The sequence below is a fragment of the uncultured Modestobacter sp. genome (genome assembly GCF_947486615.1).
Taxonomy (GTDB): Bacteria; Actinomycetota; Actinomycetes; order Mycobacteriales; family Geodermatophilaceae; genus Modestobacter.
Genome location: NZ_CANKUD010000003.1, coordinates 1 through 55,237, shown reverse-complemented (window position 1 = coordinate 55,237; position 55,237 = coordinate 1). Strand labels below are relative to the sequence as shown.

Below are 55,237 nucleotides of genomic sequence, written 5' to 3'. Positions count from 1 at the left end.
GTTGACGGCGGCCCAGGGCGAGGCCGGCAGCCAATGAGCGGCCTGCGGGCTCGGTCCGGTCTGCTCGCGGTGACGCTGGCCGCTGTGACCAGTGCCTGCGCAGCCAACGGGGGTGGCGGTGCAGCCAACTCCTGCGTCGGTCCGCTGCTCTCCATCTCCGCCCCCACCGCCAGTCCTGGTGAGACAGTGACCGTCTCGGGCGAATGGGTGCGTTCCGGTTGTGATGACGGGAGTGGCGAAGAGGAGAGGCCGTACACCGACGTCGCGGTGGTCTTCCTGCAGGCCGACCAGTCTCTCGAGCTCGCGCGGACAGATGCCTCCGGGGACCGGTTCACCGCCACGGTCGACGTGACCGTCCCCGACACTGCCGCCGCAGGGCCGGCCGCGTTCGCTCTCGCGCCCGACGACGGGCCGTGCCCGCCGGCCGTGGCTGTTCTGATCGAGGCCCCCGGGCCGACCGCGGAACTGCTGACCGGCTCCGGGGCAGAGTGTGGCAACTGGCCTGCGGCGGCGGATGCCCAGAGTGAGTTGACGCCGCTCGTCGACTAGGGCGTCGTCACTGCGGCGGGCGCGACTGGTGTCGGCGCTGCCGATGGCTCTGTCGCCCGGAAGCGGCGCACCGCTGTGGCCGCCCCCAGCATGAGTCCGACCCCGCCAAGGATCAGGAAGGCGACCGTCACTCGAGCGAGCCAAACGGGTCCACCGGTGATGACGTTCGCGGCCCACAGCACGTCCATGTCCGGGAGTCCCTGCACCAGCAACATGAACCCGACGACAGCCGACAGCATCGCAGCGAGCAGGTCCTTGCCCCGCCATGCAGCTCGGACGGCCACTGCGGTGACGGCCAGCGCCACCAGTGTGGGGAGCATGGCGGCGCCCGTCGCCAGTGCACGATCGGCGGCGGTCAGCCCCGGTTGTGGGGTCGCCGCCACGTGCCAGGCGGCCGACGCCACAGCCGTCACGAGCAGCATGGTCAGCGGCCGAGCGGATCCCGGCAAGAGGCCAGCCAGCAGGCCAGCTACCGGGATGAGCAGGTAGAACGGCCACCATGCCATGGGTTCCGGCGGGGGCGACCAGGTGAGTTCACCCGCCACCGCCACCGCGGTGTCGCCGTAGGACAGCGGGACTGTCCAGTTGATGATCGTGTGCTTCGACTCTGGGTCGGCGGCCACCTGCGGGGGTGGTGCCGACAGCATCCAGTGCGTCCGGTGGTCGTGCCAGGAGTACTCCGGTTGGGTGGACACCTGTCGCCAGTCCGGAGCTGCGCCGGGCGCAGCGTTGGCCGGCAGCGACGTCCGGCCATCACGGCGCAGGTTCAGGTGTGTCGCGGGGCTGTTCTCGTTCCGCCATACGCCGTCCGGTCCGATCCGCAGGTACTCCTCGTCGGAGTACCCGTAGACGGTGACGGTGACGGTCGAGCCGTTCAGGATCTCCAGGCTGTCGCCGAACTGCGTGACGCTGAGATCGACGCCGGGCATGGGCGAGGAGAGCTCCAGCACCCGCCCGGCCCAGTTGCTCCCCGCGACCCCGCGGTCCGTGTGGGCCTGTGCCGCCGGCGCTCCGGTCAGCATCAGGGCTGACGCTGCCAGCGCGATGACGAGCAGCCGCTGGGCGGTGGCTCGACCCGTGCCCACACCCGTCACCACCCGACCGTAGGTCACCTGTGTCGCAGTCACGGTGCATCGCCCGTGATCGCGGCGCCTGGGTCGTCGATGGACGTGACGGGAGGGAGCACGCGACACAGCATCACCTACTATGCCGCTTAGGACATTCCGGCCCCGCAATCGTTGCGGAGGGCAGGCCGCGACCTCACAGGGAGATGCGAACGTGTCATCTGGCATGGACGGCATGCGGATGCCGGTCGATCCACCGTCCCTGCTGACGCTCTTCACCCCCCAGATCGACATCACGTCCGTGTTCCCCGCATCCGCTCTCATCGCGCTGGCGCTCTACCTGCGTGGGGTCCATGCACTGCGACGCCGGGGTGTGCGGTGGCCGTGGCGCCGCACGGTGAACTTCACCCTGGGCATCGTCACCGTCCTGCTGGTAACGGCCACGCAGGTCATGGGCTACGCGATGATGCTCTTCTCGATCCACATGCTGCAGAAGATGGTCCTCGCCGTAGTCTCGGCGATGCTGATCATGCTGGGTGCTCCGGTCGCCCTGGCGGTCCGAGCGCTCCCGCGCCGGGGGTCAGCAGTGATCTGGCGGAGGTTGCTCGTCCTGGGCATGCGGTCCCGGACGGCGAAGCTGCTCACGCACCCCGTGATCACGACGACCCTGTTCATCGGCAGTCTGTACGGCTTCTACTTCACTCCCGCCTTCGACGTGCTCATGCGGCACTGGGCGGGCAGCCTGCTGATGCTGGCCTTCTTCCTGTTCACGGGGTTGCTCGCCTTCGGCGGGGCCTTCGGGTTGGATCCCTGGCCGCACCGGGTGTCGGCGCCCTTGCGACTGGTCGAGCTGGTCGTCCCGGGTCCGTTGCACGCCTTCTTCGCCGTGGCGGTGATGATGGCCAGCACCCCGTTGGTCCAGACCTTCCGTGACGTCCCGGCCAGCTGGGGCGTGGACGTCATGACCGACCAGCTGGCCGCCGGGAACATCGTCTGGGGCTTCGGCGAGGTGCCCACGATCATCGCCGTGGCGATCGTCTTCTGGCAGTGGGTGCGCTCGGACGAACGTCGAGCCCGAGCCGGCGACAAGCGGGCCGAGGTGGAGCTGGAGGCGTACAACGCTCAGCTCGCACGCCTGGCCGCGGGCCAGCGCCGGACCACGGGCTGACGATGATGACCGTCGTTCCGTGCACGGCCGCTTCGAGTTCCATCCGCCCTGCTCGGCCAGGCGATCACCGTGCAGGGCGGCCACCGGTGGATCGAGCTCCCGTGGCTCTACTGCTCGCCGTCATCGGCGGGCTCGCCCTCTGGTTGGCCTTTCCGCCCTTCGATCTCTGGCCACTGGCCGCTGTCGGGCCGCTGTTGCTGATGCTGGTCGTCTTCGGGCGCTCGGCCCGGGGCGGCGCCGCGCTCGGCATGGTGATGGGGTCCGCGTTCTTCCTGCCGCTGCTCACCTGGACCGGCGTCTTCGTCGGTGACCTGCCCTGGGTCGCGCTGTCGCTCGCCCAGGCGGCCTTCTTCGCCCTCATGGGTACGGGAGCCGCCCTGGTCAGCCGGCTCCCCGCCGCCCCGCTGTGGGCAGCCGGCCTGTGGGTGGCCCAGGAGGCCCTGCGCTCACGCCTGCCCTTCGGTGGCTTCCCCTGGGGGCGCCTGGGCTTCAGTCAGGCCGATGGGCCGTTCGCCTCCTTCGCGGCCTACGGCGGGGTCCCGCTCGTCACCTTCGGCGTCGCGCTCACCGGGACGACGCTGGCGGCTTCGGTCGCGCGTCCGGTGGGACGGCGGCTACGCCGGGGGAGCGACCGGTCGCCGTCGCGTCTTCGACGGGCACTCACGTGCGCTGCCGCGGCAATCGTCCCGGCCCTCGGATTGCTGGCGTGGCTGCCGCTGCCCGGGAGCCAGCTGTCGGAGGGGGGCGAGCCGACCACCGTCGCGCTCGTCCAGGGGAACGTCCCTCGATCCGGCCTCGACTTCAACGCCCAGCGCAGAGCGGTCCTCGACAACCACGTCCAGCAGACCCTCGAACTCGCGGAGCGGGTCGACGGCGGCGGCACCCCGCGACCCGACGTCGTGATCTGGCCCGAGAACTCCTCGGACATCGACCCGTACCAGAACCCGGATGCAGCGGCGGCCATCGACCGGGCGGCCCGCGCGGTCGACGCGCCCATCCTGATCGGTGCCGTCCTGGACGGGCCTGGTCGGTACCTGACCAATGCGGGCATCGTCTGGGACCCGGTCACCGGGCCTGGCGAGCGCTACGCCAAACGACATCCGGTGCCCTTCGGTGAGTACATGCCCGCCCGGTCGTTCTTCCGGTTGTTCAGCGAGCAAGTCGATCTGCTGCGACGCGACTTCCTGCCCGGTACCGAGCCGGGGGTCCTGGACGTGGGCGGAGTACGCCTCGGGGACGTCATCTGCTTCGAGGTCGCCTACGACGGGCTCGTCTCCGACGTCGTGGACGGCGGCGCCTCCCTCTTGGTCGTGCAGACCAACAACGCCACGTTCGGGTACACCGCGGAGAGCGAACAGCAGCTGGCCATGAGCCGCCTGCGCGCCATCGAGCACGGGCGCACCGTCCTGGTCGCAGCGACCAGTGGCATCTCCGCAGTCGTCGCACCCGACGGGACGGTCGTCGACCGCTCCGAGCTCTTCATGCCTTATGTCTTCGTCGGCTCACTGGCGCAGCGGACCCAGACGACCACGGCGACCCGAATGGGTGCCGTTCCCGAAGCTGCGCTCGCGGGGCTGTCCGGTGCTGCCGTCCTGGCCGCCCTCGCCACCGACCGTCGATCTCGGCGGGCGCGCACCACACCTGAGCACTCCATCGATGAGGAGGGTCCTCGTGACCTCTGACGCCCTGGCCGACCTCTCCGACACGCTCTTCGGGGTGGCGATCGCCATCTATGCCCTCGCCGCCATCGGCTTCTGCGCCGAACTCGCGTTCGGCCGGCCGTCGACGCGAAGTCGACCTCAGTTGGCCACGGTGAACACCGGTGCGTCGAGCTCCACTCCTCTCCCGGCGGCCAGTGGCGCAGCCGGGCGACCCCAGGCAGCACGGTGGGGCCAGCTGGGTGTCGTCCTGACCGCGGTCGGAGCGCTCGCACAGGCCGGCGTGCTCGTCACGCGCAGTGCGGCTGCGGGGCGTGTGCCGTGGGGCAACATGTACGAGTTCGCCACGGCGGCGGTTCTGGTCGGGGTGCTCGCCTACCTGTTCCTGGTGATCCGGGTGCCGGGCCTGCGGCGGATCGGCGTGTTCGTCCTGGGGCCGACGGTCATCGGACTGGTCCTCACCGGCTTGCACCTGTACGCGGAGTCCGGACCGCTGGTCGCCGCGCTCAGGTCAGACTGGCTCGTGGTGCACGTGTCCGCCGCCATCCTCTCGTTCGGCGTCTTCATCGTCAGCGGTGTGGCCAGCGCGCTCTACCTGGTCGCAGCCCGGTCCGAACGGTCGGCGTCAGCGGCCGGCGGTGGCGAGCAAGGCCGGGGTGGCAGGCTGCCCAGCGCGGAGACGCTCGACCGGGTGGCGCATCGGACAGCCATCTTCGGCTTCCCGGTCTGGACCTTCGCCGTGATCGCCGGCGCCATCTGGGCGGAGAGCGCCTGGGGCCGCTTCTGGGGCTGGGATCCCAAGGAGACGTGGGCCTTCATCTCCTGGGCGCTGTACGCCGCCTATCTGCACGCCCGCAACACCTCGGGGTGGCGCGGCAGGCCGGCCGCCTGGACCAACCTGGTGGCGCTGGCCACCCTGGTGTTCAACCTGCTCTTCGTGAACCTCGTGTCCACCGGGCTCCACTCCTACGGTGGGGTCTCATGAGGCGGTTCGTTACCGGACCGTGACAACTAAGCTCCTTCGTAGTAGCGTCTCGATCCGGTCCACCCGGGCCCTGCTCCTCGCACCGAGGACCTCGGGTGGACACGCCGAACCACCACGGCCTCGCCGAGGTGGACCGGGGACCCACGTCTCTTGGGGTGAATCCTGCGTGCGCAGGTAGGGCAGCTTCCCGTCCGAACCCGTCAGCTAACCCGGTAGGCAGTCAGGAAGAACGGAGAACCGTCGCCTTGGCGACCCTGCCTCACTGGAACTCGTACCCGTCCAACCGTCGCCCGCCGGCGCGCTGGGCGCCGTTGGGTGTTGCCGCGGCTGTCGCCGTGCAGCTGGCACTCACGTCACCGGCCGCGATCGCAGCCCCCGGCGACCGCGTCGCTGAGCAGAACCCTGCCCAGTCGACGTTGGATGCGGCCAACGCTGAGATCGACCGAGTCGAGCAGCTCCTGGCGGCGGCCGAGTCGGAACTGCAGCGACTGACGGTCCTCGCCGAAGCCGCCGGTGAGGCGTCACGCCTCGCAGAGCGAGAGCTGATGACCGCCCAGGCCGCAGCAGCCACCACTGCCGCAGAACTGGCCGCCGCTCAGGTTGCCACTGTCGCTGCCAGGGAAAGCGTCGCCGATCTCGGGCGCGAGACCTACATGGGCGCCGACTCCCTGAGCAACACGGTGACCCTTCTGGAGGCCCGTGGTCCGGATGACCTCCTCGAGCGCGCAGCCATGCTCGAGCTGATCGGCGACGACCGCGCGGAGCGGCTGAGGGCGCTGGAGGACGCCGAGGACCAGGTCGAGCGCGCGGACCAGGCCGCCCGTGACGCGGTTGCCGCCCGCGACACGGCTGCCCAGGCGGCTCAGCAGGCCGAGGCCGATGCTCGAGCCCAGCTCGCTCAGGCGCAGGTGGGCTATGACGCTGCGGCGGGCCAGAAGGCGGCGCTGGATGAGCAGTTGCGAGCCGCGCAGGTCCAGCTCTTGACGCTTCAAGGAGACGATGACCCGGACGCGACCATCGAGGAACGGCGGCAGGTGGCGAGCGCTGCTTCGGCCGCGGGCACGGGGTCGCTGGCCGCCGGACGGGTCACCTCGTGCTTCGGCAGTCGCTGGGGGACGAACCACAACGGCGTGGACATCGCCGCACCGATCGGCACGCCCATCTACGCCCCCGACGCGGGTGTCGTGTTGCACGCCGGCCCGGCCAACGGATTCGGTTTGGCGGTCTACATCCAGCACTCGGACGGGACCATCACCCTCTACGGCCACATCAACCAGGCATTCGTCTCGGCCGGGCAGCGCGTCTCCGCCGGAGAGCAGATCGCCGAGGTGGGCAACCGTGGCCAGTCCACCGGGCCGCACGTGCACATAGAGGCGCACACCGGCGGGCTGTACGCCAACCGCGAGAACCCGGCTCCCTGGCTCGCCGCACGGGGCATCTCCCTGGGGGGTGCGTGCTCCGGTTGACCAGGTGGGCCTGCCAGTGCTCGTCCGTTGGTGGGACCCTGCGCGCACGTTCGAGGCTCAGAGACCTCGACTGCCTAGGCTGACCGTGGGACAGAACCGAGTGGGACGGGAAGGCGTGCGTCTGACCGTCTGGCCGGCAGCGGCGCGTCGTCGAGACGGCCAAGAGAGGTGGGGGTGTGCGCCCGTTCGGTGAATTGGAAGCGGCGATCATGGCGGAGCTGTGGCGTCGCGGTGAACCGGCGACGGTGCGCGATGTCCTGGGGGCTCTCAACTCCTCGCGAAACCTCGCCTACACGACCGTCATGACCGTGATGGACAACCTCCACAAGAAGAACCAGCTCACCCGGGAGATGTCCGGCCGAGCGTGGTTGTACCGGCCGGTCCGTAGTCGCGCCGAGCATGCCGCAGCGTTGTTGCAGCACGTCCTCGCTGAATCGGGGGACCAGCAGGAGGTGCTCATGCACTTCGTCGCCGAGCTGCAGCCAGACGCGGTCGCGCAGCTGCGCACCGCCGTGGAAGCCGCTCGTTCCGAGTCGCAGGCCCCGCCAGGAGACCGAGCGTGAGCGCCAGCCTGGCACTCGCCGCGATCGGTGTCGCCATCCTCGTCCTCGGCCCACGACTGGTGGATGCAGGGTGGACTGCTCAGGCTCCTCGGCTGGCGATCCTCGCCTGGCAGGCACTGACCTTCACGGCGGTCGCCACGTTCGTGCTCGCTGGAGTGACGCTGCTGATCCCCATCACCACCCTGGCGGGCGGCCTGGGGCGGGTCTTCCATGCGTGCGCGGAGAGCGTCGCCAACGCCTACGGATCGGCTGAGTTCCCGTCCGGCGCACTGGTCGGGATCCTGTTGGCCGGGCTGATGCCCCTGTGGGTGCTGTCCTGCGTCACGTGGGAGCTCGTGTCGGGTTGGCTGCGCCGGCGGGAGCTGCACCGATCGATCGACATGGTGGCCGAGCCGGATCGTGGGCTGGGCGTGCTGGTCGTGGACGCCTCGGCACCCGCCGCCTTCTGCGTTCCCGGGCGCACGTCGCGCATCGTGGTGACCACCGGCACCTTGGACGCGCTGTCCCACGACGAGCTCCGGGGTGTCCTGGCGCACGAGGCGGCGCACCTCCGGGCTCGCCACAACCTGGCAGTGACGATGTCGCAGGCGCTGGTGCGCGCCTTCCCGCGCGTGAGGCTCTTCAGGGCGGCGTCGGCCCAGACACGGCAGTTGATCGAGCTGCTCGCGGATGATGCTGCAGCTGCCAGCGTCGACCGGGTCAGCGTCGCCTCGGCCATCGTCAGTCTGGCCGAGATGCGCGCGCCGGCAGCCGCCATGGCCATGGCGCAAGAAGGTGCGGTCCTCCGGGTCTCGCGGCTCCTCCAGCCACTCACGCCGATCGACCCGTGGCGCCACCGGCTGCTCGCCGGGGGGCTGTGGGGCGTCCTGCTCACCCCCGTCCTGATCGCCGGACTGCCCACACTGTCCGCAGCTCTCAGCGACCTCTGCAACATCTGAGACAGGAGCGAAGCCGTGCGCCAGCCGTACGAGGTGACTTAGTAGAGCGTGGGTACGCTGCTGAAGTGCATCCCGAACTGAGCCGGCGAACGCTCCTAGCCGGAGGTGTCGCCGGATTGGCCGGTGTCGCCCTCGCTGCCTGTGGCGGCAACCCGGCCACGGAAGCCGAGCCCACCGAGACTGCAGCCGGCGCGGGGACGGTCTCCGTCGGCTCAGATGGCGTCCAAGAACTCACCATCCTGGTCGATGACGACTACGTGTTCGTGCCAGCGACCTTCACCGTTGCGCCGGGGCAAGTCCGATTGACGCTGACCAGCAAGGCCGAGCAGCTGACGCACAACCTGCGCTTCACGCCCGGCGAGGGCCCGGTGGACATCGCCGAGCAGATCCCGATCCTGGCCCCCGGCAACAGCGAGACGTTCGACTTCGCGGTCGAGCAGCCCGGCGACTACCAGTACGAGTGCTCCTTCCACGTCGCGCTGGGCCAGATCGGGACGATGACCGTCGCGGCCTGAGGTCGGCCCGCCAGGACATCGCCGGTCTCACTCGCCGACCCGTCGTGGACAGACGCCAACCCGGTCGCGACTGAGCCCGTGAGGTGACGGAGGGTCTCGGCGTCCCGTCGACCAGATCACAGCGCCCTGAAGCCCGGCGACGACCCAGCTCTCCTATCATCGCTAGTACGCAAGCCTCGGCTCTCTGATGCGGGCCGTGGCGTCGATCCGGCTGGGGGGAGCTCGGTTGTCCGACGACGGTGCGCGACCGTCGGAGTCCACCGACGGCGGCGCTCGACCGGGGCTCTCGAGGCGGGGGCTCTTCCGCGTTGCGGGCGTCGGGGCGGCCGGGATGCTCGCTGCCGGTGTGACGGGCGGAGCCGTCGGTCGGATCACGGCCAATGACGGCCCTGCGGATGTGGCCGTGTCTCCGTTGCCCGACGACTCGCCCAGGGCGATGGTCCGGTTCGCCGGTGAACACCAGGCAGGCATCATCACTCCTGCGCAGGACCGGTTGCACTTCGTTGCCTTCGACGTCATCACAGACAGCCGCGAGGATCTCGCAGCGCTGCTCCGGACGTGGACTGCGGCCGCGGCCCGTCTCACGAGCGGGCAGCCGACAGGCCCAGACGACACTGGTGAGGCCCAGGACCTGCCGCCGGCTGGGCTCACCATGACCATCGGCTTCGGTACGACGCTCTTCACGGCCGACGACGGCACCGACAGGTTCGGGCTGGCCGGGCACCGCCCCAGGTCGCTCGTCGAGCTACCGCCGTTTCCGGGTGACCGGTTGGACCCGGCGATCAGTGGCGGCGATCTGTGCGTGCAGGCGTGCGCGAACGACCCCCAGGTGGCCGTACATGCCGTCCGGAACCTCGTGCGCCTGGGGGCCGGCGTCGTGCGGGTCCGATGGACACAGCTCGGATTCGGTCGGACCTCGTCGACGAGCTCCGCCCAGGCCACGCCGCGCAACCTCCTCGGCTTCAAGGACGGGACGGCCAATCTCAAGGCGGAGAACGGGCAGGCGCTGGACCACTTCGTCTGGGTGGGCGAGGACGACGTGGACTGGCTGCGTGGCGGCTCCTACCTGGTCACCCGCCGGATCCGGATGCTGATCGAGGACTGGGACGTGCTCCCTGTGCCCCAGCAGGAGGCGGTCATGGGCCGCACCAAGACAGCGGGAGCCCCTCTGGGGCAGGTGGCGGAGTTCGACCCGACGGACTTCGCGGCCGTCCGGGACGGGCAGCCTGCCATCCCTCGCGACTCGCACGTCTTCCTCGCGCACCCCACCAACGCCGGGACAGCGATCCTGCGCCGCGGGTACAGCTTCGTCGACGGCACCGGCCCGGACGGACGGCTCGATGCCGGTCTGTTCTTCATCGCCTACCAGCGCGATCCGCAGACCGGGTTCGTCCAGGTGCAGCGCAACCTCGCCGGGGATGCACTCAACGGCTTCGTCGAGCATGGCTCCTCCGCCGTGTTCGCGTGCCCGCCCGGGGTGGTCGACGAAGACGACTGGTGGGGACGCGCCCTCTTCGAGTCGAGCCCCTGACGGCGATCGCGGGCCGGCGCTGCCCACGGCCACGGTGCCCAGGAGTGGCCCCGCGACGTGACCGTTGGCTGCGTCAGCGGTGACCTGGGTGTTCGTGCGTCGCGTGCAACCGCGGCTCCAGTTGGATCGTCGAGTGCTCGACGCTGATCGGGAAGTGGCTGGCCAGGCAGGACTGCAGCTGGTCGAGGACCCGGGGCGCATGGCCGTCCTGAAAGCAGGAGTCGTCGACCACGACGTGTGCGGTGAGCACCGGCAGCTCGCTGGTGATCTGCGAGGCGTGCAGATCGTGGACGTCGAGCACGTGTGACTGGCTGAGCAGGTGCGTCCGCACGTCGTCCAGGTCCAACCCAGGGGGTGCGCTCTCGAGTAGCACGGACACCGTCTCGCGCAGCAGCTTCAACGTGCGGGGGACGATCAGCAGGGCGATCAGCATGGACACCACCGCGTCCGCCTGGAGCCATCCGGTGAGCGCGATGATCAGCGCAGCCAGCAGAACGGCGACCGACCCCAGAGCGTCGTTGACCACCTCCAAGAACGCCGCCCGCATGTTCACGTTGCTCCCGCGGCCACGGGTGAGCACCAACATCGATACGAGGTTGCCGACCAGGCCGATGACCCCGAACACCACCATCGCGGTCGAACCGACCTCCGGGGGCTCGAACAGCCGGCGGATGCCTTCGATGAAGACGTACACACCGACGGCGAGGAGCACTGCGGCCTGGAGGGTGGCGCCGAGCACCTCCGCTCGGCGGTAGCCCCACGTGCGTTTCGGCGTCGCTGGGCGCAGCGCGAGGTTGGCCGCGATCAGGGCGATGGTGAGGCCGGCAGCGTCGGTGAGCATGTGCCCGGCGTCCGCCAGCAGGGCAAGGCTCCCCGACACCACCGCCCCGATCACCTCGACGATCAGCACGGTGGTCGTGATGGTCAGGACGATGGCCAGTCGCCGGCGGTGGTCAGGACTGCTTGCTCCAGTGCCTGCGCCGTGGTCGTGCCCGTGGTCGCCGCTCATGGCTTCGCTCCCGTCGACTGGTGGACCAAGGGCCGGCGCCCGATGCCGGGGAGGAAGCGGCCGACTCGGGCTGCATAGCGGTGGTAGTCGGCGCCGTGGGCGTGGGCGAGGTGTGGCTCCTCGATGAGCCGCACCTGGAGCTCCACAGCCGCCAGGAGGCACAGGAGCGCTGCGATCGAGACAGGCGTGGGGACCATGAGGGTCACCCCGGTCTGCGCGGCGAGCATGGCGGTGAAGACGGGGTTGCGGACGACCGCGAAGGCCCCATCCGTCACCAGGCCGGTCAGCTCGGTCTCGTCCACCCCGATGCGCCAGGACTCGCCCATGCCGGATTGTGCAGCCAGCACCCCGGCGAACCCGATGAGCGCGATGACCAGGCCCGTCACTCCGAGCGCGTCGGCCAACGGCCCGTCCGGCGTCCTGGACAGGTCCATCACGGCGAGAGTCGGCGCCATCGGCCCCAGGATCAGGGCGACGACGAAGAGCACGCCGGCCCACCACTGCAGGGACCCGGGCGCTCCGGAGATGCCGCGGAAGCCCGAGTCACCCGTTCGTCGGGCGTGGACCCAGCTGCGCAGGCCGAAGACGACGACCAGCCCGCCGACGTACAACGAGAGCGCGGCGACGTTCATGACGTCGCGCTCGGCGAGGAGCAGCAGGAGCACCCAGGTGAGCAGCCGCAGTCGTCCTCGCCCTCGGTTGTGAACCGCAGAGCTGCAGCCGGCGAGCAGCAGTCGTCCCCGGACCAGGCTTCGCGGCCCTCCCGCACGGCGACCACGGCGATCACCAACGCCGCGACGGGATCGGCCCAAGCCCAGCCGAAGAGGCTGTTGAGCGCCAGCCCGACGAGCAGGACGGCCGACAGGTACGTGCACAGCAAGGTCTGCTTGGAGTCGGCTACGGCTGAAGCCGAACCCAGTTCGCGGCCGGCCCGACGCTGGGCGTAGGAGAGCCCGGGCATGACCGCCAGGCTCACCGCCGCCAGGACGAGACCGACAGAGGAGTGCTCCGCCTCTCCGGACCCCAGCAGCGACCGGAGCGCGTCAACGGTGACGAAGGCGGCGAGCGCGAAGAACGACGCACCGATGACCTTCAAGGCCACCCGCTCCCGCGCCTCGGGATCGCGGCCGGCGAACTGCCAGGCCACGGCCGCAGCAGACGACACCTCGATGACCGAGTCCAGACCGAAACCGATCAGCGCAGAGGACGATGCCCTCGCTCCGGCGGTGAGTGCCACGACAGCTTCGATGACGTTGTAGGCGATCGTCGCGGCCACGAACCACCGGATGCGGCGAGCGAGCAGTGCTCGACGGTCGGTGGTGGGAGTGGTGGTCGGATGGCTGGTTGACAGGTGGACGGCTTCGGCGGCCATCAGCAGCAGTCCTCGTCCGCGGCGGTCGGGCAGGCGGCGGGGTCTACGGCGAGGACGACACCGAGCAGGTCGCCGAGGGCGTGAGCCAGGCGCGGATCGGTCAGTTCGTACCGGGAGCGGCGCCCCTCCGGCACGGCCACCACCAGGCCGCACCCTCGCAGGCAGGCGAGGTGGTTGGACAACTTCTGCCGGGTCACGTCGAGCAGTTCAGCCAGCTCGGAGGGGTAGCCAGGACCTTCGCGCAACGCCAGCAGGAGCCGAGTGCGGGTCGGGTCCGACAGGGCGTGGCCGAATCGAGCGAGGACCTCAGCATGCAGGACGGGCATCACGAGACCAGACAGTACAGCGATAACTGAATTCAAGAAAGCGTGAATCGTCAGGCGTTGGCGACAACCTCCAGGTCTTGCGCGATCTCGGCGGAGGTGTCACCTGCGGAGAACATGACGCGGGCCAGGTCGTCGGTACCGAACAGGTAGAGGCTCGTGGCGTGCATGGTGCCGTTGCCTTCTGCCAACGGCACTTCCGCTGCCTCCTGTGCGGCCTCGACCGCAGCCTGCGTGCCGGTCAGGCCGATGAAGCGGTTGGGCAGTCCAGCGTCGAACCGAGCCAGGTAGCTGCCCAGGAAGTCGGCCGTGTCCCGCGCCGGGTCGGTCGTCACGAACACCACCTGGGTTCGAGCCGCGACGTCCTCTGGCACGGAGCGCAGTGCCAGAGCGACATCGGCCATGGTCGTCGGGCAGACGTCTGGGCAGTTGGCGTACCCGAAGAACAGCATCGTCGGCTGGCCGGCGGTCGCTGCCGCGAAGTCGTAGGTCGCGCCGGTCTGGTCGGTCAGAGTGAAGGCTGGGCGCGCCTTGGGCTCGGGCAGCTCGCGTCCCGCGTACGGTCCTTCGTCCGCTGAGGAGGACACCGACGCCGCGCCTACGTCGTGCGTTGCGGCATGGGTGTCGTCCGTGCCGCAGGCGGCGAGGACCGTGGTCAAGCCCACGCCTGCGAGCGCAAGCAGTGTCTTCCTGGCGGGTTCTGCCCTAAGCACGTTAGTAGCCTAAGCGTTGACCCGGGAACTGGGGCGATCTGTCCGACGACTGTCTCCCCGGCGGCTCCGATCGGTCGCCTCCGATCACCGAGAGGCGACACGTGTCGACCACGCCGTACAAACCCGATGACTCGACGAAAGCGCCGACTGTCGTCGCACCGGTGGTTCGACCGGCGCAGCGAGGTGGCCTCGTCCCGTTGCTCATGCGGCTCCACTTCTACGCGGGAGTCCTCGTCGCGCCCTTCATCGTCGCGGCCGCCGTCACCGGGCTTCTATACACCCTCTCTCCGCAGATCGACCGAGTGCTCTACGCCGACGAGCTGTGGGTGGCGGAAGTCGGTGACCGGACCCTTCCGCTGGGCGAGCAAGTGGCGGCGGCTCAGACCTTCGAGACCGGCCTGGACATCGCCTCCGTCCGCGTGTCAGACGCTCCGGACCGGACGACGACGGTGACCTTCAGTGATCCGACTCTGGCGAACGACCGCGAACGCAGCGTCTACGTCGACCCCTACACCGGGGCGGTGACCGGCGAGCTGGTCACCTGGTTCGGATCGACCCCGGCAGTCACCGCACTGGACGACCTGCACCGCAACCTGCTCCTGGGCGACCTGGGACGGCACTACTCCGAGATCGCCGCCAGCTGGCTCTGGGTGGTCGCCCTCGGTGGGCTGGTGCTCTGGCTGCGTCGGCGCCGAACGGCATCGCGCATCCGCCGGACTCTGCTTCCCGACATGTCGGCCACCGGCCGGCGGCGCACCCTGTCCTGGCACGGCGCGACCGGTGTCTGGCTGCTCGTCGGTCTCCTGTTCCTGTCCATGACCGGGCTGACCTGGTCGCGGTTCGCCGGTGAGCGCTTCAGCTCGCTGCTGACGTCACTGGACGCCACCAACCCCGGCGTGCAGACCGTGATCGAAGGGCCCGGTGACCCGACCGCAGGCGAGCACGCCGGGCACGGCGGTGCCGCAGCCGTCGCACTGGACGTAGGGCAGCTCGAGGCTGTGGTTGCGGCGACCTCGGAGGCTGGCATCAGCGCGCCATACGTGGTGACTCCTGCAGGGCCTGGCAGTGCGTGGACGGTGGCGGAGGACGACGATCGCTGGCCGGTGCAACAGGACGAGGTGGCCGTGGACCCGGAGACCGGCGAGATCTTCGACGCGAACCTCTGGTCAGACCGGCCGGTCCTGTCCAAGTTGTCGACGGTGGGCATCGCGGCACACATGGGGCTGCTCTTCGGCCCGGTGAACCAGCTGCTGCTCGCCGCGTTGGCCTTGGGGCTGCTGTGCGTCATCTTCTGGGGATACCGGTCCTGGTGGCAGCGCCGTCCGCGCCGTGACGGTGCCCGGGTCGGCCGAGCGCCGCGGCGGGGCGCTCGGCGCGGCGTCCACCCGGCGGCGCTGGTCGTCGTGCTCGGCGTCGCTGTGGCGCTGGGGTGGGCGTTGCCCTGGTTCGGCTGGACGCTGCTGGGCTTCCTGGTGGTGGACGGTCTCCTCGGTGCCCGGCAGGCAAGGCGCGGGGAGCCGTCGCCGGTCGACGCTGACCAGCCGCGCGACGCGGAGGATGAGTACGAACTCCTCCGCTGAGGACCGACCCCATGTCGCTCCGGCGCCAGGGGCGGTCAGACGGACGAGGTGCCGAGCCCGGTGGCGGCCAACCAGGACCGCAGCCACAGCATCATCCCGTCCCACAGTCCACTGACCAGCAGCAGTCCCAGAACCAGGAGCAGCGCACCGCCGATGCGCATCACGGTCGGGGCGTGCCGCCTGGCGAAGGCCGACAGCGAGAGTGCTCGCCGGGCTCCCAGTGCCACCAACAGGAACGGGACGCCCAGCCCGATGCAGTACGCAAGGCCCAGAGCGGCACCTCGCCCGGCGGATGCCTCCGTGTAGGCGAGGGTGTTGACGGCGGAGAGGGTCGGTCCGAGACAGGGCGTCCACCCGAGGCCGAACACGACGCCCAGCAGGGGGGCGCCGGCCAGACCAGCCGGCGGGCGCCGGGTGATGCGGCGCTCCCGCTGCAGCCAGGGCAGACCGCCGAGGAACGCCAGGCCCATGACGATGGTGACCACGCCCATGACCCGCGTGAGCACCGGCGCCCAGTCGAGCAGCAGTCGTCCGAGTCCTCCGAAGAGAGCGCCGAACGACACGAACACGACGGTGAAGCCAAGGACGAACAGCAGGGCTCCGAGGACGACGCGTCGACGCTCGCTCACGTCGCTCCTGGCTGCAGTCGTCACTGTGGCGGGAGCGGGGGTCGTATCCGTGCTCACCTCTTCCCGGGGGCCACTCGCCCCGGTCGCGGCGCCGGTCAGCCCGGCGACGTAGGCCAGGTAGCCGGGCACGAGCGGCAGGACGCACGGCGATGCGAAACTGATCAGCCCGGCGAGCGCGGCCACGCTTGCCGCCAAGAGAAGAGAGCCGTCGCTGACGATGTCGGCGAACGCTTCACCGAGGGTGCTCATGAGCCTCTCGTCCCTGGTGGAACGTGGGGCGGGTGGTCAGGCAAGGAGAGTGCTCCAGTACAGCCAGAAGGCCTCGACGATGGCCATGGCGATGATGAGGAACCACGCGGTGAGCGCCGCGCCGTGAAACCGCTGCGCCGCCAGCACCACGGTGGAGAGCCGTCGAGGGAGTCGCCCTGCCACGAGACCGATGTTGCGCAGGGAGACGTACCAGAAGAGGGGGATCGTCACCGCCCAGACGACCATGCAGTACGGACACAAGGCGCCGATGCGATACAGGCTGTTGAAGATCAACCAGTGCACGAAGAGCACGCCGCCGGTGACTCCGAGTTGGAGACCAGCCCAGAACCAGGGGGCGAGTCGCGCGCCGGACAATGCCGCGGCGCCGACGGTGGCGACCACGGAGAAGCCGGCGACCCCCAGCAGGGGGTTGGGAAAACCGAAGGCCGCCGCCTGGGTGCTCGCCATGATCGAACCGCAACTGAGCACTGGGTTCAGGCTGCAGGTGGGTACGTAACTGGGATCGACGAGCAGTGCGTACTTCTCGACGGCGAGCACGAAGGACGCCGTCAGCCCGACGGCCCCGCCGAGGAGCAACAGCCAAGCGAGTCCGCGATCCGTCAGGCCACCGACCGACGGGGTCGCCTCGCTGCGGCGATCGGTGTCGGCGGTCGCCGCGGGGTCGCGGACCGGTTCAGTCAGCGAGAGCTGCATCGACCTGCTCGATGAACTCGTCGGTGGTGGTGACCGTCAGCTTCTCGCCGTTCAGGAAGAACGTGGGCGTGCCCTCCACCCCGAGAGCGATCCCGTCCGCTCGGTCCCGCAGTACGCGTTCCAGCGTCGCCGGGTCCGCTATTGCGGCGTCGAAGGCCGCCAAGTCGAGTCCCATGTCCTCAGCGAAGCCGCGGAACACCGCTGCCTGTGACTCCTGCTTCTCGCCCCACTCGGTCTGTGTCTCGAACATCCGGGCGTACATGTCCTCGAAGCGGCCTTGCTGGGCGGCGGCCTCGACGGCGACCGCAGCGTTCTCTGCGTTGGCGTGGCCCGGCATCGGGAAGTAGCGGGCCACGAAGGTGATCCGCCCGTCGTAGAGCTGGCGGAGCTCTTCGACGAAGGGGTAGGCAGCCAGGCAGCCCTCGCACTCGAAGTCCAGGAACTCGACCAGGGTCACCCGACTGTCCGCAGCCGTGGACAGTCGGTGGCTGTCCTCTCGGACGACGGCCGGCGCGGCGGCAGCGGGTACGTCCTCTTCGCCCTGGCTGCGGACGAGTCCGAACACCCCGAGCCCCACCACGAAAACTGCGACCAGGGCGGCGGAGATCTTCAAGTTCGCGCTCATTGCGCTCCTCGTCAGGAGTAGACGGCTCACGAGCGAAGGCGACCTGTCCGGTGACCTACTATCTTCACTCGTAGGGGACGCTACAGGTCGCGCGTCGGTTGTCCGACGTCAACCAACGCGTCCGCGTGGTAGCTGGGACGCCACCGCAGAATCCGCGTCAGCTGTTCCAGCCACCGACCATGACTGGAGAGCAATGCAGGCCGGCAAGCCGTCCGATGTCCCGAACCCGACGCGAGTGACCGCCGTGCCGCGTCTCCTACGGCTGGTGGTCACAGCGGCTGCCCTCGCAGTCCTCGCCGTCACCACCGTGGTCGTCCTCAGGCTTCCCTCGTCCTCCGTCGGGGTCGTGGCCTTCGGCCCGGCGGACCAGGTGGCGATGTTCGGCCTGGGCCTCGCCGTGGCCGCAGGGGTGCTGGTCTTCGGCCGACCCCGGGTCGACGCCGACGAGCACGGTGTTCGAGTGCGCAACATCGCCACCTCGCAGGACGTCCCCTGGGAGCGGGTCATCGCCGTCCGGTTCGAGGAGAAGTCCTCATGGGCCAGTCTGCAGCTGCGCAACGGAGACGAACTCGCCGTGCTCGCCCTTCAAACGTCGGACGGCGAACGAACGGTGACCGCCCTGCGCGGCCTCCGATCGCTGCTGACAGCCCACCAAGCCGCCCACGCGAAGCCGCGCGAGGACCTTCTGTATCCGGACTGACGGCAGGCGAGCTAGGTCGCGGGGCTGGACTCCTTGACCTTCGAGTCGGGTCGAAGCTCTACGGTCGGTTCGTGGAGGGGATGCGTGTCTCGCAGCTGGCCGAAGTCAGTGGTGTGCCGGCCACGACCCTGCGGTTCTACGAGCAGGAGGGCCTGCTGCCGGCGGGCCGTACAGCCGCGGGGTACCGGGTCTACGGGCGGACAGCGGTCGACCGGTTGGCCTTCATCGGCACGGCGAAGCACCTCGGGCTGCCGTTGCGCGAGATCCGGGAGCTGCTGGGGGTCTGGAAAGGCGGCGCGTGCCGCGACGTCCGCGCCCAGTTCCGTCCAAGGCTCACGGCTCGTCTGGAGGAGGCGGCTGTTCAGCGCCGGCTGCTGGCCGACTTCGAGCGGGAACTGATGTCAGCGCTCGAGCACCTCGATGCGCTCCCGGACCGGTCGTCCCGTTGTGACCGTGGGTGCTCTTTTCTGCACGACCCGACGGGCGTGCAGCCCGATGACTCCGCCGAGTCCCCGCCGACGCCCACCGAGGCAATCGCATGCTCGCTGACCGGTGCCGACCACGCGGTGCGCATCGGCAGGTGGCGCCAAGCGCTCGGGAACGCGCCGCGGACGGCAGTGGACGGCGGTTACGCCCTGCACCTCCCACGCCGGGCGGTCGAGGCGGTCATGCTCCTGGTCAGTGAGGAGCACGAGTGCTGCCCCTTCCTGACCTTCCGCCTGCAGCTGGACGGCACAGGTCTACGCGTCGAGGTCACGGCGCCGCCGGAGGCGACGTCGCTGATCGACCAGCTCTTCTCGCCCTGACCGTGTGCTCTGTCGAGAACGGACCCAGATGCTCGTCGCTCGCTCCATCGGACTGTTCGTCGTCGCCGCCCTCTTCGAGATCGGTGGTGCGTGGCTGGTCTGGCAGGGAATCCGGGAACACCGCGGCTGGCTGTGGGTCGGTCTCGGGGCCATCGCGCTCGGTCTCTACGGCCTGGTCGCCACACTGCAACCGGACGCCGAGTTCGGGCGCATCCTCGCCGCCTATGGCGGCATCTTCGTGGCCGGATCGCTGGTGTGGGGCATGGTGGCGGACGGCTACCGCCCGGATCGTGCCGACGTGCTCGGAGCCGCGATCTGCCTGGCCGGTGTCACCGTCATCATGTACGCGCCCCGCTCGGGTTGACGCGACCTCTCGAACGTGGCCGGGGGACCGGGGGGCGGTCGGGAACGACTACGAAGTTGTGTCGTAGTACTTGGAACCAGCGGGGCGACCCGGACGACTGAGAGAGCGTGATGTACCTCTTCTCTCCCACCGTCCGCCGGGTGCTCCTCCCCATGACCGCCGTGTTGGCATTCGTCGTCCTCGGTGCTGCTCCGGCGAGTGCGCACGTCGAGGCCAGTTCGCCAGGAGCCCAGGCTGGAGCCGGGCCGGTCGTCGTTGCCTTCACGGTCGAGGCCGAGTCGCCCACGGCCGGCATCACGGGCGTCAAGACGCAGCTGCCCGCTGGCCTAGCTCCGTCATCGGTCTCCCTCGCCTCAGGGCCGGACGGCTGGGTCCTCAGCCCCACGAACGACGGGTACGAGATAGCCGGTCCGGCCATCGCCACTGGCGTCGACGCCGAGTTCGGCATCACGATCACCCAGCTTCCGGTGGACGCCGCTGCCCAGGTGCCCTTCAAGACCCTCGTGCGGTACTCCGACGGCTCCGAAGACGCCTGGATCGAGCTGCCGACGGCTGACAACCCTGAGCCGGAGAGCCCGGCACCCGCGATCGCGGTGGCACCGGCAGCCGTTCCGGCTCCGTCGCCGGCCCAGACCTCGGCCACACCGAGTCCGAGCGCCACGGCCGAGCCCTCGGCGGACGCTGAGGTCACTGCCAAGCCGGCAGCTGCCACTGACGAGGAATCGCCCTCCACCGGCTGGGTGATCGGTGCCATCGTCGCCGTTGCCGCACTGGCAGGTGCGGCCCTGTGGTTCCGACGCAGGCAGTCCGGCCGCGCCTGAACCCCGTCCGCCCCACGCACTATCGAGCAGAACGAACCGGGAGCGCCTCATGAACGGTCAGACGCACGATGACGGGTGCGGGCCATACCGCGAGGCCATCTCCGCCCGGCTGGACGGCGAGTCGCTCGGGCTCGCTGAGGCCATGCTGACGCGTCACCTTGCGGCCTGTTCACACTGCACACGGTGGGAGGAGCAGGCGCAACAGGTGACGCGCCGGACCCGCCTGGCCGTGGCCGAGGCGATCCCGGACGTGACCCATGGCGTGCTGCTCGCGCTGCGAGACGCCCATGCGCCAACTGCACGACGAATCGGTGCTGGACTGGGGGAGCTCGCGCTACGGCTCGTGCTCCTCGCTGTCGGGGTCGGACAAGGCGCCCTCGCGCTACCGGCGCTGTCCGCAGCGACCGGCGTCATGGGCGCCCCGACCCATGTCGCTCACGAGACCGGTGCGTGGAGCCTCGCTGTCGCCGTCTCCTTCCTGGCCGTGGCTGCCGCTCCGCGCCTGGCGGCAGGAGCTCTGCCGTTCCTTGCTGCGTTCGCGCTGCTGCTGTCCGTCCTCACCGTGTCCGACCTGTTGGCGGGGATGGTGCACATCGAGCGTGCCGCCGGCCACCTGCTCGTCCTCGCTGGTGTCGCGACCGTCGGGGTGCTGGCCTGGCGGGGACGGACGCCCGGCGGTTGGCGGCCGCTGGTCCACGGCAGGGTCAGCGCGTGAGGCGATCGGCCCGCATCGTCCTAATTCTCGGGGCCATGGCCGTTGTGGGTCTGCTCTTGGACATCACGACGGCCCGGCCAGCCTTAGCGCACGCGGAGCTGGTCACGACGTCGCCCATCGATGGCGCGCGTCTGGACGATCCGCCGACGGAGGTCACGCTCGCGTTCAGCGAGAGCATGTCTCTCGACGCTGGTTACGCCCGTGTGCTGGGCGCCGACGGCGAGCGCGTGGATACCGGGTCGCCATCTGTGAATGGAACCGAGGTCCGGATCCCGCTGCAGGACGATCTCTCCGAGGCGAGCTACGTGGTGACCTACCGCGTCCTGTCCGCCGACTCGCACCCGATCGCGGGGGCGTATGCGTTCGTCGTCGGTGATGCCGAACTGGTGGCCGCGACCGACGTCGACGTGTCTGACGACCTCAACCGGCCGGTGTCCGTCGCTCTGTTGATCACCCGCTGGCTGGGGTTCGCCGGCGTTGCCCTGGGCGTCGGCATTCCCGTCTTCGTCCTCGTCTGTTGGGCGGGCGGCTGGAGTGCCCCGCTCTTGCGCCGCCTCACCACCTTTGGGCTAGTCGCAGTCGCCCTCACGGCGCTCGGCGGGCTTGCCCTCCAAGGGTCCTACGCGGCAGGCAGCGGCCTCGACTCGATCGCGGACCCGACCCTGCTGCAGGCAACCGCCTCCTCGACGTTCGGCGCTGTGCTCCTGAGCCGGGCGGCGCTCGCTGTCCTCCTGGCCGTGGTCATGGCGTCGGCCTGGCGCAGCGGACGAACGCCACGCCGCGCGGCGCTCGCGGTCATCTCGATCGCGGCTGCAGCGCTGGTCGCCACGTTCGCCGCGGTCGGTCACCCGGTGGCTGGGGCCCTCCCGGCCTTCGCGATCGTCGTCACGTCGGTCCACGTCGCCGCCATGGCGGTATGGACGGGCGGGCTCGTCGGCCTTCTCGGTGGCGTTCTCCGACCTGGCGTGGACCACGGGCACCAGGCGACCGCCGTGGCCAGGTTCTCCCAAGTGGCCGCCGTTGCGGTTGCCGCACTGATCGCCACTGGGGTCGTGCAGTCCGTCCGCGAAGTCGGCGCTCCCTCAGCGCTGGTCACCACCACCTACGGATGGGTGCTCATCGGGAAGGTCGCGCTGGTGATCGCCCTGCTGGCCGTCGCGGCGACGTCGCGTTCCTGGGTGCACCGCCACCACGGGCCAGTCACTCCCTTGATGAGAGAACTCGCGATGGCCGCCGCGACCGTGGGCGCCGGACCGCCCGCCGAGTCGGACGCCCCGCCCGACAATCGAGTTGTCGGCGTCCCACCGTCCGAGCAGCAACAGCGCGTCCTGCGTCGGTCCGTCCTCGTCGAGGCCGCAGTGGTCGCGTTGATCCTGGCCCTTTCCGCCGTCCTCGTCGGGACTCCGCCGGCCAAGTCCGCCGTCGCGCAGCCCGTCGACGTCACGCTTCCGCTCACGACCTCCAGCGGTGCGACAGGTCTGGGGCAGGTCCAGCTGTCCATTGATCCGGCTGCCACAGGGACCAACACGCTCCACCTCTACCTCTTCGATGAAGCGAACCAGCTGACGCAGGCGCAGGACCTCCGTGTGTCGTTGACCGCGTCGGCACAAGAGATCGGGCCTCTTCCCGTGGACCTGCAGCCAGCGGGACCCGGGCACTCGATCAGTGAGGACATGTCCATCCCCACGAAGGGCACCTGGACGCTGACGGTCACAGTCCGGCTCGACGAGTTCACTGCCACGACTACAGGGACTGACTTCCAGGTGCGTTGAGGCGGCCTGCCCGGTGCGCAGCTGCGGAGTGCAGTGCTTGGACGGCGATGTAGCGGTGGTTGTCTACCTGCGCGCCGGGGCCGGCAGACCGAGGCGGCGGGGAGTGGGTACGCATCTGCGCGTCGTGGACGGTCAAGTCGTGAGACCCCGCCAGAGTCGACTGCTTTCGCGCGACGGTGGCCCCCGCAGCGGGCCGGCCGGTGCGCGGCTGGGGGATGGTGGTCAGGCTCCCTTCTGCTCGTGGACGCTGAGTCTCAAGTGCGGTCGTCAGGCAGTTCAACGCGCATCATGATCGCGCCGGACGCCAGTTCTTCTAGCTCCGTCCAAGTTGGCTCAGCTGGCACGGTCGCCAGCACTCCATCGATCATGAAGAAGGCGGAGGCTCCAGGGGGACCGCCGACCTCCTTGGTAGCTCGTACGAGAAGGTCGAAGCCCACCGGGAGCTGCGCGGGAGCGCTGGTGGGGGCAAGGCGCTTGCTTCGCTGGTTCGCGACGTACCAGGCCACGGATCCATCAACCGATACCCGAGCCACGGCAACTAGACCTTGCTCTGGCGGATTGGTGGGCCACAAGCGTGCGTCTAGCTCCATCATGGCCCGGCGATAGGCAGGCCACGCCCCCTCCAAGTCACTCATGGCATCGATCAGCAGGATCGTCAACGGGTGACCAGCATCCTGCTCTCGGGCAGGAACCAGGAGGCGGAAGCTCCTGAGCCCATAGATCGCGGCCAGAGGGCAGATAGCCAATGCCGGTCCGGTGCGGACGATCTGTCGGCCACTGATCAGGTTCTCGGTGCCGTAGCCGCCACCGGCACCGGCGTGGATGACGCCGGATGCCACCTTGTATGGCGCGTACAGATGCTCGTGACCATGCGCCCGGGCGCGGGCCGCGAGGTCGCCTCGGGCCCACCCGTTGACGAAACGTTTGCCGTAGCCCTTATCCGACACCAGCTCCGCGTACGCCTCCTGGGCGCTTGCCCGATAGCGCCGGCGACGATCTTCCTCAGCGGCCCGCTCTCCCGGCGTTAGCAAGTCTTCCCCGAGTGACAGGCCGGACTCCAGATAGGCGGTGACCCACAGATGGTCCATGTACCGCTTGTCCGCGCTGCCGTCCGTGGTGACGTCGAGCAAGGCGATCGCCGACTCGAACACCGCTCGCGCGGCCCGCATCGCTGGGCGGCCATGGCCGGCGATGACCGCAGCCAACAGATCAAGAAGGTCGTTGCACGCCTGACTGAAGATGGTCGGAAAGCTCTCCGCGGGTCCGGGCTCGCCGTCGTAGACGACGTCCAGGTAGTTGAGAAGGGAGTCGGCGACCGAGTCGGCTGCCAGCGTAAACGCTGGCGCCGCTTCGGCTACCTCATCCTGCAAGCCGACCAACCGCTGTCGGAGGCGTGAGTTCCCTGTCGCGTCCATGTCCCTAGTCTGTCGGCGCGCCGCGCTCGACGGCTGAGAAGGGGGAGGTCTCCGGGGCCACGAGAGGCCACGAGTCAACCGACCCTGGGCAGTCCCGTCCCTTCCCACGCGCTGCTATGACCGACCGAGTGGGTGATCGCCTCAAAGTGTCGGTACCTGCGGATACGGTCCACGCCCCTGGGCTTCCAGGTCCCGTGAGGTGGAGGAACTGCGTATGACGGAAGCCAGCGTGTGGCTGATCCTTGACTCGGGCGTTGCTGTCAGCCGCGTCGCTTACACCAGCCCAGATGCAGCCGAGCGGGACGCCGAGGTGTTGCGCGCCGAGGCGGGCGACGCGCTGGGCTATGCGATCCCCGACGGGCAGATCGAGGTCTACGGCGTCCAGGTCATCGACCTGCCCATCTACGGTCTGAGCTCCACCGAGGCAACCGCGAACTCCACTGCAAGAGTCGCGTCCAACGGCGGCACCGCGCAGGACATCGACCCCTTCGCTGCGCCCCCGGGGTACCGGCCGCCGGCGAGAGACGGTGGACCCAAGCAGAACGTCGCCTACCGCTGCGCGTCACTGGAGGAGGTCGACCCCTTCGCACCGCCGGGGTATCCGGCGTCAGGCAGCGGTGCCCCCCAGTCGACAGAGGGCGCCGCTGCCGACCAGGGCGTATCTCGACCGGCCCGTATCGGTCGTCGGCGGCACCTCACCCTCGTTCGCTGCGCCGCCGACGAGTAGGCATCAGGTCGCACGTCGGGCTGCCTGCCCGGCCGCGCGGCACTTGGTGCGCGCCCGCGCGGCCTCACGTCGTCCCGAACTGTCAGAGCCGCAACCCATTTCCAGCCCGTGACAGCCCGACTGCCGATCCGATGGACGCCGGGGCCTGTCACCCCCCTCTGGGACATGGACAACGTCTCGACCGGGCGGGACCAGGTTGCCGACTTGGCGAGGCTGCTGGGTGCTCTCGGCGGTCCCGACGTCCGGCGTATTGCCGCAGGCCACTATGTGACCTGCCGAGCGCATGGTTCTGCCGTGGCCGAAAGCGGATTCGAGGTGCTCAATGGTGGTCATCGGCCGCAGGGAGCTGACCGACTCTTGCTGCGCCGCGCGTCGCGCCAGGCTGAGCACGGCACACGCCACTTCTGGATCGCGAGCAACGACGGGGATTATGCACAGCTCGCCCAGCTTGGGACCCTGGCCGTGTTGACCATCGACAAGACGCGAGTCAGTGCTCGCCTTCGTACGGCTGCCATCGTCGTCATCTCACTCCGGCGCACGGAAGCTGAGTGGCGAGTCCAATACGCCAGCGGAACGCGGTTCGGCGTCCTGGCAGGTGAACACCTTCCCTGACCCCTTCGGTTCACCTTGGCGGACGCCGGCGCCTACGGCGTCGGGGAGACCGCTGTGACGCCCAGTTTGCCGCTCATGCGTCAGCTGGCTGCGGGCCTGGGGGTGGTGTCGATGCGGCGTCTTGGTCAGCGATCAGGCGATCGGTGAGCTCGATGGTGGCGAGATACCACCAGAACACCCAGTCGAGGAAGGCTGAGGGGTAGTCGGTCTTCTGCTGCTCGTTCATGTGGCGGATGCCGAACTGGTTGGCAATCTGAAACAGGGCGTTTGAGTCACCCGTGAAGAGCTCGGTCTTCAGAGTTGCCTTGCGCTGCTCAAGGACGTCGGCGAGAGCCCGTGTAGCCGAGTGCTTCTGCTCCTGGTTCGCATGCCGACCCCTGAACAACTCAACGGCATGGCTGACTCTGCCTCGGACGGATGGATCTGGTGTCTCAAGCACCTGCATGACCAGCGCTTCCCGGACGGGCCCGGCCGAACGCACTAGGAGCCCCGTGTCCCGTCCGCTTTCGGCGAGCCGCAACCCCAGGTCCGAGCGGTCGAGCACGGCGTTGATCCGCGACCGGAAGACCGCCTGACCGCTCCTGCGGGAGAAGTCCCGGTAGTCCCACTCGCCGGCGTACTCATGCCACCAGCGCCTGCGAGGCCGAGCGACAAGGTGATCGAGTGCCTCAAGGACGTCGAGGAAGCAGTCGCTGGTCCAACCGTCTGGCACCACAGTCGCCCCGTTGAGGTGGTGCACGGGCCAGACCTCCAGGTCCGTCTTCACCTCCTCGGCAAGACGGGCCTGACCGTTGATGTCGGGGGAGTCAGCATTGTCTGTGCAGGAGCTACCGAAGGCGTCCTCAAAGTAGCCATGATCCGAGAGGTCATAGACGGCATCGGCGACGAGCTGGCGGGTGGCGTTCAGTTCGAGCGGGCGCTCGGGCAGCGCCTCCCGCTGGCGCTGCCGTTCGGTGAAGTACATCCTCCGTCGGTAGCGGGGCAGTTCCTCCGCTCCCGCAGCGAGGACCCGTACGAGCTCGGTGACCGCACTAGGCGTCGCAGTGACAGGCTCTTGAGCCCACACGCCGCCGGAAGCTTGATAGATCTCGCTGACGAGCTTGTAGCCACGCCCCTCAGCGAACGCCTCGTCGAGTAGCCATCCCAAGGACTCTTCGTCGTCGTAACCAGAGGCCAGCAAGGTCTCTGCCTCCATGCGAAACAGGGATGCAGGCCAAAGCAGCTGCAGTTCCGAGACGTCGATGGCCACAAGCGTCACGCTAGCGTCAGGGAAGGAGTCCGCTGACCAAGGTCGCCGCTGCAGGCCGGCGGATCAGCCAGCACTGGGCCTGGCCGCGGGTAGGGAGCGTCGAGATGGTGGCGCGGTCGGAGGATGACGGGACGGCGTCGACGCTGACCGCGCCGGTCAGGGAACCGTCAGCTGAAGGGGATCCCGGTTCGTTCGTCGAGCCACGGTGGTGCTGCCCTGCGTGGACGGCGGCGGAGCCTGTGTGGTGGGGCCGCTTGGGTTGCTCGTGCCGACGGGGCCAGCCGAGTCGATGACCTGCAGCGCGCGGACGTCAGCTCGCTGCGCCGCCCTGGCCCCGTCCTTCTCGACAAGGATCGTGACCGTCCGGGCATCGCAGTCAGTGTTGTCGCAGTAGACCTCGACACGCCCGGTGTCGCTTTGGACGTCAGCCCCGGAGATCTTCGCGGTGTCGTGCCCACAGAAGTAGCAGCGCACGCCGCGGCCGTGCGCTGCCGACGCCGAATAGCCGGAGGGTGCGACTTGGCGTACCCAGGGCTGGCTACCAGCGGCCCAGATTCCGCTGCCCTGACTGATGTGGGGGGTCATTGCGGCTCCTTTGCGTAGTGGATCGAAAGGCGGGTCATCGGTGTTCGGCAGGGCCCGCCGCCTACCCGTCTCCCTATGGTCCTGAGCAGGCGGTGAATCGGGAGAAGAAGCTTAAGATCCGTCCCGGGGTCGCCAAGTCTCGGGGATCAGTGCTCGCCCATTCCGCCACTCCTCCACAATGGCAGCCACGAACCACGGCTCGTCCCGCAGGTTCACATGGTCGCTGACGATCAGTTGGAACGCGCCTTCGCGCTCTTCGGCGAAATCGTAGAGCAGTCGGTACATGTCGCGGACCGCCTGTCGATCGCTGTCATCTGTCGGAAGTTCCCCGGGAGGCCTTGTTGGGTCATCCTGTGGGTAGAAAGGCTGACTTGGCTGGTCGAGCATGAGGAAGCGAGGGACGGGTCTGTTCTCCTCCACGAAGAAGCGATGCAGGGCGAGATGGACCGCTAGGTGGAGTCCGAGGTAGTTCGAGGCGCTGCCAACCTGATTGAGACGGAGGCGCCCAGAGCCGGTGCTGACTACCGCGGTGAGGTTACGGACATCGAGGGTGACCGGTCGCTCGGAGTGCTCAACATCGAGTTTCGCGGCGATGTCAGTGATGTACTGGCTGACGGTCACCAAACGGGCACCGAGGTCGGACTCTGACTCTCCTGCGCGCTCCTCGGCCCAATCGAGGTTGCGTTGGGCGGCGTCATAGGCTTCGCGGGCCCGTTCGACCGCTCCGTCGGCGCCACTCGCGATACCCGCGAGCGACGCATCGATGCGTCCCCGGTGAAACGCCAGCTCTTCTGCGCGGCTAAGGCCGAACAGCTGCGGGCTCGTCGCGGCCTGCAGCGCAGTCAGTGCGGCGTCGGTTGCGGTGAGCTGTTCTTGGACCGTCGACACCTGCGCCTCAACGCGGGCAACCGCCTGCGCTCTGCGTGGTCGATGACCAACCAAGCCCGCCAGGTTCTCCCGCAGATGGGTGGCGAAGCTCCGCAGTTCTTCGAGGCTCGGGTCTGGTTCGTCGAGCTGCTGGCCGCACACCGGGCACATCTCAGAGGCGTCCGTAGCCGGCTGGGGGACGAGGTCCAACGACTGAAGGGCGGTTTGCTGACGGTCGAGGGCGGCGCCGTAGCCATTTTCATCCTGCCCCAGTGCGCGGAGCGCGGCCCTCTCCTCAAGCAAGGCTCGCAGCTCCCGACGGAGCCGGGTCTGAGTGTTCTGGAGGGCAAGTTGGCGTTCGAACGTAGTTCCATCGAGGCTCGTCGTAGGCGTTCCCAGCACACGGATGGTTGCGGCGCGCAGCCTTCGGATGGTCTGTTCGCGGGACTCGATCGAGGTGGTGTCCAACAGGCCAACCGCGAACGCTTCCTGCACAAGGGCCTGTAGTTCGGCCTCGACGGCCGCGTCACGCGCTTCCGCAGCCCGCAACCGGTTCAGTTGTACCTCGACCATGCGTCGCGCTTGCCGCGCCTGGGCCTGCCAGACCGCCTGGTCCCATCGCTCTGCGCCCAGGAAGTAGGGGAGCGTGTCCCTCAGCGCGTCTGCACGCCGACGTTCGTTCTGCCGGTGGAACAACAGGTCCTGGTTGCTGACCTCCCCTTGCTTTTGGAGGCAAAGCAGTATGGCCTGTCCGACGCTAGCTGCACTGGGTTCACCAAGCGCATTGTCTGCTGCGGGGGCGCGGAACTCGCCGATCCCGAGCACCTGTCCGAGTCGCCGCCTCAAGTTGGCGGTGTCGGTGTTGGCCTTCAGTTCTGCGAAGGTCGGCAGCCGACCGCTGGTGGACTCGACGAGCAGTGCTTGTTGGTTCGTTGCAGCCCCGCGTGCAGGTCGCGGACGAGCGATGAGCAGAAAGGTGTCGCCGGTCCGCAGTAGGACTCCGTACCAGGAGACTGCCTCCCTGATCCGCTCACCGGCGACTGACTCCTCGGAGCGACCAAAGCAGTAGTCGACGATGTCGAGCAGTGCGCTCTTGCCCGTTTTGGAGTCGCCTGTGATCACGTTCAAGCCGGGATGGAGGGGCACCACGCGCGGGTCAGGGCTGTTCCAGCCCCACACGATGATCGATTCAAGCTGCACGGGCTTAGGGTGTCACCCCCAGCGTGGCCAGCACCGTTGCAGCCGGAAGCGGCGCGAGCCACCGGCCGACAAGGGCTGAGGAGCGCTGCAGCGCCTGCAGGTCGCTTGGCGTCCGTGCGGGGGAAAGGAGGCCCTGGAGGCCGGCGCCGTTGATCTGCAGCAGTTGGTGCCGAAGCCCGGCTCGCAAGCCGGCCCGCGTGAACGGTGCAAGTGCCAAGCATCGTGCGGGGAGCCCTGCCACGAGTAAGTCGTTCTCGTCTCGCCATGAGAGAAATCGCTTGCCTGTCGACCCTGGGAGGGCATCCCGAGACGGCGCGTGCAGTACCAGGGACGGCACCACGAACGCCAAGGGCCACGGCATTGGTAGCCGATCGGCAGTCTCCTGGTATGCCCGACTGGACCAGGAGAGCACTCCAGCGACCAGCAACGGGTTCAGGGTTGCTCGGACGGCTGGGGGCTGCTCGTGCCAGCGAGTCATGGGAGTCGCGTCATGAGAAGGGCCTCAAGTCGTTGAGCGAAATCTGGGTGCCAACCGACAGTTCCGGCGTCCGCAAGCGAGTGATGAGTACCGCGCGCGAAGAAGGGGTCGGTGAGACCGGGTCGGAGCATCGAGGCAGGTTGGTTCATAGCCACCGAGTAAAGACGCATCCCGGCGTCCTTGAGGTCCTCCTCCGTAGGGGATGACCCCAGGCTCCGACGAATCAGCGCGAACTGCATCTTCCACTCGTCGATGACGCGTTGCTCGTATGCGGCTAGCTCTGCCAACTCGATCATGTTGTTTTCGACCCAATCCTGGGATTGGGAGTAGGCGCGGTAGTAGTCGCGTACCGCGATGAGCAGCAAGTCGTCACCAGCCTCAACCCAATCGAGTTGGTGAGCGAAGATGCGGTCGCGGTGACCCTCGAGAGAATCTGGGAGACCGTCGGCACCCACAGTCATTGGCAGGTTGCGGGATGAGAACTGATCGCGCAGATCGTCGAGCTTAAGCCGAAGGTGTAGCCGGGTTACACCGGTTCTGGCGCCCGCGAGTAAATCAACACTCACTCGCCACCACCAACCCAGCAGCAGCTCCAGAAACGAGTCCTCCTGCCCGACGGGTAGCCCAACGTCCAACACCTGGCGCAGCTCCGCGGTCAGTTCTTGCGCAGTCGCCTGTCGCCACACAGCGGTGATCCGCGAGACGATGCCGGTCCGAGTTGCTAGCGGCTGGGACAACCAAGCCGTCCGGGCGCGTGCCGTTGACTTGTTAGTTGATTCCGAGGCAGCTGCGTTCAAGAGGTGCAGTGCAGAACCTGGGTCACGGTCCTGCGTTCCGAGGCGTGCGAGCGCGCTGGTGTCCGTAACGGACTGAGTTGTGATCAAGTACAACGAAGGGCCGTCGGGCTGCTGCAACGCGGGATTGTCCAACCAGACCTGGATCGTGCGCCATAGATCAGCGCTCATGTCGCCAAGCGTTCCGCCGACCCCCAGGTGGTGCTTGACCTGCAGCGCCTGGAGCGGATTGCCCGCCGCATCATGCCAAGAGACGTCGTCAATGCTCTCCAGGCGTAGCTCCTGGTCCTCCGGCCCTGGCCGCGCAAGCTCCAGGAGGGCACGACCGACCTGGTACACGTAGCCGAGGGCCTGGCCGGCCGCTGTGTGTTGATCTGCGGCCACTAGCTCATTGTGGCTTGTGTGACAGGAGCCGGATACCCGCGGAGGGCGGGTGTCAGAAGATCGCTGGTCACGGACACGGCAGTGCGGCCTGCAGTGGAGGAAGCGGCGCCCTCTGGGCCTGGTTGCTCCGGTCGGGACCACGACCACACCGGGGCAGGACCGGCCCGAGATGGCCGGGTGCGCGTAACGGCCGAGGTCTTCCCGTTCGTCCGGCCCGACGCCTGCAAGTGAGGCAGGGAGGGTTGCCGCACCCTCGGCTGCCTGGGCGGAGGCGTGAACGGCAGCACGGACAGCGTCATGAAGGGCGACGTGAGGACCGCGCATTCAAGCCGCGAGGTGCTCATGGCACGGTGACAGTCCAAGTCAGCAGGTCCCCGACGACGCAGATCCTCCGACGGACGGAGGCCAGGGGTCAGGTGTGCTCGCCCCCTTACGGACGTTGCACAACCAGTGGGCGAGTTGAGTGTTGTCCCGGCTGTGCTGACCGTTGGCAGCCAACGGTACGACATGGTCCAGGCTCGCTGACTGTAGGTCGGGCCACTTCAAGGCAGGATCGACTTGTGCGGTGCACAGCTGACAGATCCATCCGTCGCGCTCGAAGATCTCAACGGGGTCGAAGCGCTCCGCCTGTGCCAGTTGTGTCCTCTGTCGTCGCACGTGGCGGGCCGTCGAGGATGACACTCGCCGCTTCTGGGCCGACCTGGCAGAGAAGGCCGGCGACCAGAGGGTGTGTGGGTGCTGCGCGGCGACCGGCACGCAGGCGACTGCCTCTCACGTGTACTCGCGTCCGTCGGGTGTGACGTCCCTGATGAACTCCCAGGCCCACTCCATCCGCTCACCGTCCACTTCGAACGTGTCCAGAGACCGGCGCTCGCCGGCGGGATCGACCGCGCCGTACACCATTCGGCTGCCCAGCCCGTCCATCGACGCGGCCTGGATGTGCTTGTGGCCTGACTCGTGTACCGCAACGAAGAGTCCCTGGGGGGCCCACTCGGGGGTCGCCTGCATCTCGTCTGGGCGCAGCCAGATGTAGCTCGTGAACTCGCCGTGTCGCTCGACCACGTCTCCTTCGCGCGGTCCGAAGCCGTCGAACTGATAGGGCAGTTCATCGCCCACAGGCGTGACCGTGGCAAACACCTGAGGTGACGGATCAACGCGGGGGTCCTGCATGGGCGGTGGGGCTGCGACCGGCAGGTCGGCGCCCTTCCGGATCTGCCGGTTGATCTGGCGTCCCAGATTGCTGTTGCAGCGTGACCCACAAACGTGCCGGTCGCGATGAATCCAGTGCGCGTTCGGTGGTACCGCAGCGCCGCACTTCACGCATGGTTCTCCCCCCACCGCTCGCCCGTCGGGATGGCGTAGCAGGGCATCGCGCCAGCGCCAATAGCCATGGCTGTCCGCTTCGATGTCCGTCATGGCGTGCCCACCACCGTCTCGTCGTCGTGCGCCAGCAAGTGCGGAGGGCCGGGGGTCGGCTCCTCGGCGAAGTGGTCTCTACCTGGGCTGTGGAGAAGTGGCCGGCCACTCGGAGCTGACGAAGCTCTTCACCTGTTCGTACCCGCCCGTCCGCCGCTGATGGGGAGCGGGGAGCTCGAGTCCCACCAAAGGGTTGTCGTCGGGGTGGTGGAAGACCGCCGCCGTCGCACTCATGGCCAGGGCCGCGTTCATGCGCCGCGCCAGATCAGCAGATGGGGCTGCTTGCATGTCCTTACCGCCCACCTCGCCCATGATCAGCCCGACACGGCGATCCAGCGGAAGGAAGATCTGCGCCGCAGTCGCGAGTCCGACGCCGGACCACTCCGGATGGTCTGGGGCCGGCACTAGGTGGACCGGGTTGTCGCTGGTGACCAGCGCCTTGTGCTCGAAGCGAACGACCGACCAGCCTCGATCGTGGAACATGTGAGCCGTACCGGGCCACAGCGTCATCAACAGGCTGAGATGACCGTTCGGGTGCGGCTTGACGGTGTACCCATCGAAGTCGCTGAGCCGCTCCCACTCTCGGTCGATCTCGGCCGGGGAGGGCTCTCGGCCCAGAGCCTCGCGGAGTCCGCGAGCTGTCTTCTTCTTCCCACCGACACCTATCGCGAGCTTGAACATCATGTCGGCCACCTCGTTGCTGGATTGCCGGTTGGCCGTCGTGCGAAGGGCTTGGCTCGCGGCCCACCCCGCCAAGTCCCAGCGCACCTGGTCAGGTATCGGCCACACGCCCTCGTCAACGAGTGCTCGAACGGCCGCCGCGGCTCGCCCCTCACTGTCGGCGAGCAGATCCTCCAGGGCGTCCGACCGGGTGCCGTCCTCCTCCTCGATGAGGTAGAAGTCGCGCTCCACGGTCGCATCGCGGATCGAGATGAGATGACGCTTGTCTCCAGGCAGGGCAACCCTGGTCAACTGGCTTCGGTCGTTGGCGAACCGAGCCAGGTGGAACTTGGGCACAGTGTGATGCCGCCGCTTGAGCCTGTCCGCCATTGGCGCAGGTTACGAGTCGGGGGCGACGAATCTGGCCCGGTTGAGCAACACGCCCGACGAAGGCCTCGCCACGTCCGTTGCTTAGATCAAAGGCCGATGGTCAGGACTCGGGGAAAAGATCTCCAGGGCGGACCCCAAGTGCCCGGGCGATCGCCGCCGCTCGGACGACACCGACGTCCCGCTGGCCGCGCTCGATGTGGCTGATCGCAATGCGGTCCATCCCGGCTCGTTCAGCCAAGTCGGCTTGCGTCAGTCCGGCCTTCTCCCGCAGCTCTCGCACCCGGGCGCCAAAATGCGCGAGTTGCTCCTCGCGCGCCGCATTGGGTGTCGATTCCAGCTCGTCGGACAGCGTCCTCACGCCCCGACCGGCGTGCGCGGACCCGACGCGGAGAGCGCGTTCGACCGCCGATTTTCCGAGAGTCGACGGCGTCGAGGCACGGTGAGCTGCGGAGTCCAAGAACGGCACACCGACTCACGCTCCATACCCACATCTTCGCAGGTCAGAGGCGACATCGGGGCCGTTATCCGATCAGTGCGAAGAGCGTGAACCTCTCAGGGTGGCCAGGGGCGGGGTCGAACCGCCGACCTCTCGCTTTTCAGGCGAGCGCTCGTACCGACTGAGCTACCTGGCCCCAGCGCCGGGACCAGTCGTTGCTGGTGCCGGGTGGCGACCCTGACGGGACTCGAACCCGCGACCTCCGCCGTGACAGGGCGGCGCGCTAACCAACTGCGCTACAGGGCCTTGCTGTGTGCTGCTGTGTTCATGGTGCGTGCCCCCAACGGGGTTCGAACCCGTGCTACCGCCTTGAAAGGGCGGCGTCCTGGACCGCTAGACGATGGGGGCTCGTGGTCGCTGGAGGCAGGGAGAACCATACATGGCCCGCGGGGGTGCTCTGCACCGGGGCCCCGCGACGGGCGTGCCGGGGGTGGGGGACGGGGCGTGGCGACCGCGTCCGCGCCGTCGGCCGTGCCAGCATCGCGCCGTGCAGACCCGCCTCCCGCTCCGCGTCACCTGCGGCGTCCCCCTGGTCCTGGCCGCCGTCCTGCTGGCCGGCTGCGCCGAGCAGCCCGCCACCGACGAGGCCTCCTCCCGGGGCAGCGCTGCCAGCACCTCACCGGCCGAGGACGAGGCGGCGGCCACCTCCGCCGCCGCGGAGCCGGCCGCGGAGACCAGCGAGTTCCCGGCGGACGCCGCGGCGGTCAGCGCCGCGCCGGTCGACCCGGCCGGGCTGAGCGTGACCGAGGTGCGTGCCGGCCGGCACGAGGGCTACGACCGGGTGGTGTTCGAGCTCAGCGGCACCGGCACCCCGGGGTGGCAGGTCGAGTACGTCGACACCCCGTCGTCCCAGGGCAGCGGTGACGTGGTGGAGGTGCCCGGCGAGGCCGCGCTGCAGGTGGTGCTGCAGGGCACCAGCTACCCGTACGAGACCGGCGCCGAGGAGGTCGCCCGCGGCGAGGTCGCGGTCGCGGGCACGGAGAACGTCGCCGGCGTGGTCTACGACGCCACCTACGAGGGCACCTCGGTGGCCTGGATCGGCACGCCGGACCGCCGGCCCTTCCGGGTGTACGCGCTCACCGGGCCGTCCCGGGTGGTCGTCGAGGTCGCCGACGCCGGTTGATCGCTCAGCTGAGCGACGCGCTGAGCTCCACCGAGTCGGTGGTCACCGAGGTGCAGGTCAGCGACAGCGGGCCGAGGGAGACGTTGTCGCCCTCGCCGCAGGAGACGCTGGTGTCCCCGACCGACAGGCTCGCCTGGCCGTTCTCGACGCTCCCGAGGGACACCTCGGTGCCCAGGATGGTCGCCGTGGCGCCGTCGCCGCTCAGCGTGGCGGTGCACTGGCCGTCGGAGCAGGAGACGTTGCCCGAGCTGAAGCTGCAGGCGGTCAGCGGGAGCAGGACGAGGGCCGCAGCCACGGCGCCGGTGGCCAGCCGTGCGGGTCGGTGCAGGGTCGCCATGCCCGGAGCGTAGGGCGCGCGGCGCTCCGGGTGCGGGACGCGGCGGGGTCGGTCAGTCCCGGGGGGCGGTGAAGACCCAGCTGCGCAGCGCCACGAACCGGACCAGGCCGATCGCACCGGTGACCGCGGCGATCAGCGCCAGCTGCGGCACCGTGCCGACGTCGCCGGTGAGCGCGTGCACGCCGGCCAGCGCCAGCGAGGTGGCGACCAGCCCGATGCCGGCGAGGCCACCGCCCTCCCACTGCGCGGTGAACCAGGAGACCCGGCCGCCGGCGTGGAAGGTGAGCCGCCGGTGCATCTCGTTGGCCAGCAGGGTGGAGGCGATCGCCCCGGCCAGGTTGGCGGTCTGGGCGCCGGCGCCCTGGAGTGCGATGAAGACCAGCGCGTACAGGGCGCTGGAGACCCCGCCCACCACGACGAAGCGGGCGAACTGCGCGCCGGCGTCGTCCTGGTGCAGGCGCTCGCGGAGCAGGGGGATCAGCTGCCCGGCCTGTTCGGGAGCCTGCAGTCGTCCCTCGCGCACGCCACCCAGGGGGGTGCGGCGGATCAGGGACGGGCAGGTCACGGGCTCTCCTCGGTCGGGGTGTGCACATCATGCTGACGTGTGCTGGCCATGCTCTGGCACGAAGCCGGTGTGGCGCATGTGAATTCCCGGTGCGCCGCCGACACACTCCGTGACGTCGATCACGGAGCGTGTTCACGGGCGACTCACAGGCACCGGTCAGGAGGATCACCGGATCGGGGGACAAGGTCGGCCCATGAGCACACCCGGTCCCCGTCGTCCCTGGCTCTACGACCCGTCCGCAGGTGACCTCCTCGTCCGTGCGCACCGGCCGCCGTCGGCCGGGGCGGCCGCGGACGTGGTGTCCGACGCGGTCTGGCGGGACGTGCTGCGACTGGTCCGCTGGGCCGCGGCCACGCTGGACTGCGCGCCGGGTCTGCTGGCCGGGACCGCCTGGCGGACGGCAGCCACCTCCGCCGCGCTGCTGCGTCGGCTGCCCGGGCTGTGCGTCGCGGCCGGCCTGGCCTGGCCCGGCGTGCCGGTCGGTCCGGGCGACGCCGACGACTCCGGACGGGCCCGGCTGCGGACGGCGACCGACCGGCTGGCCGCGCTCCTGGGCTCGCCGGACGCCGAACTGGGTGACCCGGTGCTGCTGGCCGCGGTCGCCGCGGACGTCGACGCCGTCGGTGCCGCGGCGATCGCGCTGCTGGCCGAGGAGACCGACTGGACGGTGCGCCGGTGACCGGGCGAGGCCGTTCGCCGGCCCTGGACGTCGCCCTGGTCGGCAGCTTGTTGCTGGTCGGGCTGCTCACCCTGAGCCCGACCGGCGCCGGTGGCTGGGCATGGGGAGACCCGGCCACCGAGCTGCGCTGGTACGCCGCCGGCTCCGCGACCGCCGCGGTGCAGCTGGTCGGCAACCTGCTCCTCCTGACGCCCACCGCGGCACTCGCGGTGCTGCGGTGGCCTGTCCTGCGCCGGCTGCTGGCCCTGGTGCCGGCGGTCGCGGCGGCAGCGGCGTCGATCGAGGTGCTCCAGCTGCTCCTGCCGCTGGGCCGGGTGGTGTCCCCGGTGGACGCGATGCTGAACGCGGCCGGTGCCCTCGTCGCCGGCTGTCTGGTCGCCGGTGCACTGGCCCTGCACTCGGCCGGTTCCGGCCGCCCGCCCCGGGTATGGGCCGGTGCATGAGCCTGTTCGGTGTGCTGGACCGCCTGTCCGAGGTGTCGTCGTTCGACACGAAGCTGGAGACCGCCCGCACGGCGGTGAACAAGGCGCTGCAGCCGCAGGCGTTCCGCGACCTGCTGCACGGCACCTGGCTGGGCCACCCGCTGCACCCGATCCTGGCGATGGTCCCGGTGGGCACCTGGCTGTCGGCCGGGATCCTCGACCTGCTGCCCCCGGCCCGCCCGGCCGCCACCGCGCTGATCGGCACCGGCGTGGCGGCGAGCCTCCCCGCGGCGATGGCCGGCGCGGCCGACTGGTCCGAGCAGGACGACGCCGTCCGCCGCCTGGGCGCGCTGCACGCCGCGGCCAACGTCGCCGCGCTGGGCCTCTACGTCGGCTCGCTGGTGGCCCGCGGCAAGGGCAACGGGACGCTGGGCCGGGTGCTGGCCTACAGCGGCCTGGGGTTGGCCAGCGGCTCGGCGGCGATCGGCGGGCACATGTCCTACGCGCAGTCCTCCGGGGCGAACCACGCCGTCACCGACGCCCGCCAGCTGACCACCGACTGGATCGACCTCGGCCCGCTGGACGACCTGCCCGACGGCCGACCAACGCTCCGCACCGGCGAGGGCCAGGGCAACCCCGTGCCGCTGGCCGTGGTCCGTCGCGGTGCCCGGGTCGACGCCTTCCTCAACGCCTGTGCGCACGTCGGCGGGCCGCTGGCCCAGGGCACCGTCGAGCAGGTGCGCGGGGCCGACTGCGTCGTCTGCCCGTGGCACGGGTCGGCCTTCGACCTGGACGACGGCGAACCGCGGCGCGGCCCGACGGCGTCGGCGCAAGAGAAGCTCGAGGTCAAGTACGAGGCCGGCCGGGTGTTCGGCAAGCTGCCCAACCGGCACGCCCCGAAGTGAACTGACGCCTGGACGGTGCCCGCCCGGGGGGGCACCGTCCGGGCGAGCTGGGTTGACCCGGGCGATGGGCGGGCAGAGAGCCGCCGTGTTCCTCTTCTTCACCAGCCGGCTCGGCTGCCTGGGCTCCCTGCTGATCAGCCTCGTGCTCACCGGTCTGCTGTTCCTGCTGCTCACCCTGCTCTGAGCGGTGCGCCGACCGCGCCCCCGCCCGGCCTCCGGCCCCGTCAGGCGGGCGAGGAGTCGGCGACGGTGACGACGACCTTGCCGCGGGCGTGGCCGTCGATGAGGTGACGGATGCCGGCGGCGACCTGGTCGAGCGGGAAGGCCTGGTCGACGACGGGGCTGAGGGCGGACGCCTCGATCAGCTCGCGGAGCGCGTCGAGGTCCCGGGCGTTCTCCGAGGAGATGAAGGTGCCCAGCGTCTGACCGACGAACGGGGAGAGCAGGTGCGCGCGCAGCTGGCGGTCGATGCCGCCGAGCCACCGCCCGCCCGTCTCGCCGCCGATGACGACCAACCTGCCGCGGGGGGTGAGTGCCCGGCGCAGCCGGCCGATCGGTCGGTTGCCGCCGGTGTCGAGGACGACGTCGTACCGCTGGTCCCCGGCGAGGGCGTCCTCGTGGGTGTGGTCGATGACGTGATGGGCCCCGAGGGAACGGACGACGTCGGCCTTCGGACCGCTGCAGACCCCGGTGACCTCCGCCCCGAGGTGCGCGGCGAGCTGGACGGCGAAGGTGCCGACGCCGCCGGACGCGCCCAGGACCAGCACCCGCTGTCCCGCCTGCACCTGCCCCCGGTCGCGGACGGCCTGTAGGGCGGTGAGCCCGGAGACCGGCACGGCAGCGGCCTGCTCGAAGGACAGGCCGGCGGGCTTCCGGGCGAGCTTGCCGGGCCGGGCCGGGGCGTACTCGGCGAAGGTGCTGCGGCCGATGCCGTACACCTGGTCCCCCGGCTTGAGGTCCGTCACGTCGGCGCCCACCGAGGCGACGACCCCGCTCAGGTTCAGCCCCGGGTTGGTGCCCTTCGGGCGGCGGAGCCCGAAGCCGGCCGCACGGACCGGGTAGGGCAGGCCCGCCATCAGGTGCCAGGTGCCGCGGTCGATGCTCGCGGCGTGCACGCGCACCAGCACCTCGTCGGCGCCGATCGCCGGCCGGTCGACCTCCGCGACCCGGAGCGCGGACTCCGGGACGGCGTCGTACCGGTCCTGGACGACCGCCGTCATCCGGGCCACTGCCGCGGGTGTGGGGGCAGGGCGCCGGGCCGCTGTCTCGTGGTCGGTGGTCATCGCAGGCCTTCCGTCCGTCGGGGTCCTTACGGTGTAAGGCTGTACCTTACGATGTAAGTCCGTCAAGGGGGAGAGGAGTGTCATGAGCCCGTCCGACGCCGCACGTGCCGCGCTCAACCGGGAGCTCGTCCTGCGCGCGGCCATGACGCTGGCCGGCGAGAGCGGCATCGAGTCGCTGAGCATGCGGAAGCTGGGCCAGTCGCTGGGGGTCGAGGCGATGTCGCTCTACCACCACGTGGCGAACAAGGACGACCTGCTGGACGGGATGGTCGACGCGGTGTTCGCCGAGGTCGACCTGCCGGCCGCCGGGGTCGGGTGGAAGACGGCGATGCGGCGTCGGGCACTGTCGATGCGCGAGGTCCTGTCCCGGCACGGCTGGGCGATCGGTCTCATGGACTCCCGGACGACGCCCGGCCAGGCGACCCTGCGGCACCACGACGCGGTGATCGGCTGCCTCCGTGCCGGCGGGTTCTCCGTCGGTCTGACCGCGCACGCCTTCTCGGCGATGGACAGCTACGTCTACGGCTTCGTCCTGCAGGAGCGGGCGCTCCCCTTCGGCACCGCGGAGCAGACCGCCGAGGTGGCGCAGGCCATGCTGGCCCAGTTCCCGGCCGGGGCGTACCCGCACCTGGTCGAGCTGGCGACCGCGCACGTGCTGCAGCCCGGCTACGACTACGGCGACGAGTTCGAGTTCGGCCTCGACCTGGTGCTGGACGGGCTGGAGCGGGCGGCGGCTCGGGAGTCCTGACGGTCCGCACGGTCGGGGGCGCGGCCACCCCCGGCGGTAACCTCGTCCCGGGCCGCGGGGCCGCCGAGGTCCACGCCGTCTCGTGGGTCGCTCGACGAGCCCCGCACCCGCCGGGCCTCTAGCTCAACTGGCAGAGCAGCGGACTTTTAATCCGCGGGTTGTGGGTTCGATCCCCACGGGGCCCACCACGCTGGCCTGCACGTTTCCCGCTCTTGGGGTGGTCGGCTGGAGGTCGCGCCCACAAGACGCCCACACGATTCGCGGCGGCCTCCTGCGCCGCGGCGTCCATCCGGGCAGCCAGATCGCTGAGGTCGTCGTCGAACAGGCCGGCGTAGACGTCGAGCGTCATGGCCGCCGAGGCGTGTCCGAGCATGCGCTGGACGCTCTTGATGGTCGCGCCACTGGCGACGGCGAGTGAGGCGGCGGTGTGCCGCAGGTCATGTGGGGTGACGTCGGCCAGCCCGGCTTCGCGAACGGCCGGGTCGAAGACCACTCGACGCCAGTTCCGTAGCCGGAGTGCGGTGCCGGCGGACGTCGTCAGCAGCAGGGCGTCGACCGGTTTGTCCGCGCATCGCGCCGACAGCGGACCGACGAGCGCAGCGGGGAGAGGCACGCTGCGGTGTTGGTGCGTCTTTGGGGTCCCGAACTCCAGTCGGCCGGCCACCTCGGTCACCGATTCGGCGATGGTGAGTCGACGGCGGAGGAAGTCGACGCGGCGGACCCGCAGCGCGGCCAGTTCGCCGAACCGCAGCCCGGTGTAGGCGAGCAGCCGGATGACATCACCGTCGGCACCGGCCGCTTCGGCCAGTCGCTCCACCTCCTCCCGGCTCAGGAATCGCGGCTCGTCGCGGGTCACGCGGGGGAGCGGCACCCGGTCGGCGGGGTTCCGTGGGATGCGGCCGTCGCGGACGGCCAGCGCGAGCAACAGCGAGAGGACGCGGTGCGCCTGACGCGCGGTGGCCGGAGCCGAACCGTTCGCACGGAGCTCGGCGACCCACCGGGCGACCTCGGCGTGGGTGACGTCGGCCAGCCGGTGGCTGCCCCAGGCCGGCAGGACGTGGGTGCGGAGGAGGCCCAGATACCGGTACCGGGTGCTCGGCTTGATCTGAGTCTGCGCCGCGAGCCACTGGTCCGCCCACGCCGTGACCGTCACCCGGCCGCGCTCCGGTGCGGTCCAGGTCTGGGTGACCATCGCTGAGGTCGCCTCGTCCAGCCAGCGTCGGGCGTCGAGCTTCCGGACGAAGCGCTTCTCGTGCTGGCGGCCGCCGATGTCTCGGTACCGCGCGCGATACCGAGAGGACCCGTCGCTCAGCGTGATCCGGGTGACGGAGCCGTCCACGGCAGGGGACCTCCTGTCCGGGTCGCAGTGGGGTGCCGGGCGAATCGTGTCCGGCTGAGCTTGCCCGATGGAGCGGACACGTGGCGGCGCTGCGCGGTCAACTGTGGATGCGGGTGGCCTTATCCCCGCCGACCTTCGACTGCCACCACTGGTCGACCTCCTGCTCGTCGTAGAGCACCCGCCGGCCGACGCGGACGCCGTCCGGACCGATGCCGACGTGCCGCCAGTAGCGGACGGTCGCCGGGCTGGTGCGGAACAGGGCCGCCACCTCCTCGGTGGTCAGCAGTCGAATGGTCATGACGGTCTCCCGGTGATGGACGGTGGCTGCGGATGTCGGCAGCCGGTCCACGGAGCAGGCGTCGACCAGCCCCAATCGCTGCCAGTCGGCGCCGACAGCCACGTCACCCCGCTTGTCACCCCTGCAACCGGAGCGCGGCGTCACCCGCGGTAAGGGCGACGGTGGAGCGCGGCGATGACCTCGTCGACCGCGCGGGCGACCGTCAGCAGTTCCCGGTCGTAGACGAGCCCGCGGTCGATCTGCCTGGTGAGGTCTCGCAGCACGCCGGCCCACTCGTCGTGCCGCGGCGCTCTCGGCTGCGCCGGCGAACCGGGGGTGACGACGACCCGCTCGACCACTTCCACCGCGGACCGGCCTGACCTGGCTGCCCGGGTCTGCTCCCAGGCGCGGTGCCGGCAGGTCGCCGAGCACCACCTGGGGATGGGACCCCGGGATCGCGGGGTGATCGGGCCGTGGCACCAGGCGCAGGAGGTCGCTGCCGCACGCCTCGCCCGACCGGCCGTTGTGGGTTGTGCCGGGAGTTCGGCCGCCGGCGGATCTTGTCGCTCCTCCGCGCACTCCCGGCCCGCGCGACGCCGGCGCTCTCGCTCCCGGCCTCGAGCCCGGTTCTCAGAAGCTCCCTTGTTGCTCATGCCCTCAGCGTCTGGAGGAACGTGCAGGAACACGTCACCACGAGTTCTCGGGCCGTGGGTGCAAGAGGTGTGTCGGACGCTGCGTTTTGCTTGGGGACGTCGCCTGGTGGGCTGACGTCAACGGATGGTGAAGTCGGGAGTGGCGCCCTGACGGACAGCCCGTGCACGGGCGGCGTCACCGCATCCGGCTGTGGGTCTGGGAGCCGTGACGAGGAGGGCTTGGTTCCCGCCGTGCCCCACTGCAAGCCGCACGAGCCGCACCGGGCGCCTTGATCACGCGGCGAAAAGCTTTGGGCATGAAGTGCAACTCTCAAGGGGTGACAGGACCGAGCTGATCAACGCCCGAGGGCCTTGGCGCACCGTCGACCAGGTCGCTCGTGGACCGGGGTCCTGGAGGCCGATGGTGTTCGCATCTGGCGAGCGTCGTTGTCCCAAGCCGGTCAACGATTCGGCTCGGGGTGGGGCGGCGGTCAGGACTGCAGTGCTGCGACGGCCTCGACCAGGCCGCTGCGTTCGAGCGTGGCGAGGACGTCGTCGACGGACATCGGTGGCCGGGTGCGCGAGTCGGCCATCTGTTGCACGATCGCGAAGACCCGCTTGGGGTCCAGGTCGACCATCGCGTGCGCGAACTGGTCAGCGCTGCAGGCCTCGATGTCCCAGGGGGCGAGCCGGTCGGCCGGGAAATCTCCCTTGTCGTTGGTGACGATCAGCTGCGCACCGACCTTGATCGCGGCGGCGAGCACGTGCCGATCATCCGGGTCGGGGAGCTCTAGAACCTCAATGAGCGGCTGGTAGCCGGTGACCAGCACGTCGGGGATGGCCTCGTTCATCAGCGTCCGTGTGCGGGCCAGGCGGTCGGGGTCGAGGTCTGGTCGCTTGGCGAGGAGCGTCCGGAACGTCTCATCGAGGATCTGGTCGGTCCACCGGGCGCGCACCAGCCGGGCCTGCGCCACGCGGATCAGCAGGTCCCGGACCGTGTTGGGCCACAGGACGTTGGCGTCGTAGACGACGGTGAAGGTGGTCACCTAGCGGAGGTCCATCTCCTCAGCCAGCGCGGTCAGCTCATCGGCCACGCCGCGGCGCTTGCGGTCGTCTTGGCGCATGTACTCCAGCAGGGACGCCGCAAGGATCCGGCGGTGGGTGCCGACCTTGCGGTAGTCGATCACGCCCTGCTCCAGCAGCCCGATCAAAAACGGGCGGCTGACGTTGAGCATGTCCGCCGCCTGCTGGGTGGTCAGCTCGGCCTGAGAGGGAACGATCGAGACGCCTTGTCCTGCGGCCATGTGGGCCAGCACGCGGGCGAGCAGCTCGACCGCCGAGCGGGGGACGGTGAGGGAGTCCCCGTGCTCGTCATCCACGACCAGGCGGACGACCTCAGGCCCGGGATGGGTGGCCAGGAAGTCTTTGACGTGCGGAAGTGCTGCGACGGCGGCGGTGATGTCGCCGGCATCGGGCATGACCGGTCGGTCCAGCAGAGAACTCATGGCGATCTCCTGATCAGTCAGCGGGACGAGGGGCCTCCCGTCCCGCTGCGTCCCATCAAACGCAGCAAACGAAACAACCGCAACATCTATCGGCCGCCGGTTGCTGCGACTTGACCCGACCGGGTGACTGCCGCGCGCGGTGTGGCGCTGACTGCGCTGGCGGTCAGGGTCGTCGGGTCTGTTGGTCGATCTGGTGCTGGTCAGCCGTCGAGCAACTGGCTAGGGCGACGGTCCTAGTGTTGTGAGGCGGCTCCCTCCGTGTACGGAGGTTCTCGTCCAGCCCCAAAAGTCCCTCTGGCCGACCAAGAGGCCGACTCTGCTGGGTCTTGCACCTTCATCGCCCCCAACGGCGCGCGGTCCCGGGCACCCGAGCCAGTGCCCCGGCGCTGACGGGCTGCAGCTTCCCAAGCACGACCGCGGCGCCGTGGTCGACCGTGGCGACGTCGGCCCACGCCGCTGGGGCCACCCGCCGGCTTGACGGTCGCGCTGACGTCGGCTGCCCCCATCCGGGACGCTAGATCAAGGGTCCGGACATGAACCCGCTCATAACCTCCTTTATCAGCGGATGCTCGAAGGCGGTAGTCGAGCGTTGGTATCGTGAGCAGCGTCGACGACGGCATGGTCGCAGCGGAGGATTCACGCGACGACGACTAGTCCTCGGGTGGAACTCCTCAAGGGCTGGCGCGCTGTGTTCAAGCGCAGCAAGTCGCCGGTCCCTCGACCGCTCCTGACGGGTGAGCAGGGCGGCTTTCTGCTTGTTGACCAGCCGGGCTGAGTTGTCCACCGCGTCGCGCGCCCCTCCCCCAGATTGTTGGAATACTGGAGTAAAGCAACTACTGGGAAGGCGCTCGTCATAGGTTGGGATTGAACGCCTTCATGAGCCGGGCGTACTCGGCCGCGTCGTACGCGGGTGGTCCGTTTGTCGAGATGGCTGTCGTATCCCACGGCCTCGCACCGTCGGGGCGAGGTGTGAGCAGAATTCCAACCGTCCACGGGTAGATGGGCCCGAGAGTTCCCGACTTATCCAGGAAGCCCTGGCGGCGCAATAGCAACCACGAGCGGTACATCTCTTGGTGGTAATCCGTGAGCTGCGACATGGTCGAAAAGGTGAGCTGGAAGGAGCCCTGATCGATGTACATAATCCGGTGCCGCATTCGGTGTCCATCAGGTGCCGCCTCGGCACACTCGGTCAGCCATCGCAGCAGGAGCCTGCCCAGCTCAGCCCGGGCCCCTACCGCGACTCGATCGATGTAGGAGAGAAGCGTAATTCGGTCAGTTTCCTCGCCCGTGAAATCAGTGTTGGCGATGTCTTCGAGAATCCCTTGGAAGATCGCGTGTCCGAAACGGTCGGCTGACGCTGCAGGGTCGTAGGGAAGACGTGGCAGGTTGGCATTGAGAGCACCGGTCTCTGAAATCCAGCCTGGCATTGCGTCCGGAGGGGCCTGTGCATCCTTCTCGGCCAGGTCGAAATACCGGTTGCTTTCTGCGCCAAGCTCGAGCGGATCCTCTTCGTCGGCAACGCGGTGGATGTAGTCGACGACCGCAGTTGCGGAACGCAGCTGGTCCCAGAGAAACTCCCAGTCGCGTCGCGTCATAACGATGCTAGGTCCTTTATTGTCCGAGGCTGGAATGACACCCGTGGGTGGAGCATCGGGGTGGTCAACGACCACGACAGGAATCCACGCAACGGAGCTTCCTCGGATCACGACGGTGCGTCCCCGCAGATTCGTCAGCTCGACAGCAGGATTAAGCAGGGCCGTCCTGATCGTTCCCCGAGCTTGTCGCAGGCCGTGGGCTGCGTTCTTAAGCATCCACTTCGTCGCTCTCTCTGGGGTGTCTCCTGTAACACCTCGAGCCTTAACCTGAAGACTGATCCCGCGCGGGCCTGCAAGAATGGTGCCATCTCCGAGCTCTCGAATCCCGCTTCCCTTCGAGAAGACCTTTGGTTGCAGTACGAGGTCCGGCAGACCCCAACTGCCGGCGGCGGCCCGGGTGGCTTCCTCCACTGCTGGGCCGTCCTGGTTAGCGCCTAGGAGATCCCGCGCAGGAGCGATCTCGCGCCCGATGACGTCCCCATTCTCGGTGAGGCGCATATAGACCAGCGTGCCGTCCCCGTTGAGGTAGGCGGCCAGATGTCGGTCCGAATCAGCAATAGCGGCTCTGGCGTCTCCTTCCTCCGCAAGACTGCTGAACATCACGGGTAACCAGGTTTCGACCCTCTCCTCCGGAAGGTCCTCGTCCAGCGCGCGGAGAAGATCCGTGCGATAGGGGTCGCTGACCGAGCGCTCCAATCCATCGATGAGCTGTCGCGTAATCACGACGAGCCAATTTGACCGGTCGGCGAAGTTATCATCAGGAGAATCGGGCCAAGGCTCGGTGTTCAGGATCACGTCGAAGGACACGTGAGGATCGCCTGCGAACGACGCTTCAGCCGAGTTCTTATCGAGCGTGAATTTCGCCAACCTCTTGGACGTGTATATCGGACCGGCGGGGTCGACCTCGGTCTCTTCGATACACACACCGTCGGGAAGCTCAGGCCTGGGATCGGCTTCAGACGCCCAAGCAGTAAACAGCGGAAACTCTCGATGAAAGAACTCCCAAGTGCTTAGCGCCTCGAGCCCGGCTGCGAGATGTGCCATCTCCCGGGCGATCGTCCGCGCTGGTTCCGGCTCCTCCATCCGTTCCGTGAACGGCTGGAGGAGTCGGAGCGCGCGGATCTGGTCCGGGCGCAGACCCCTCAGCTGCCCGTGCGCAGGCAGATGATCGAACTCCGAGGGCACAGCGATGAGCGGCATCCGGTGGACCTCCGGCTTGACTGGCCCAATCGCCTGGCACACGGTGCTTGCAGCACCAAAGACGCAGGCATCCAGCGCGGCTTTGATTTCATGGAGGAAAGTAGCCATGCCAGCGTCCGCCTCTCGTCGAAGGGCGTCATCGGGCTCGAAGGAGCACCACAGCTCACGGACGAGAGGCTCCGGAGACTCGACCCACACGGAGAACGGTTCATTGGCCCCCATCGCGTTCCAGAGCGCGTTGATACGAGAGCGAACAGCCTGAGCGCGTGCCAGGTGGCTCCGGGCGATCGAGAAATCGGGTCCTGAGGGCGAGTCGTCCTCGATGTCCTCCACGGGATCAGGGTGCCAGGTAGGTCTGACACTCAAGCCCCCGTTGAGGAAACGTGGGGCAGACGTCAACGGGTCGGGGCGGGCAGATACCGTGCTCGAAACCGGTCAGCTCACAGATTAGGGACGTTCAGTGGCTCGCAAGACGACGATTGTGCTCGAGGACGACCTGACCGGGCGGGTGCTAGAGGAGGGGCACGGGGAGACCGTGGCCTTCGCTCTCGATGGTCAGAGCTATGAGATCGACCTGTCGGAAGCGAACTCCGCGCAGCTGCGCGCAGACCTGAGCCGTTACGTGGACGCCGGCCGGAAGACCAGCGCGCAACGAGGCGGGACGCAGGGCCGGAAGGGCGCGAGTAGTTCCGCGGCCGCGGGTCGCAAGGACACCGGTGAGATCCGCACCTGGGCCCGGGAGAACGGGCACGAGGTATCTGAACGCGGCCGGATCCCGTCGTCCATCGTTGAGGCTTACGACGCCATCCACTGACCTCGTCAGCGGCGAGTCAGCGAGTGGCCACCTCCGGCGGAGGTGCTAGGCGGTGACTTGGCGCGGTGAGCTGGCCAGCGCCTGCCCTGGGAGGATGGTTCTTATGGCGAGCTTAGGCCCTGCAAAGGCGAACGCTTCGTCGCCAACGACCGCCGTCGGCGAGACCGATAAGGTCGTCGTTCCGCCCGCCCCTGCTCCCAGTGCGGAACACATGCTCGCGGCGGCGCGTCGACAGGCAGCCAGCGGGCTACGCGCGCGCAGCGAAGGCGAGCATGATGATGCTGCACTTCACCTCGGCTTGATGATCGAGCTGCTGGCCAAGGCTTACCTGGTGTCCCTCAACCCAGCGCTAATCGCCGAGGAGAAGAGTGACTTCGCGAACCTCGTCAGAGTGGCGGGGCACGGTCATCGGCTCATCAAGCTGGAGCCGATGAGGACAGTCGGTGTCGAGTCAGCGCTAGTGAGGATCGGTCTGTTGCACCAGTCCAACGGACAGCTCCGTCAGCTCGCCGATCTACTGCGCCCCGTTGGTCAGGCTCGGAACGGCGCGGCGCACATCGGGCGCGGGGGAGTCGACCCCGACAAGGTGGCTCAAGCCGCGCTACGAGGCGCTGAGCTGCTGCTTTCTCTGGTCGAAGACAACCTAGAGAATTTCTTCGGCGACTACGCGGACGCAGCCGCAGTACTCCTAGACGAGCGCGCCACCGTGCTTGACCAGGCGCTGCAGCTTCGCGCCGCTCGTGCAAGCGAGTCCTTCGAGAAGCGCTTCGGACGGGTGCCGCTGGATGATGATCAAGGACTAGCCTTCGGTCTGATCAACGTGCCGGCGCTCGTTGATGACCAGCATCGTCTCTGGAATTGCCCGGTGTGCTATCAGCGGGGTCTGCTCACCGGGGACGCGCAGGTGGACGTTGCCGTGGAGTCTGGCTGGGAGGACGGCGTCCAGTTCAGCTACGTGGCCAGTGCGAAGGTTACCTTTTTCGCACGGCGTTTCCACTGCCCCTATTGCGATATGTCGCTCTCCGGTCCCGAGGAGCTGGACTGGGCGTATGTGCCCCTGGCCGAGGCCATTAGAGAGGCGACCGGTCAGGACTTCGACACCTACGCCGACGCGATCGTTGAGTCCTCAGAGTTCGGCTGACGCGCGACTTGCGGCTTGATTCAGGAGCCTGCTGGTTAGATCGACTGTGCTCAAGTAACACCAGAAAACCCAGTCGAGAAAGACCTCATCATAATTACCGCGTCGAGCCGTGTTATGGTGACGAAGGTCAAATTCATTGGCGATCTGGAAGAGCGCTCCTTCGTCCTTCCGGCCCAACGCCGTCCGGACCAGCTCGCGACGGTGTTCGAGCGTCCGCGCCAAAGCTAAAACCGCGCTGCGCTTGTCCTCTCGGGTGGCGCCCCGGCTGCGGTAGAGGGTGACCGCATGCGCGACGCTGTCTTGATCGACGATGTCAGGCCCGGTCAGTGCCCGATCGAAGAGTTCGTCACGGGAGTCGCCGGTGATTTGGACGAGGAAGCCGGTATCTGAGCCGTGCTCAGCCAGGTGCAGTTCCACCTGAGAGCGGGAGAAGAGCTCGTTGACCCGCCAGCGATAGACAGCCTGACCGGAGCGACGGCTGTAGTCCCCGTAGTCGAACTCTCGGTGGTGGTCGTGCCAGTACCGCCGGCGTGGGCGGGCCACGTGGTCGTGCAGGGCCTCCACGACATCGAAGAAGAGGTCCTCGTCCCAGTCGGATTCGATGCCGGTTGCTTTCCCGTAGAGCCCGAGTGGCCACAGCGGTGCGTCGCACTGGAGGGCTGTGGTCAAGCGGCGTTGGCCTTCCCTGGCTGGGTCGTCGTCGCGGGCATCGGAGCATTGGCTGCCGAAGGCGTCCTCGAAGTAGCCGACGTCCTCCAGCTCCCGCACGAGTTGAGCGAAGCCTGTCTTGAGGTCAGGCAGCGTCAGGAGCGGGGCCTCGGCCTGTTGCCGATGCCGCTGAGAGTAGTAGCGCCGTATGCGGTAGCGGGGTAGCGCGTCAGCTGAGTGCATCAATTCGCGCACCAGCTCAGTTGCAGGATCCGCCGCAGGAGCCGGCTTGCCGAGGCCCGGGGTGCCTGCTGCAGTACCGAGGGAGGTCATAGCGGCACTGAGGACGAACCAGGACTTCTGCCGGTGGAGCTCGCTAAAGAGCTGGAAAGCGCGGTTGTCGGCGAAGGCCTCGGCCAGCAACCAACCCAGAGTCTCCTCATCGTTGGACCCATCGGCGAGGAGGATGGCCGCTTCGGCGGCGAACAACGCCGGCGGCCAGACGAGCTGCAGCTCGCTGTGCTCGATAGCCACTGCGTCACGGTAACCGTCGGGTCTTCGCCGCACCGCTGGATGAGTGTCCGGTCGGGGCGCGAGAACCTCGTATCGGACCCGCCGGAACTTGCTTCAGCCCCGGACGGTCACCTGCTCGGCGGACACCCGCATCGCCCTGCTGCGGCCAGTGCGTCATGTTGCAGCGCCGGGTCCTGCTCGCGGGTGGACACCCGCGCGTAGCCGACCCTGTTGACGCGCGCAGGCTAGCGGTGGCGGCCCACAAACGTCAGGGGCCGCCGGATTCGGGCCATTGACTTCGGGCACGGGGTTCTCGGCCGGTTGACCCGACAGCCGAGCTGCGAGAACACCGGACGAGACACGGGTGCGTGGAGCGGCTCAGAGCCGGGCGTTTCCGGTCAGCGTCCTGGCGGCGAGCGGTGTAGACGGGGACGACAGCTGAGCCTCCCTGCGGGCGGCCTAGAGTCGCTGGGCCGCCCGCAGGCAACTGACTGTGCCCTCCGGACGGGGGAAGTGCAGCCCCCAACGGGCTGGTCGGATTCGTGGTGTGCCCTACCCGCCCCGACCCCAGCTCCGGTCCCTGCCGAAGTAGGAGCGCACCCGGGACAGCACCCACCCGGCCCTGCAGATGAGGCTGGGGGCCTTCATCGTCACCAGCTACCGCGAGGGCCGGTCGCTGCGCGAGGTTGCCGAGCTCACCGACCGCTCGCCCACCGCCGTGCGGCGGGCACTGCGGAAGCACCAGATCCCACGGCGCAGCACCGGCGCAGCCTCTCTCGACTGAGGCCGGCAGTTCAGTCGACCGGAAAGGTGACCGTATGGCCGTCAAGGAGATCTGTCAGTAGCGGCCCCTACAGTGCCCAGTCATGACACTGCCTGAGCCGCCTCAGGCCGATCAGCGCTGCATCTCCGCAGACCTTCTCGAGCCCCGGTGGCGCAGTCACGCCGGCCTGACTCATGCTCAGTGGCAGGACAACCGGCGGGAAGTGCTCGCCCGCCGCGCCGAGGAGCTAACCCGCAACCTCGCCGACGACGCTCCTCGCTGGCCAGGCGGCTTGCCTGCATGGCGCGTCGATGAGTACCAACGCGAGGCTGCCTTGCATCAGTGGGCCGAAGAACTAGCCAGCCAGCTCCTCACGGTGGCAGGCGAGTTGGGTTGGGGCAGCGGGGACCCCCTTGAGGACGCCTTCTCCTGGGTGCACCGCGTGGCCAACGAGCGGGGCATCATCTCGTCTCCTTCGGCGGGCAACCTCACTCCACCGCGGATGCCAGACCCGTCCGAGTTCGAGCGCTTTCGGCACCAACTCCCTAGCCGTGGGCATGTTGTCTACGTCTTGCTCGACACCGAGGGACAGGCGCTGTACGTCGGGCAGACCGGCCAGCCTCGGGTGCGGATCCGCACCCACTGGCGCTCGCAGGACTGGTGGCCGGAGGTTGACCGCATCGAGCTACATGACGTCGCCGATGAGTTGGAGGCGCGCATGCTGGAGTACGAGCTGACCGAGGAGCTGGCTCCCCGGCACAGCCAGGTCACCGGCTTCGAGTTCATCAAGCTGCAGCACATGCAGGACTCGGTGACCTCGCGTAGCCACAAGGTGGACCGCCCCCGCAAGGCCACTGTCGTATCCGTCGGCGGTAAGCCGGCCACCTCCTAGTAGCGCGGCGCCACGTTCAGAACTTGACGCACCTCGGGGGCACCTTGAGGAGCAGCGCAAGCAGGGACCGGGCGCCCAGCGCTGAGCGGATCACTGCCGACGGTGGTCCCGTTCCCTGGCGGTGGCTGGGTTAGGGGGTGCAGCAGGTCATCCCAGCATGCGGGGTCGGGGGCCCGACCGGTCAAGGCCGCTGCGCGCCGGCTTCGCCGAGCCTGGACCGCCCACCCTCAACCCCGCACCCCGGGACTCCCGACCCGCCGCACACGCGGCGGCCAGACCGGGAGGAACCCATGAACGTCGACGTCGCAGTAAGCCGCGCTCGAGTCACCGAGCAGACCGAGAACCTTGAGAACCGACTCGTCACGCTCAGGCGGCGGCTCGGCGACCTGATCGAGGAGCTGACCGAGACCCACGCTGCGGCCAAGGCGGCGTTGATCAAGCTCGACGATCTGTGCGCGGCGCAGACCGCGGCCAACCACGCGGTCGACGCGATCAGCTGATGCTGTCGAGCCGGCCCCCTTAGGGCCGGCTCGGGCTGCGCAAGACCGCGGCCAGTCTCGTCCGGGTAACCGTTTCGCAGCAACCTTAGCCATTCTCTCCGACCATTAGTGCGTTTGACAATGGTGGGCGAGTGTGTTATTATTTGAGAGTAGCCGGGAAGGTTCCCTAAACGACTAAAAAGAGGGGTGAGGCTGCGGAAAGGAAGGTGCCTGTAATGGTTGAACTCATCTTGGTTCTATTCTTGATGCTCAGCATTATTGTAACACTTAAGAAGTAGGCAACAAGGGGCGCCGGGAATTCCCGGCGCCCCTCACTGCTCCAAGTCCTGCGTCGTGTGGCCAGGTCACACTTGGGTCATGTGAATGATAGTCATGTTGTACTGGATGTTAAGTGGGTCGATGTGGGTGACGCGCCACTTCGTGTCCGGGGGAAGTATCACTTGGCCGATGCCGGTCTCCAAGATTGACGCCTCCACGTTACAGATTTCGTCGGCCAGTTGGTTACTCCGATGGGGGGGGGGGGGGGGGGGGCTCGGGAATGCACAGCCCGCGGTCAGCTGTCAGCTGCAACAGGACGGCTGTGCTTGGCGCGTGCGGGCGGGACCGGGCGTAGGAGATCGCCACCGCGGGGTCCGTTACCGCAAATCCGTACCCAGGGTCGAGCACGTGCTGAGTTGGAACTGTGTTGCTGTTCAGCATGGTCTGCATCGTGGCCGCAAGGTTGTGCGGCCCGTTGATGTGTCGGATCCCGCGATAGAGCTGAACTTGCCCGTTGATGGTCAGTGAGGAGGCGAGTGAAGCGAACACCGTCAGGGCGTCTCGGTGAAATTCCCGGTTGGATGAATAGCCGGAGTAGTCCATTAAGGGTCCGGGGCCGTTGTCCAATCCCTGCCCGGTGCGCAACGCCTCGTTCAACGCGTACATGTCCGACGAGAGCATGAGGTCGATGACCTTGAGCTGTTCGGGCTTCAACGCAAGGAGCTGCTTCTCGCCGGTGATGGTCACGTGTATTTCCACGGTCGCCGTGGGCGTTACGGGAATACGCCCGGACAGCTTCTTTGCGCACTCAGCGCGACGCCTCTGCTGCATCTGCTGCTGGAAAGCTGAGTAGCCATGTGGCCGCGGCGTCGTGGGCTGAGTAGGGCTCGGGAGATTTAACTGCTGTCGGTAGTCGTGGTCATCCCAGGATTTTGTCGTCCAGTGCCAATGCGTCTTACACAGTTTTGGGTCGTCGCAGCGTCCCGGAAGGCGCAACGGGGCTCCTCATAGTCGGTTCAGCCGAGGTGGCTGGGGTGGACCGTGGCCATCAGTCCGAGGTGAGAGATGAGGCCAGCAGATAGTTGGGTGAGCGGTCGAGATTCCCACGACTGCGGTCGTAGCGCCGGGTCGTGCGTGGGTCGGCGTGGCCGAGCGCGTCCTGAACGTCCTGCAGTTGCGCGCCTAGACGCAGCGCCTCGGTGGCGTAGGAGTGCCGGAGGCTATGGGGGGTGACTCTGGCCGGGAGACCGGCGTCGTGGCAAAGCCGGCCGATCTGCTCGCTGGCCAGCTTGCGGCTCCATCGGTGGCCACCGGTGGTGGCGAGGAAAATCGGGCCGGTCGCACGGTCGCCCAGGTAGAACTCGAGCGCGCGCATCACAGGCGGGGCCAGCGGCACTCGGGCGGCCTTACCGCCCTTGCGGACCACCCGCAGCACTCGGTGGCCCCGGTCGTGTCCGAAGTCGCGGACGTCAGCGTCCAGAGCCTCGGAGATCCGCAGCCCGCAGAACGTCAGCAGAGCCACGAGGGCAGCCGAGCGCAAGGAGTGCACGGCCGCCGCCGTCAGCAGCCGGCGCAGCTGGTCGGCAGTGAGCCCGACCGCGGCCGACTCGTCCGACACCCAGGGCCGGCGGACGGAAGCGACAGGAGAGTGGGTGGGGACCTCGGCGTCATGGACGCCGAAGTCGTAGAACCCGGCCAACGCCGACAGCTTGCGCGCCACCGTCGCCGGTGACGCGGGCCGGCGGGTGCGCGGCTGCGGCTGGGTGGTCAAATGTCGGACCCACAGGTCGACGTGGTGCCGCTCGGCGGCCAGCGGGCGCACTAAGACCAGCGCACCACGCTGCCCACGCCTGCAGGTCACCGCGGTAGGCGCTCGCTGTGTTCGTGGGGTGCCCGACCAGCCACGCTGCGGTGAGCCGCAGGAACGGGTCGTCATCGGCCGACCCCGGCAACCGCTCAAGAGGGGCGGGTCTGACGACAGGGAGTGAGCCGTTAAGGGTGGCCGTTATGGGCAGCAGGGAGGTCATCGGCTACGCCGCCTCGTCGGCAAGGCCACCCTCCTGCATCTCCTGGATGCCGCGCAGCACTGAGGAGACCAACAGGATGGCGACGAGTGCGTTGCCGTCGGTGTAGTGACCGACGTCAGCGTTGTGGACGCTCACGTGTCGGCTCAGGGCCTCGGGGGGCGGTGTTCCCCAGCTCTTGAACCAGGCCGTGTAGAAGCGGTGGATCGGCCCCAGGGCGGCCGCCACGCTCAGGCGGTGCAGCGGCACTGTCTCGGCGTCGAAGGCGACCTCCTTCTTCACGTCGTCGTACTTGCGTGACAGCGCGTCAGCGATGACGGTCTCGGTCACCACGGTGGCGAGCGCCATCGCGGTCTCGCGGTGGCCGTCCGCGAAGGCCTCGACCGCTCGCCTCGCGAGTGGCAACTGCCCGGCAAGGCTGGGGTCGAAGATGTCGGTCAGGACCAGTCGGCAGTCCTCGGCCAGCTCGTCGGCATGTTCGAGGAGGACAGCGATCCGCGCTGATCGGTCGGGAGCCTGGAGGACCTGTTCAACCACTGCCTGGCGGGGGACCCACACCAGAGGGATGCCGTCGTCGGAGATTACGTCGTTCACCCGAGCGAGGTCAGGATCTCTTGGCCAGTTCGGCGGGTAGAAGAAGTTGGGATCGTTGGGGTCGACGCGCCGGAAGACCTCGGCGAAGTCGAGCAGGCCTGCACGGAGATTGTTCAGGTCGACGTTGCCCAGGGCGTCGAGGTTCACGGCGCCGAGAGCGGCGCGGGTGACGGCGCTGACGTTGAGGCTGACGGCGTCCAGGATGTTCCGAGTGGCCGCAGTGGCGTCGATCTGCATGGCGCCGATGGCGTTGAGTGCGGCGAGGGTGGCCTCGCTGGGCTGGATCTGCAGGGCGCCGATGGCGGCGAGGGTGGCCTCGCTGGGCTGGATCTGCAGGGCGCCGATGGCGGCGAGGGTGGCCTCGCTGGGCTGGATCTG

The 55,237-nt window shown here is 68.7% G+C and carries 59 protein-coding genes, 4 tRNA genes, 2 pseudogenes and 1 riboswitch; of the genes and pseudogenes, 29 read left to right on the top strand and 36 right to left on the bottom strand.

Annotation, left to right across the window (positions count from 1 at the left end; genetic code table 11):
- Positions 1-186: 186 nt before the first annotated feature.
- Positions 187-549, top strand: a complete 363-nt coding sequence (locus tag Q1A09_RS06445; protein ID WP_299952691.1) for a hypothetical protein — start codon at positions 187-189, stop codon at positions 547-549.
- Here the strand turns inward: Q1A09_RS06445 and Q1A09_RS06440 are convergent.
- Complete coding sequence (locus Q1A09_RS06440) at positions 546-1,661, bottom strand: hypothetical protein (RefSeq protein WP_299952689.1); 1,116 nt, start codon at positions 1,659-1,661, stop codon at positions 546-548. The two genes, Q1A09_RS06445 and Q1A09_RS06440, sit on opposite strands and share 4 nt — an antisense overlap.
- A gap of 166 nt (positions 1,662-1,827) precedes the next feature.
- Here Q1A09_RS06440 and Q1A09_RS06435 point away from each other — a divergent pair, with 166 nt between their 5' ends.
- The 8 genes from Q1A09_RS06435 to efeB all read left to right on the top strand — a co-directional run bounded on the left by Q1A09_RS06435 (position 1,828) and on the right by efeB (position 10,437).
- Positions 1,828-2,781, top strand: coding sequence for a cytochrome c oxidase assembly protein (locus Q1A09_RS06435; RefSeq protein WP_299952687.1), 954 nt, complete (start codon positions 1,828-1,830; stop codon positions 2,779-2,781).
- A gap of 101 nt (positions 2,782-2,882) precedes the next feature.
- The gene (gene lnt, locus Q1A09_RS06430; RefSeq protein ID WP_299952686.1) at positions 2,883-4,463 is read left to right on the top strand and encodes an apolipoprotein N-acyltransferase; all 1,581 of its coding nucleotides are present in this window, start codon (positions 2,883-2,885) and stop codon (positions 4,461-4,463) included.
- A gap of 34 nt (positions 4,464-4,497) precedes the next feature.
- Positions 4,498-5,424 (top strand): c-type cytochrome biogenesis protein CcsB, encoded by a 927-nt coding sequence (gene ccsB / locus Q1A09_RS06425; RefSeq protein ID WP_299952684.1) that lies wholly within the window; start codon positions 4,498-4,500, stop codon positions 5,422-5,424.
- Positions 5,425-5,516: 92 nt separating this feature from the next.
- Positions 5,517-5,657: riboswitch (cyclic di-AMP (ydaO/yuaA leader) on the top strand.
- 102 nt (positions 5,658-5,759) lie between these two features.
- The gene (locus Q1A09_RS06420; protein ID WP_299952682.1) at positions 5,760-6,890 is read left to right on the top strand and encodes a M23 family metallopeptidase; all 1,131 of its coding nucleotides are present in this window, start codon (positions 5,760-5,762) and stop codon (positions 6,888-6,890) included.
- 176 nt (positions 6,891-7,066) lie between these two features.
- The gene (locus Q1A09_RS06415; protein WP_299952680.1) at positions 7,067-7,453 is read left to right on the top strand and encodes a BlaI/MecI/CopY family transcriptional regulator; all 387 of its coding nucleotides are present in this window, start codon (positions 7,067-7,069) and stop codon (positions 7,451-7,453) included.
- Positions 7,450-8,391, top strand: coding sequence for a M56 family metallopeptidase (locus Q1A09_RS06410; RefSeq protein WP_299952678.1), 942 nt, complete (start codon positions 7,450-7,452; stop codon positions 8,389-8,391). The genes Q1A09_RS06415 and Q1A09_RS06410 overlap by 4 nt, the downstream gene beginning before the upstream one ends.
- 65 nt (positions 8,392-8,456) lie before the next feature.
- Positions 8,457-8,906 carry a plastocyanin/azurin family copper-binding protein gene (locus tag Q1A09_RS06405; protein WP_299952677.1) on the top strand — a complete coding sequence of 150 codons (450 nt, stop codon included), beginning with the start codon at positions 8,457-8,459 and terminating at the stop codon, positions 8,904-8,906.
- 226 nt (positions 8,907-9,132) lie between these two features.
- The gene (efeB, locus tag Q1A09_RS06400) at positions 9,133-10,437 is read left to right on the top strand and encodes an iron uptake transporter deferrochelatase/peroxidase subunit (RefSeq protein ID WP_299952675.1); all 1,305 of its coding nucleotides are present in this window, start codon (positions 9,133-9,135) and stop codon (positions 10,435-10,437) included.
- A gap of 73 nt (positions 10,438-10,510) precedes the next feature.
- On the opposite strand, the gene Q1A09_RS06395 is transcribed toward efeB, so the two are convergent.
- From Q1A09_RS06395 to Q1A09_RS06375, 5 genes are read right to left on the bottom strand one after another with little or no spacing between them, the layout of a single operon-like run.
- Complete coding sequence (locus tag Q1A09_RS06395) at positions 10,511-11,446, bottom strand: cation diffusion facilitator family transporter (RefSeq protein ID WP_299952673.1); 936 nt, start codon at positions 11,444-11,446, stop codon at positions 10,511-10,513.
- On the bottom strand, positions 11,443-12,111 hold the full coding sequence (locus Q1A09_RS06390; RefSeq protein ID WP_299952671.1) for an isoprenylcysteine carboxylmethyltransferase family protein: 669 nt from the start codon (positions 12,109-12,111) through the stop codon (positions 11,443-11,445). The genes Q1A09_RS06395 and Q1A09_RS06390 overlap by 4 nt, the downstream gene beginning before the upstream one ends.
- Entirely contained in the window at positions 12,075-12,818 is a 744-nt protein-coding gene (locus Q1A09_RS06385; RefSeq protein WP_299952669.1) for a cation transporter, read from the bottom strand. Before Q1A09_RS06385 ends, Q1A09_RS06390 begins: the two co-directional genes overlap by 37 nt.
- Positions 12,818-13,144 (bottom strand): helix-turn-helix transcriptional regulator, encoded by a 327-nt coding sequence (locus Q1A09_RS06380; RefSeq protein WP_299952667.1) that lies wholly within the window; start codon positions 13,142-13,144, stop codon positions 12,818-12,820. The genes Q1A09_RS06385 and Q1A09_RS06380 overlap by 1 nt, the downstream gene beginning before the upstream one ends.
- Positions 13,145-13,194: 50 nt before the next feature.
- Entirely contained in the window at positions 13,195-13,806 is a 612-nt protein-coding gene (locus Q1A09_RS06375) for an SCO family protein (protein WP_299952665.1), read from the bottom strand.
- A gap of 251 nt (positions 13,807-14,057) precedes the next feature.
- On the opposite strand from Q1A09_RS06375, the gene Q1A09_RS06370 reads away from it, so the two are divergent.
- Positions 14,058-15,434 (top strand): PepSY domain-containing protein, encoded by a 1,377-nt coding sequence (locus Q1A09_RS06370; RefSeq protein WP_299953595.1) that lies wholly within the window; start codon positions 14,058-14,060, stop codon positions 15,432-15,434.
- A 35-nt stretch (positions 15,435-15,469) separates the two neighbouring features.
- Here Q1A09_RS06370 and Q1A09_RS06365 read toward each other — a convergent pair whose 3' ends face one another.
- From Q1A09_RS06365 to Q1A09_RS06355, 3 genes are read right to left on the bottom strand one after another with little or no spacing between them, the layout of a single operon-like run.
- The gene (locus Q1A09_RS06365; protein ID WP_299952663.1) at positions 15,470-16,312 is read right to left on the bottom strand and encodes a cytochrome c biogenesis CcdA family protein; all 843 of its coding nucleotides are present in this window, start codon (positions 16,310-16,312) and stop codon (positions 15,470-15,472) included.
- Between the two features lie 36 nt (positions 16,313-16,348).
- Positions 16,349-17,026, bottom strand: a complete 678-nt coding sequence (locus Q1A09_RS06360) for a vitamin K epoxide reductase family protein (protein ID WP_299952661.1) — start codon at positions 17,024-17,026, stop codon at positions 16,349-16,351.
- Positions 17,007-17,651: a thioredoxin domain-containing protein gene (locus Q1A09_RS06355; protein ID WP_299952659.1), complete on the bottom strand. Its 645-nt coding sequence runs from the start codon at positions 17,649-17,651 to the stop codon at positions 17,007-17,009. Before Q1A09_RS06355 ends, Q1A09_RS06360 begins: the two co-directional genes overlap by 20 nt.
- Positions 17,652-17,844: 193 nt before the next feature.
- On the opposite strand from Q1A09_RS06355, the gene Q1A09_RS06350 reads away from it, so the two are divergent.
- The 6 genes from Q1A09_RS06350 (at position 17,845) to Q1A09_RS06325 (ending at position 22,829) form a co-directional block, all read left to right on the top strand.
- The gene (locus Q1A09_RS06350) at positions 17,845-18,351 is read left to right on the top strand and encodes a PH domain-containing protein (RefSeq protein ID WP_299952657.1); all 507 of its coding nucleotides are present in this window, start codon (positions 17,845-17,847) and stop codon (positions 18,349-18,351) included.
- Positions 18,352-18,431: 80 nt separating this feature from the next.
- Positions 18,432-19,157 carry a MerR family transcriptional regulator gene (locus Q1A09_RS06345; protein ID WP_299953593.1) on the top strand — a complete coding sequence of 242 codons (726 nt, stop codon included), beginning with the start codon at positions 18,432-18,434 and terminating at the stop codon, positions 19,155-19,157.
- A gap of 28 nt (positions 19,158-19,185) precedes the next feature.
- Complete coding sequence (locus Q1A09_RS06340; protein WP_299952654.1) at positions 19,186-19,521, top strand: YnfA family protein; 336 nt, start codon at positions 19,186-19,188, stop codon at positions 19,519-19,521.
- Positions 19,522-19,673: 152 nt separating this feature from the next.
- On the top strand, positions 19,674-20,342 hold the full coding sequence (locus Q1A09_RS06335; RefSeq protein WP_299952652.1) for a DUF1775 domain-containing protein: 669 nt from the start codon (positions 19,674-19,676) through the stop codon (positions 20,340-20,342).
- A 49-nt stretch (positions 20,343-20,391) separates the two neighbouring features.
- Entirely contained in the window at positions 20,392-21,057 is a 666-nt protein-coding gene (locus Q1A09_RS06330; protein ID WP_299952651.1) for a hypothetical protein, read from the top strand.
- Positions 21,058-21,113: 56 nt separating this feature from the next.
- Positions 21,114-22,829: a copper resistance CopC/CopD family protein gene (locus Q1A09_RS06325; RefSeq protein ID WP_299952649.1), complete on the top strand. Its 1,716-nt coding sequence runs from the start codon at positions 21,114-21,116 to the stop codon at positions 22,827-22,829.
- 254 nt (positions 22,830-23,083) lie between these two features.
- Here the strand turns inward: Q1A09_RS06325 and Q1A09_RS06320 are convergent, their stop codons facing one another.
- Positions 23,084-24,244, bottom strand: a complete 1,161-nt coding sequence (locus Q1A09_RS06320) for a DUF5677 domain-containing protein (RefSeq protein ID WP_299952647.1) — start codon at positions 24,242-24,244, stop codon at positions 23,084-23,086.
- Positions 24,245-24,443: 199 nt separating this feature from the next.
- Here Q1A09_RS06320 and Q1A09_RS06315 point away from each other — a divergent pair, with 199 nt between their 5' ends.
- Together Q1A09_RS06315 and Q1A09_RS06310 are read left to right on the top strand one after the other, a co-directional pair.
- Complete coding sequence (locus Q1A09_RS06315) at positions 24,444-24,971, top strand: hypothetical protein (RefSeq protein ID WP_299952645.1); 528 nt, start codon at positions 24,444-24,446, stop codon at positions 24,969-24,971.
- Between the two features lie 165 nt (positions 24,972-25,136).
- Positions 25,137-25,583: a hypothetical protein gene (locus tag Q1A09_RS06310; protein ID WP_299952643.1), complete on the top strand. Its 447-nt coding sequence runs from the start codon at positions 25,137-25,139 to the stop codon at positions 25,581-25,583.
- A gap of 73 nt (positions 25,584-25,656) precedes the next feature.
- On the opposite strand, the gene Q1A09_RS06305 is transcribed toward Q1A09_RS06310, so the two are convergent.
- The 12 genes from Q1A09_RS06305 to Q1A09_RS06260 form a co-directional block, all read right to left on the bottom strand.
- Positions 25,657-26,832, bottom strand: coding sequence for a hypothetical protein (locus tag Q1A09_RS06305; protein ID WP_299952641.1), 1,176 nt, complete (start codon positions 26,830-26,832; stop codon positions 25,657-25,659).
- Between the two features lie 156 nt (positions 26,833-26,988).
- Positions 26,989-27,417 (bottom strand): hypothetical protein, encoded by a 429-nt coding sequence (locus Q1A09_RS06300; RefSeq protein ID WP_299952640.1) that lies wholly within the window; start codon positions 27,415-27,417, stop codon positions 26,989-26,991.
- 111 nt (positions 27,418-27,528) lie between these two features.
- A complete protein-coding gene (locus tag Q1A09_RS06295) occupies positions 27,529-29,484 on the bottom strand; it encodes a DUF3732 domain-containing protein (RefSeq protein WP_299952639.1) in 1,956 nt (651 codons plus the stop codon).
- Between the two features lie 4 nt (positions 29,485-29,488).
- The gene (locus tag Q1A09_RS22590) at positions 29,489-29,962 is read right to left on the bottom strand and encodes a three component ABC system middle component (protein WP_366139760.1); all 474 of its coding nucleotides are present in this window, start codon (positions 29,960-29,962) and stop codon (positions 29,489-29,491) included.
- On the bottom strand, positions 29,959-31,140 hold the full coding sequence (locus tag Q1A09_RS06290; RefSeq protein WP_299952638.1) for an ABC-three component system protein: 1,182 nt from the start codon (positions 31,138-31,140) through the stop codon (positions 29,959-29,961). The genes Q1A09_RS22590 and Q1A09_RS06290 overlap by 4 nt, the downstream gene beginning before the upstream one ends.
- 363 nt (positions 31,141-31,503) lie before the next feature.
- The gene (locus tag Q1A09_RS22585) at positions 31,504-31,797 is read right to left on the bottom strand and encodes an HNH endonuclease (RefSeq protein ID WP_366139763.1); all 294 of its coding nucleotides are present in this window, start codon (positions 31,795-31,797) and stop codon (positions 31,504-31,506) included.
- 114 nt (positions 31,798-31,911) lie between these two features.
- The gene (locus Q1A09_RS06285; RefSeq protein ID WP_299952637.1) at positions 31,912-32,556 is read right to left on the bottom strand and encodes a hypothetical protein; all 645 of its coding nucleotides are present in this window, start codon (positions 32,554-32,556) and stop codon (positions 31,912-31,914) included.
- Between the two features lie 78 nt (positions 32,557-32,634).
- Positions 32,635-33,606, bottom strand: coding sequence for a DUF4238 domain-containing protein (locus Q1A09_RS06280; protein WP_299952636.1), 972 nt, complete (start codon positions 33,604-33,606; stop codon positions 32,635-32,637).
- Between the two features lie 100 nt (positions 33,607-33,706).
- The gene (locus tag Q1A09_RS06275; protein WP_299952635.1) at positions 33,707-33,964 is read right to left on the bottom strand and encodes a helix-turn-helix domain-containing protein; all 258 of its coding nucleotides are present in this window, start codon (positions 33,962-33,964) and stop codon (positions 33,707-33,709) included.
- A 200-nt stretch (positions 33,965-34,164) separates the two neighbouring features.
- Positions 34,165-34,238 (bottom strand) — tRNA-Phe (locus tag Q1A09_RS06270).
- A 33-nt stretch (positions 34,239-34,271) separates the two neighbouring features.
- Positions 34,272-34,348: transfer RNA gene (locus tag Q1A09_RS06265), tRNA-Asp, on the bottom strand.
- A 29-nt stretch (positions 34,349-34,377) separates the two neighbouring features.
- Positions 34,378-34,450 (bottom strand) — tRNA-Glu (locus Q1A09_RS06260).
- Positions 34,451-34,589: 139 nt separating this feature from the next.
- Between Q1A09_RS06260 and Q1A09_RS06255 the strand changes: the two genes are divergently transcribed.
- Positions 34,590-35,225, top strand: a complete 636-nt coding sequence (locus Q1A09_RS06255; RefSeq protein WP_299952633.1) for a hypothetical protein — start codon at positions 34,590-34,592, stop codon at positions 35,223-35,225.
- Positions 35,226-35,229: 4 nt separating this feature from the next.
- Here Q1A09_RS06255 and Q1A09_RS06250 read toward each other — a convergent pair whose 3' ends face one another.
- Positions 35,230-35,562: a hypothetical protein gene (locus Q1A09_RS06250; protein WP_299952632.1), complete on the bottom strand. Its 333-nt coding sequence runs from the start codon at positions 35,560-35,562 to the stop codon at positions 35,230-35,232.
- Between the two features lie 52 nt (positions 35,563-35,614).
- Positions 35,615-36,127: a GtrA family protein gene (locus Q1A09_RS06245; protein ID WP_299952630.1), complete on the bottom strand. Its 513-nt coding sequence runs from the start codon at positions 36,125-36,127 to the stop codon at positions 35,615-35,617.
- A gap of 193 nt (positions 36,128-36,320) precedes the next feature.
- Here Q1A09_RS06245 and Q1A09_RS06240 point away from each other — a divergent pair, with 193 nt between their 5' ends.
- Genes Q1A09_RS06240 through Q1A09_RS06230 form a run of 3 tightly spaced genes read left to right on the top strand, consistent with a single transcriptional unit; the run spans position 36,321 to position 38,133 of the window.
- Positions 36,321-36,806: a hypothetical protein gene (locus Q1A09_RS06240; RefSeq protein ID WP_299952629.1), complete on the top strand. Its 486-nt coding sequence runs from the start codon at positions 36,321-36,323 to the stop codon at positions 36,804-36,806.
- Positions 36,803-37,249, top strand: coding sequence for a VanZ family protein (locus Q1A09_RS06235; protein WP_299952628.1), 447 nt, complete (start codon positions 36,803-36,805; stop codon positions 37,247-37,249). The genes Q1A09_RS06240 and Q1A09_RS06235 overlap by 4 nt, the downstream gene beginning before the upstream one ends.
- Positions 37,246-38,133, top strand: coding sequence for a Rieske (2Fe-2S) protein (locus Q1A09_RS06230; RefSeq protein ID WP_299952627.1), 888 nt, complete (start codon positions 37,246-37,248; stop codon positions 38,131-38,133). Before Q1A09_RS06235 ends, Q1A09_RS06230 begins: the two co-directional genes overlap by 4 nt.
- Positions 38,134-38,357: 224 nt before the next feature.
- Here the strand turns inward: Q1A09_RS06230 and Q1A09_RS06225 are convergent, their stop codons facing one another.
- A complete protein-coding gene (locus Q1A09_RS06225) occupies positions 38,358-39,416 on the bottom strand; it encodes an NAD(P)-dependent alcohol dehydrogenase (protein WP_299952626.1) in 1,059 nt (352 codons plus the stop codon).
- A gap of 82 nt (positions 39,417-39,498) precedes the next feature.
- Here Q1A09_RS06225 and Q1A09_RS06220 point away from each other — a divergent pair, with 82 nt between their 5' ends.
- Both Q1A09_RS06220 and Q1A09_RS06215 read left to right on the top strand, forming a co-directional pair.
- Positions 39,499-40,164, top strand: a complete 666-nt coding sequence (locus Q1A09_RS06220) for a TetR/AcrR family transcriptional regulator C-terminal domain-containing protein (protein WP_299952625.1) — start codon at positions 39,499-39,501, stop codon at positions 40,162-40,164.
- A gap of 112 nt (positions 40,165-40,276) precedes the next feature.
- Positions 40,277-40,352 (top strand) — tRNA-Lys (locus tag Q1A09_RS06215).
- Positions 40,353-40,546: 194 nt separating this feature from the next.
- Here Q1A09_RS06215 and Q1A09_RS22580 read toward each other — a convergent pair.
- From Q1A09_RS22580 to Q1A09_RS06185, 6 genes and pseudogenes are all read right to left on the bottom strand, one after another.
- A pseudogene (locus tag Q1A09_RS22580) lies at positions 40,547-41,356 on the bottom strand (site-specific integrase); the annotation flags it as partial.
- Between the two features lie 244 nt (positions 41,357-41,600).
- Complete coding sequence (locus Q1A09_RS06205; protein ID WP_299952623.1) at positions 41,601-41,801, bottom strand: AlpA family transcriptional regulator; 201 nt, start codon at positions 41,799-41,801, stop codon at positions 41,601-41,603.
- A 140-nt stretch (positions 41,802-41,941) separates the two neighbouring features.
- On the bottom strand, positions 41,942-42,145 hold the full coding sequence (locus Q1A09_RS06200) for a hypothetical protein (RefSeq protein ID WP_299952621.1): 204 nt from the start codon (positions 42,143-42,145) through the stop codon (positions 41,942-41,944).
- Between the two features lie 758 nt (positions 42,146-42,903).
- Positions 42,904-43,458, bottom strand: a complete 555-nt coding sequence (locus Q1A09_RS06195) for a PIN domain-containing protein (protein WP_299952620.1) — start codon at positions 43,456-43,458, stop codon at positions 42,904-42,906.
- The gene (locus Q1A09_RS06190) at positions 43,459-43,917 is read right to left on the bottom strand and encodes a helix-turn-helix domain-containing protein (RefSeq protein WP_299952619.1); all 459 of its coding nucleotides are present in this window, start codon (positions 43,915-43,917) and stop codon (positions 43,459-43,461) included. It abuts the gene before it with no gap.
- An 851-nt stretch (positions 43,918-44,768) separates the two neighbouring features.
- Positions 44,769-47,045, bottom strand: a complete 2,277-nt coding sequence (locus Q1A09_RS06185) for a hypothetical protein (protein WP_299952618.1) — start codon at positions 47,043-47,045, stop codon at positions 44,769-44,771.
- Positions 47,046-47,172: 127 nt separating this feature from the next.
- Here Q1A09_RS06185 and Q1A09_RS06180 point away from each other — a divergent pair, with 127 nt between their 5' ends.
- Positions 47,173-47,526 (top strand): Lsr2 family protein, encoded by a 354-nt coding sequence (locus Q1A09_RS06180; RefSeq protein WP_299952616.1) that lies wholly within the window; start codon positions 47,173-47,175, stop codon positions 47,524-47,526.
- 94 nt (positions 47,527-47,620) lie between these two features.
- Positions 47,621-48,667, top strand: a complete 1,047-nt coding sequence (locus Q1A09_RS06175) for a hypothetical protein (protein ID WP_299952615.1) — start codon at positions 47,621-47,623, stop codon at positions 48,665-48,667.
- Here Q1A09_RS06175 and Q1A09_RS06170 read toward each other — a convergent pair.
- On the bottom strand, positions 48,653-49,849 hold the full coding sequence (locus Q1A09_RS06170; protein ID WP_299952614.1) for a hypothetical protein: 1,197 nt from the start codon (positions 49,847-49,849) through the stop codon (positions 48,653-48,655). The genes Q1A09_RS06175 and Q1A09_RS06170 overlap by 15 nt on opposite strands.
- A 107-nt stretch (positions 49,850-49,956) precedes the next feature.
- A pseudogene (locus Q1A09_RS06165) lies at positions 49,957-50,043 on the bottom strand (hypothetical protein); the annotation flags it as partial.
- A gap of 413 nt (positions 50,044-50,456) precedes the next feature.
- Between Q1A09_RS06165 and Q1A09_RS06160 the strand changes: the two are divergent.
- From Q1A09_RS06160 to Q1A09_RS06150, 3 genes are all read left to right on the top strand, one after another.
- Positions 50,457-50,612, top strand: a complete 156-nt coding sequence (locus Q1A09_RS06160; protein ID WP_299952613.1) for a helix-turn-helix domain-containing protein — start codon at positions 50,457-50,459, stop codon at positions 50,610-50,612.
- Positions 50,613-50,694: 82 nt separating this feature from the next.
- Positions 50,695-51,483: a GIY-YIG nuclease family protein gene (locus Q1A09_RS06155; RefSeq protein WP_299952612.1), complete on the top strand. Its 789-nt coding sequence runs from the start codon at positions 50,695-50,697 to the stop codon at positions 51,481-51,483.
- A 290-nt stretch (positions 51,484-51,773) separates the two neighbouring features.
- A complete protein-coding gene (locus Q1A09_RS06150; protein WP_299952611.1) occupies positions 51,774-51,983 on the top strand; it encodes a hypothetical protein in 210 nt (69 codons plus the stop codon).
- A gap of 501 nt (positions 51,984-52,484) precedes the next feature.
- Here Q1A09_RS06150 and Q1A09_RS06145 read toward each other — a convergent pair.
- The 3 genes from Q1A09_RS06145 to Q1A09_RS06135 all read right to left on the bottom strand — a co-directional run.
- On the bottom strand, positions 52,485-52,988 hold the full coding sequence (locus Q1A09_RS06145) for a hypothetical protein (RefSeq protein WP_299952610.1): 504 nt from the start codon (positions 52,986-52,988) through the stop codon (positions 52,485-52,487).
- Positions 52,989-53,289: 301 nt separating this feature from the next.
- Complete coding sequence (locus Q1A09_RS06140) at positions 53,290-54,063, bottom strand: tyrosine-type recombinase/integrase (RefSeq protein WP_299952609.1); 774 nt, start codon at positions 54,061-54,063, stop codon at positions 53,290-53,292.
- A 208-nt stretch (positions 54,064-54,271) separates the two neighbouring features.
- Positions 54,272-55,237, bottom strand: a 966-nt coding sequence (locus tag Q1A09_RS06135) for a hypothetical protein (protein WP_299952608.1), incomplete at its 5' end; no start/stop codon positions are given.

Coding starts and splice junctions, on each gene's coding strand:
- Q1A09_RS06230 (WP_299952627.1), top strand. CDS start 37,246: ATGAGCCTGTTCGGTGTGCTGGACCGCCTGTCCGAGGTGTCGTCGTTC.
- Q1A09_RS06355 (WP_299952659.1), bottom strand. CDS start 17,651: ATGAGCGCGAACTTGAAGATCTCCGCCGCCCTGGTCGCAGTTTTCGTG.
- Q1A09_RS06300 (WP_299952640.1), bottom strand. CDS start 27,417: ATGACCCCCCACATCAGTCAGGGCAGCGGAATCTGGGCCGCTGGTAGC.
- Q1A09_RS06225 (WP_299952626.1), bottom strand. CDS start 39,416: ATGACCACCGACCACGAGACAGCGGCCCGGCGCCCTGCCCCCACACCC.
- Q1A09_RS06380 (WP_299952667.1), bottom strand. CDS start 13,144: ATGCCCGTCCTGCATGCTGAGGTCCTCGCTCGATTCGGCCACGCCCTG.
- Q1A09_RS06160 (WP_299952613.1), top strand. CDS start 50,457: ATGAGGCTGGGGGCCTTCATCGTCACCAGCTACCGCGAGGGCCGGTCG.
- Q1A09_RS06285 (WP_299952637.1), bottom strand. CDS start 32,556: ATGACGGACATCGAAGCGGACAGCCATGGCTATTGGCGCTGGCGCGAT.
- Q1A09_RS06150 (WP_299952611.1), top strand. CDS start 51,774: ATGAACGTCGACGTCGCAGTAAGCCGCGCTCGAGTCACCGAGCAGACC.
- Q1A09_RS06155 (WP_299952612.1), top strand. CDS start 50,695: ATGACACTGCCTGAGCCGCCTCAGGCCGATCAGCGCTGCATCTCCGCA.
- Q1A09_RS06395 (WP_299952673.1), bottom strand. CDS start 11,446: ATGAGCGGCGACCACGGGCACGACCACGGCGCAGGCACTGGAGCAAGC.
- Q1A09_RS06330 (WP_299952651.1), top strand. CDS start 20,392: ATGAACGGTCAGACGCACGATGACGGGTGCGGGCCATACCGCGAGGCC.
- Q1A09_RS06365 (WP_299952663.1), bottom strand. CDS start 16,312: ATGAGCACCCTCGGTGAAGCGTTCGCCGACATCGTCAGCGACGGCTCT.
- Q1A09_RS06320 (WP_299952647.1), bottom strand. CDS start 24,244: ATGGACGCGACAGGGAACTCACGCCTCCGACAGCGGTTGGTCGGCTTG.
- Q1A09_RS06340 (WP_299952654.1), top strand. CDS start 19,186: ATGCTCGTCGCTCGCTCCATCGGACTGTTCGTCGTCGCCGCCCTCTTC.
- Q1A09_RS06385 (WP_299952669.1), bottom strand. CDS start 12,818: ATGGCCGCCGAAGCCGTCCACCTGTCAACCAGCCATCCGACCACCACT.
- Q1A09_RS06175 (WP_299952615.1), top strand. CDS start 47,621: ATGGTTCTTATGGCGAGCTTAGGCCCTGCAAAGGCGAACGCTTCGTCG.
- Q1A09_RS06335 (WP_299952652.1), top strand. CDS start 19,674: ATGACCGCCGTGTTGGCATTCGTCGTCCTCGGTGCTGCTCCGGCGAGT.
- Q1A09_RS22590 (WP_366139760.1), bottom strand. CDS start 29,962: ATGACTCGCTGGCACGAGCAGCCCCCAGCCGTCCGAGCAACCCTGAAC.
- Q1A09_RS06220 (WP_299952625.1), top strand. CDS start 39,499: ATGAGCCCGTCCGACGCCGCACGTGCCGCGCTCAACCGGGAGCTCGTC.
- Q1A09_RS06190 (WP_299952619.1), bottom strand. CDS start 43,917: ATGAGTTCTCTGCTGGACCGACCGGTCATGCCCGATGCCGGCGACATC.
- Q1A09_RS06360 (WP_299952661.1), bottom strand. CDS start 17,026: ATGCAGCTCTCGCTGACTGAACCGGTCCGCGACCCCGCGGCGACCGCC.
- Q1A09_RS06350 (WP_299952657.1), top strand. CDS start 17,845: ATGCAGGCCGGCAAGCCGTCCGATGTCCCGAACCCGACGCGAGTGACC.
- Q1A09_RS06250 (WP_299952632.1), bottom strand. CDS start 35,562: ATGGCGACCCTGCACCGACCCGCACGGCTGGCCACCGGCGCCGTGGCT.
- Q1A09_RS06345 (WP_299953593.1), top strand. CDS start 18,432: ATGCGTGTCTCGCAGCTGGCCGAAGTCAGTGGTGTGCCGGCCACGACC.
- Q1A09_RS06280 (WP_299952636.1), bottom strand. CDS start 33,606: ATGGCGGACAGGCTCAAGCGGCGGCATCACACTGTGCCCAAGTTCCAC.
- Q1A09_RS06310 (WP_299952643.1), top strand. CDS start 25,137: ATGGACAACGTCTCGACCGGGCGGGACCAGGTTGCCGACTTGGCGAGG.
- Q1A09_RS06370 (WP_299953595.1), top strand. CDS start 14,058: ATGCGGCTCCACTTCTACGCGGGAGTCCTCGTCGCGCCCTTCATCGTC.
- Q1A09_RS06240 (WP_299952629.1), top strand. CDS start 36,321: ATGAGCACACCCGGTCCCCGTCGTCCCTGGCTCTACGACCCGTCCGCA.
- Q1A09_RS06205 (WP_299952623.1), bottom strand. CDS start 41,801: ATGACCATTCGACTGCTGACCACCGAGGAGGTGGCGGCCCTGTTCCGC.